The 56,938-nt window shown below is 67.0% G+C and carries 52 protein-coding genes and 1 other RNA gene (2 of these 53 only partly in view); 32 read left to right on the top strand and 21 right to left on the bottom strand.

All coding sequences use genetic code 11. The features are described 5' to 3' along the window. Together ACTZWT_RS13265 and ACTZWT_RS13260 are read left to right on the top strand one after the other, a co-directional pair. Nucleotides 1-1,010 carry the 3' portion of an anthranilate synthase component I gene (locus ACTZWT_RS13265; RefSeq protein WP_444770148.1) on the top strand. Its footprint begins 1,153 nt before the window's first position, so only the last 1,010 of its 2,163 coding nucleotides appear in the window; its start codon lies off the left edge, out of view; the stop codon is at nt 1,008-1,010. A 139-nt stretch (nt 1,011-1,149) separates the two neighbouring features. Then, complete coding sequence (locus ACTZWT_RS13260) at nt 1,150-1,695, top strand: adenine phosphoribosyltransferase (RefSeq protein ID WP_444770147.1); 546 nt, start codon at nt 1,150-1,152, stop codon at nt 1,693-1,695. A gap of 165 nt (nt 1,696-1,860) precedes the next feature. Here the strand turns inward: ACTZWT_RS13260 and ACTZWT_RS13255 are convergent, their stop codons facing one another. The 4 genes from ACTZWT_RS13255 to ACTZWT_RS13240 all read right to left on the bottom strand — a co-directional run bounded on the left by ACTZWT_RS13255 (nt 1,861) and on the right by ACTZWT_RS13240 (nt 5,439). Further along, nucleotides 1,861-2,541 carry a hypothetical protein gene (locus ACTZWT_RS13255; RefSeq protein ID WP_444770146.1) on the bottom strand — a complete coding sequence of 227 codons (681 nt, stop codon included), beginning with the start codon at nt 2,539-2,541 and terminating at the stop codon, nt 1,861-1,863. A gap of 86 nt (nt 2,542-2,627) precedes the next feature. Beyond that, the gene (locus ACTZWT_RS13250) at nt 2,628-3,398 is read right to left on the bottom strand and encodes a hypothetical protein (RefSeq protein WP_444770145.1); all 771 of its coding nucleotides are present in this window, start codon (nt 3,396-3,398) and stop codon (nt 2,628-2,630) included. Nucleotides 3,399-3,570: 172 nt separating this feature from the next. Continuing rightward, the gene (locus tag ACTZWT_RS13245; RefSeq protein WP_444770144.1) at nt 3,571-4,731 is read right to left on the bottom strand and encodes a M48 family metalloprotease; all 1,161 of its coding nucleotides are present in this window, start codon (nt 4,729-4,731) and stop codon (nt 3,571-3,573) included. A gap of 156 nt (nt 4,732-4,887) precedes the next feature. Next, nucleotides 4,888-5,439, bottom strand: a complete 552-nt coding sequence (locus ACTZWT_RS13240) for a LemA family protein (RefSeq protein WP_444770143.1) — start codon at nt 5,437-5,439, stop codon at nt 4,888-4,890. A gap of 215 nt (nt 5,440-5,654) precedes the next feature. On the opposite strand from ACTZWT_RS13240, the gene ACTZWT_RS13235 reads away from it, so the two are divergent. Then, on the top strand, nt 5,655-6,473 hold the full coding sequence (locus ACTZWT_RS13235; protein ID WP_444770142.1) for a sulfite exporter TauE/SafE family protein: 819 nt from the start codon (nt 5,655-5,657) through the stop codon (nt 6,471-6,473). 18 nt (nt 6,474-6,491) lie between these two features. On the opposite strand, the gene ccoG is transcribed toward ACTZWT_RS13235, so the two are convergent. The 4 genes from ccoG to ACTZWT_RS13215 form a co-directional block, all read right to left on the bottom strand. Next, nucleotides 6,492-7,931 (bottom strand): cytochrome c oxidase accessory protein CcoG, encoded by a 1,440-nt coding sequence (gene ccoG, locus ACTZWT_RS13230; protein WP_444770141.1) that lies wholly within the window; start codon nt 7,929-7,931, stop codon nt 6,492-6,494. A gap of 98 nt (nt 7,932-8,029) precedes the next feature. After that, entirely contained in the window at nt 8,030-8,230 is a 201-nt protein-coding gene (locus ACTZWT_RS13225) for a hypothetical protein (protein ID WP_444770140.1), read from the bottom strand. 12 nt (nt 8,231-8,242) lie between these two features. Next, entirely contained in the window at nt 8,243-8,860 is a 618-nt protein-coding gene (locus ACTZWT_RS13220; RefSeq protein WP_444770139.1) for a YeeE/YedE thiosulfate transporter family protein, read from the bottom strand. A gap of 18 nt (nt 8,861-8,878) precedes the next feature. Then, nucleotides 8,879-9,400 carry a YeeE/YedE thiosulfate transporter family protein gene (locus ACTZWT_RS13215; protein WP_444770138.1) on the bottom strand — a complete coding sequence of 174 codons (522 nt, stop codon included), beginning with the start codon at nt 9,398-9,400 and terminating at the stop codon, nt 8,879-8,881. A 230-nt stretch (nt 9,401-9,630) separates the two neighbouring features. On the opposite strand from ACTZWT_RS13215, the gene ACTZWT_RS13210 reads away from it, so the two are divergent. From ACTZWT_RS13210 to ACTZWT_RS13200, 3 genes are all read left to right on the top strand, one after another. Further along, the gene (locus ACTZWT_RS13210) at nt 9,631-10,224 is read left to right on the top strand and encodes a PadR family transcriptional regulator (RefSeq protein WP_444770137.1); all 594 of its coding nucleotides are present in this window, start codon (nt 9,631-9,633) and stop codon (nt 10,222-10,224) included. Nucleotides 10,225-10,308: 84 nt separating this feature from the next. Continuing rightward, a complete protein-coding gene (gene petA / locus ACTZWT_RS13205) occupies nt 10,309-10,842 on the top strand; it encodes a ubiquinol-cytochrome c reductase iron-sulfur subunit (RefSeq protein ID WP_444770136.1) in 534 nt (177 codons plus the stop codon). 163 nt (nt 10,843-11,005) lie between these two features. Further along, nucleotides 11,006-11,401, top strand: a complete 396-nt coding sequence (locus tag ACTZWT_RS13200; protein WP_444770135.1) for a NifB/NifX family molybdenum-iron cluster-binding protein — start codon at nt 11,006-11,008, stop codon at nt 11,399-11,401. 517 nt (nt 11,402-11,918) lie between these two features. Here ACTZWT_RS13200 and ACTZWT_RS13195 read toward each other — a convergent pair. Continuing rightward, on the bottom strand, nt 11,919-12,122 hold the full coding sequence (locus tag ACTZWT_RS13195; RefSeq protein WP_444770134.1) for a YgaP family membrane protein: 204 nt from the start codon (nt 12,120-12,122) through the stop codon (nt 11,919-11,921). A gap of 143 nt (nt 12,123-12,265) precedes the next feature. On the opposite strand from ACTZWT_RS13195, the gene ACTZWT_RS13190 reads away from it, so the two are divergent. The 12 genes from ACTZWT_RS13190 (at nt 12,266) to ACTZWT_RS13135 (ending at nt 25,427) form a co-directional block, all read left to right on the top strand. Next, nucleotides 12,266-12,586 (top strand): ArsR/SmtB family transcription factor, encoded by a 321-nt coding sequence (locus ACTZWT_RS13190; RefSeq protein WP_444770133.1) that lies wholly within the window; start codon nt 12,266-12,268, stop codon nt 12,584-12,586. A 1-nt stretch (nt 12,587) separates the two neighbouring features. Continuing rightward, complete coding sequence (locus ACTZWT_RS13185; protein WP_444770132.1) at nt 12,588-13,583, top strand: efflux RND transporter periplasmic adaptor subunit; 996 nt, start codon at nt 12,588-12,590, stop codon at nt 13,581-13,583. Continuing rightward, nucleotides 13,580-16,807 (top strand): efflux RND transporter permease subunit, encoded by a 3,228-nt coding sequence (locus tag ACTZWT_RS13180; RefSeq protein ID WP_444770131.1) that lies wholly within the window; start codon nt 13,580-13,582, stop codon nt 16,805-16,807. The genes ACTZWT_RS13185 and ACTZWT_RS13180 overlap by 4 nt, the downstream gene beginning before the upstream one ends. 61 nt (nt 16,808-16,868) lie before the next feature. Then, a complete protein-coding gene (locus ACTZWT_RS13175; RefSeq protein ID WP_444770130.1) occupies nt 16,869-17,519 on the top strand; it encodes a DsbA family protein in 651 nt (216 codons plus the stop codon). Between the two features lie 226 nt (nt 17,520-17,745). Beyond that, nucleotides 17,746-18,033 (top strand): hypothetical protein, encoded by a 288-nt coding sequence (locus tag ACTZWT_RS13170; protein ID WP_444770129.1) that lies wholly within the window; start codon nt 17,746-17,748, stop codon nt 18,031-18,033. Nucleotides 18,034-18,037: 4 nt separating this feature from the next. Continuing rightward, nucleotides 18,038-19,303 carry a ferric reductase-like transmembrane domain-containing protein gene (locus tag ACTZWT_RS13165; protein ID WP_444770128.1) on the top strand — a complete coding sequence of 422 codons (1,266 nt, stop codon included), beginning with the start codon at nt 18,038-18,040 and terminating at the stop codon, nt 19,301-19,303. Then, nucleotides 19,300-19,671 (top strand): cytochrome b5 domain-containing protein, encoded by a 372-nt coding sequence (locus tag ACTZWT_RS13160; protein WP_444770127.1) that lies wholly within the window; start codon nt 19,300-19,302, stop codon nt 19,669-19,671. The genes ACTZWT_RS13165 and ACTZWT_RS13160 overlap by 4 nt, the downstream gene beginning before the upstream one ends. 167 nt (nt 19,672-19,838) lie before the next feature. Beyond that, a complete protein-coding gene (locus ACTZWT_RS13155; RefSeq protein ID WP_444770126.1) occupies nt 19,839-20,945 on the top strand; it encodes an efflux RND transporter periplasmic adaptor subunit in 1,107 nt (368 codons plus the stop codon). Further along, complete coding sequence (locus tag ACTZWT_RS13150; RefSeq protein ID WP_444770125.1) at nt 20,946-24,026, top strand: efflux RND transporter permease subunit; 3,081 nt, start codon at nt 20,946-20,948, stop codon at nt 24,024-24,026. Then, on the top strand, nt 24,023-24,328 hold the full coding sequence (locus ACTZWT_RS13145) for a DUF3240 family protein (protein WP_444770124.1): 306 nt from the start codon (nt 24,023-24,025) through the stop codon (nt 24,326-24,328). Before ACTZWT_RS13150 ends, ACTZWT_RS13145 begins: the two co-directional genes overlap by 4 nt. A 203-nt stretch (nt 24,329-24,531) precedes the next feature. Then, on the top strand, nt 24,532-25,008 hold the full coding sequence (locus ACTZWT_RS13140) for a methyltransferase family protein (RefSeq protein ID WP_444770123.1): 477 nt from the start codon (nt 24,532-24,534) through the stop codon (nt 25,006-25,008). Between the two features lie 26 nt (nt 25,009-25,034). After that, nucleotides 25,035-25,427 (top strand): rhodanese-like domain-containing protein, encoded by a 393-nt coding sequence (locus tag ACTZWT_RS13135; RefSeq protein WP_444770122.1) that lies wholly within the window; start codon nt 25,035-25,037, stop codon nt 25,425-25,427. A gap of 257 nt (nt 25,428-25,684) precedes the next feature. On the opposite strand, the gene ACTZWT_RS13130 is transcribed toward ACTZWT_RS13135, so the two are convergent. Both ACTZWT_RS13130 and ACTZWT_RS13125 read right to left on the bottom strand, forming a co-directional pair. Then, entirely contained in the window at nt 25,685-26,251 is a 567-nt protein-coding gene (locus ACTZWT_RS13130) for a recombinase RecQ (protein WP_444770121.1), read from the bottom strand. A 287-nt stretch (nt 26,252-26,538) separates the two neighbouring features. Further along, complete coding sequence (locus ACTZWT_RS13125; RefSeq protein WP_444770120.1) at nt 26,539-26,997, bottom strand: hypothetical protein; 459 nt, start codon at nt 26,995-26,997, stop codon at nt 26,539-26,541. Between the two features lie 180 nt (nt 26,998-27,177). Here ACTZWT_RS13125 and ssrS point away from each other — a divergent pair. The 4 genes from ssrS to ACTZWT_RS13105 all read left to right on the top strand — a co-directional run bounded on the left by ssrS (nt 27,178) and on the right by ACTZWT_RS13105 (nt 30,094). Beyond that, nucleotides 27,178-27,337, top strand: a non-coding RNA gene (gene ssrS, locus ACTZWT_RS13120) — 6S RNA. Nucleotides 27,338-27,398: 61 nt separating this feature from the next. Continuing rightward, nucleotides 27,399-27,986 carry a 5-formyltetrahydrofolate cyclo-ligase gene (locus ACTZWT_RS13115; protein WP_444770119.1) on the top strand — a complete coding sequence of 196 codons (588 nt, stop codon included), beginning with the start codon at nt 27,399-27,401 and terminating at the stop codon, nt 27,984-27,986. A 2-nt stretch (nt 27,987-27,988) separates the two neighbouring features. Beyond that, the gene (locus ACTZWT_RS13110; protein WP_444770118.1) at nt 27,989-28,813 is read left to right on the top strand and encodes a TIGR00282 family metallophosphoesterase; all 825 of its coding nucleotides are present in this window, start codon (nt 27,989-27,991) and stop codon (nt 28,811-28,813) included. A gap of 180 nt (nt 28,814-28,993) precedes the next feature. Continuing rightward, nucleotides 28,994-30,094 (top strand): hypothetical protein, encoded by a 1,101-nt coding sequence (locus ACTZWT_RS13105; protein WP_444770117.1) that lies wholly within the window; start codon nt 28,994-28,996, stop codon nt 30,092-30,094. 215 nt (nt 30,095-30,309) lie between these two features. On the opposite strand, the gene ACTZWT_RS13100 is transcribed toward ACTZWT_RS13105, so the two are convergent. Continuing rightward, the gene (locus ACTZWT_RS13100) at nt 30,310-31,590 is read right to left on the bottom strand and encodes an MgtC/SapB family protein (protein ID WP_444770116.1); all 1,281 of its coding nucleotides are present in this window, start codon (nt 31,588-31,590) and stop codon (nt 30,310-30,312) included. A gap of 489 nt (nt 31,591-32,079) precedes the next feature. Here ACTZWT_RS13100 and ACTZWT_RS13095 point away from each other — a divergent pair, with 489 nt between their 5' ends. Next, nucleotides 32,080-32,235 carry a DUF3096 domain-containing protein gene (locus ACTZWT_RS13095; RefSeq protein WP_011439997.1) on the top strand — a complete coding sequence of 52 codons (156 nt, stop codon included), beginning with the start codon at nt 32,080-32,082 and terminating at the stop codon, nt 32,233-32,235. Here the strand turns inward: ACTZWT_RS13095 and ACTZWT_RS13090 are convergent. After that, nucleotides 32,232-32,663, bottom strand: a complete 432-nt coding sequence (locus tag ACTZWT_RS13090; RefSeq protein WP_444770115.1) for a hypothetical protein — start codon at nt 32,661-32,663, stop codon at nt 32,232-32,234. The two genes, ACTZWT_RS13095 and ACTZWT_RS13090, sit on opposite strands and share 4 nt — an antisense overlap. Here ACTZWT_RS13090 and ppdK point away from each other — a divergent pair. From ppdK to ACTZWT_RS13060, 6 genes are all read left to right on the top strand, one after another. Beyond that, nucleotides 32,656-35,394 carry a pyruvate, phosphate dikinase gene (gene ppdK / locus ACTZWT_RS13085; RefSeq protein ID WP_444770303.1) on the top strand — a complete coding sequence of 913 codons (2,739 nt, stop codon included), beginning with the start codon at nt 32,656-32,658 and terminating at the stop codon, nt 35,392-35,394. The genes ACTZWT_RS13090 and ppdK overlap by 8 nt on opposite strands. Before the next feature lie 154 nt (nt 35,395-35,548). Continuing rightward, nucleotides 35,549-35,986 carry a hypothetical protein gene (locus ACTZWT_RS13080; RefSeq protein ID WP_444770114.1) on the top strand — a complete coding sequence of 146 codons (438 nt, stop codon included), beginning with the start codon at nt 35,549-35,551 and terminating at the stop codon, nt 35,984-35,986. A gap of 95 nt (nt 35,987-36,081) precedes the next feature. Then, a complete protein-coding gene (locus ACTZWT_RS13075) occupies nt 36,082-36,486 on the top strand; it encodes a FixH family protein (RefSeq protein ID WP_444770113.1) in 405 nt (134 codons plus the stop codon). Then, a complete protein-coding gene (locus ACTZWT_RS13070) occupies nt 36,483-37,883 on the top strand; it encodes an efflux RND transporter periplasmic adaptor subunit (protein ID WP_444770112.1) in 1,401 nt (466 codons plus the stop codon). Before ACTZWT_RS13075 ends, ACTZWT_RS13070 begins: the two co-directional genes overlap by 4 nt. Next, entirely contained in the window at nt 37,880-41,038 is a 3,159-nt protein-coding gene (locus ACTZWT_RS13065) for an efflux RND transporter permease subunit (protein ID WP_444770111.1), read from the top strand. The genes ACTZWT_RS13070 and ACTZWT_RS13065 overlap by 4 nt, the downstream gene beginning before the upstream one ends. 278 nt (nt 41,039-41,316) lie before the next feature. Further along, on the top strand, nt 41,317-42,723 hold the full coding sequence (locus tag ACTZWT_RS13060) for a cell wall hydrolase (RefSeq protein ID WP_444770110.1): 1,407 nt from the start codon (nt 41,317-41,319) through the stop codon (nt 42,721-42,723). 91 nt (nt 42,724-42,814) lie between these two features. Here the strand turns inward: ACTZWT_RS13060 and nadC are convergent, their stop codons facing one another. From nadC to nadA, 3 genes are all read right to left on the bottom strand, one after another. Beyond that, nucleotides 42,815-43,690 carry a carboxylating nicotinate-nucleotide diphosphorylase gene (nadC, locus tag ACTZWT_RS13055; protein ID WP_444770109.1) on the bottom strand — a complete coding sequence of 292 codons (876 nt, stop codon included), beginning with the start codon at nt 43,688-43,690 and terminating at the stop codon, nt 42,815-42,817. Nucleotides 43,691-43,723: 33 nt separating this feature from the next. Continuing rightward, nucleotides 43,724-45,346 carry an L-aspartate oxidase gene (locus ACTZWT_RS13050; protein ID WP_444770108.1) on the bottom strand — a complete coding sequence of 541 codons (1,623 nt, stop codon included), beginning with the start codon at nt 45,344-45,346 and terminating at the stop codon, nt 43,724-43,726. Between the two features lie 114 nt (nt 45,347-45,460). Beyond that, the gene (gene nadA, locus ACTZWT_RS13045; RefSeq protein ID WP_444770107.1) at nt 45,461-46,573 is read right to left on the bottom strand and encodes a quinolinate synthase NadA; all 1,113 of its coding nucleotides are present in this window, start codon (nt 46,571-46,573) and stop codon (nt 45,461-45,463) included. Between the two features lie 50 nt (nt 46,574-46,623). On the opposite strand from nadA, the gene ACTZWT_RS13040 reads away from it, so the two are divergent. The 3 genes from ACTZWT_RS13040 to ACTZWT_RS13030 all read left to right on the top strand — a co-directional run bounded on the left by ACTZWT_RS13040 (nt 46,624) and on the right by ACTZWT_RS13030 (nt 48,597). After that, nucleotides 46,624-46,878: a hypothetical protein gene (locus tag ACTZWT_RS13040; RefSeq protein WP_444770106.1), complete on the top strand. Its 255-nt coding sequence runs from the start codon at nt 46,624-46,626 to the stop codon at nt 46,876-46,878. A gap of 40 nt (nt 46,879-46,918) precedes the next feature. Continuing rightward, entirely contained in the window at nt 46,919-47,905 is a 987-nt protein-coding gene (gene acuI, locus ACTZWT_RS13035) for an acrylyl-CoA reductase (NADPH) (RefSeq protein WP_444770105.1), read from the top strand. A gap of 98 nt (nt 47,906-48,003) precedes the next feature. Continuing rightward, nucleotides 48,004-48,597: a hypothetical protein gene (locus ACTZWT_RS13030; RefSeq protein WP_444770104.1), complete on the top strand. Its 594-nt coding sequence runs from the start codon at nt 48,004-48,006 to the stop codon at nt 48,595-48,597. Here ACTZWT_RS13030 and ACTZWT_RS13025 read toward each other — a convergent pair whose 3' ends face one another. The 5 genes from ACTZWT_RS13025 to ACTZWT_RS13005 all read right to left on the bottom strand — a co-directional run. After that, complete coding sequence (locus ACTZWT_RS13025) at nt 48,598-50,496, bottom strand: CHASE2 domain-containing protein (protein ID WP_444770103.1); 1,899 nt, start codon at nt 50,494-50,496, stop codon at nt 48,598-48,600. A gap of 2 nt (nt 50,497-50,498) precedes the next feature. Further along, complete coding sequence (locus tag ACTZWT_RS13020; RefSeq protein ID WP_444770102.1) at nt 50,499-50,999, bottom strand: FecR domain-containing protein; 501 nt, start codon at nt 50,997-50,999, stop codon at nt 50,499-50,501. Nucleotides 51,000-51,324: 325 nt separating this feature from the next. Continuing rightward, nucleotides 51,325-53,640, bottom strand: a complete 2,316-nt coding sequence (locus tag ACTZWT_RS13015) for a TonB-dependent receptor (protein WP_444770101.1) — start codon at nt 53,638-53,640, stop codon at nt 51,325-51,327. Between the two features lie 117 nt (nt 53,641-53,757). Continuing rightward, a complete protein-coding gene (locus ACTZWT_RS13010) occupies nt 53,758-56,451 on the bottom strand; it encodes a DUF2339 domain-containing protein (RefSeq protein ID WP_444770100.1) in 2,694 nt (897 codons plus the stop codon). Nucleotides 56,452-56,504: 53 nt separating this feature from the next. Further along, nucleotides 56,505-56,938, bottom strand: the 3' end of a protein-coding gene (locus ACTZWT_RS13005) for an NUDIX hydrolase (RefSeq protein ID WP_444770099.1). 568 nt of this gene lie beyond the right edge of the window; only the last 434 of its 1,002 coding nucleotides appear in the window; its start codon lies off the right edge, out of view; the stop codon is at nt 56,505-56,507.

Raw genomic sequence — 56,938 nt, 5'->3', positions numbered from 1 at the left:
AGATCGAGACCTATTCGAAGCTGTTCCACACCGTCGATCACGTCGAGGGCATGCTGCGCCCCGGCTTCGACGCGCTCGACGCTTTCCTCACCCATGCCTGGGCGGTGACGGTGACCGGCGCGCCGAAATTGTGGGCGATGCAGTTCGTCGAGGATCACGAGCGCACGCCGCGGCGCTGGTACGCCGGCGCGTTCGGCGTGGTCGGGTTCGACGGCAGCATCAATACGGGCCTCACCATCCGCACCATCCGGATGAAGGACGGCCTCGCCGAAGTCCGCGTCGGCGCCACCTGCCTGTTCGATTCGGACCCCGTTGCCGAGGACAAGGAATGCCAGGTCAAGGCCGCGGCGCTCTTCCAGGCGCTGCGCGGCGATCCGCCGAAGCCGCTGTCGGCGGTGGCGCCGGACGCCACCGGCTCCGGCAAGCGCGTGCTGCTGGTCGATCACGACGACAGCTTCGTGCACATGCTGGCGGACTATTTCCGCCAGGTCGGCGCCCAGGTCAGCGTGGTGCGCCACATCCATGCGCAGAAGATGCTGGCCGACAATGCCTACGATCTGCTGGTGCTGTCGCCCGGCCCCGGCCGGCCTGCGGACTTCAGGATTTCGTCGACGATCGACACCGCTCTGGCGAAGCAACTGCCGATCTTCGGGGTCTGCCTCGGCGTCCAGGCGATGGGCGAATATTTCGGCGGCACGCTCGGCCAACTCGCGCAGCCGGCGCATGGCCGGCCGTCGCGGATCCAGGTGCGCGGCGGCACGCTGATGCACGGCCTGCCGAACGAGATCACCATCGGCCGCTATCATTCGCTGTATGTCGACATGCAGGACATGCCGAAGGAGCTGACCGTCACCGCGTCCACCGACGATGGCATCGCGATGGCGATCGAGCACAAGACGCTGCCGGTCGGCGGCGTCCAGTTCCATCCGGAGTCGCTGATGTCGCTCGGCGGCGAGGTCGGGCTGCGGATCGTCGAAAACGCCTTCCGGCTCGGCCGGCCGATGGTTTGACCCCCCGGAATTGATCGAAACACGTGTGCCGCCGGGGGCGGGCTGCTAACACCCCCGGCGACGATTATCCGAATTACCGGATTGCCTCCGACGCCCCGCAATGACGAATTGAGCCAACCCGCAACAGAGACCAGCGCCGATGACCCCCGAACTTGCCCATGATTTGAAGGCCAGTGTCCGGACTATTCCGGACTATCCCAAACCCGGCATCATGTTCCGCGACATCACCACGCTGATGGGTGATCCGCGCGCCTTCCGCCGCGCCGTCGACGAACTGGTGCAGCCCTGGGCCGGCTCCAAGATCGACAAGGTCGCCGGCATCGAGGCGAGGGGCTTCATCATCGGCGGCGCGATCGCGCATCAGGTGTCGTCGGGCTTCGTGCCGATCCGCAAGAAGGGCAAGCTGCCGCACACCTGCGTGTCGATGGAATACACGCTGGAATACGGCACCGATCACATCGAGATCCACCTCGACGCAATCACCCCCGGCGAGCGCGTCATCCTGGTCGACGACCTGATCGCCACCGGCGGCACCGCCGAGGGCGCGATCAAGCTGCTGCGCCAGATCGGCGCCGAAGTCGTCGCCGCCTGCTTCATCATCGACCTGCCGGATTTGGGCGGCGCCGCCAAGGTCCGCAGCATGGGCGTCCCGGTCCGGACGCTGGTCGAATTCGGCGGGCATTGAGCCGCCGCAGGCTCCCGTCATCCTGAGGTGCCGCCGCGCAGCGGCGGCCTCGAAGGATGAGCCGTAAGCACACGTCGCCGCATCCTTCGAGGCGCGCAAGGGCGCGCACCCCGGATCAAGTCCGGGGCAGGCTCTCAGGATGACGACGCCGGGGACGGTGGCGCGCTACACCCGCGCCTGCGTCATCTCCAGCTCCAGGTCGCGGAAGCTGGTGTAGTTCTTCCTGATCCACTGGTTGAGCTCGGTCGAGGCATCGGGCTCGGCGCGCAGATAGCCGGTGAAGGAAAAATTCAGCCGGTCGATATAGGTCTTGAGGAACGGCGGCAGCGCGCGGATCCGCACCACCCTTCCGCCGGCGAAAGCGAGCGGCATCTCGCCGTGCATCACGTGCTCGTTGTCGATCGCGATCAGTTGCCGCGGCGGGACGATGTCCTGCAGCGTCGCGAACGCGCGCGCCGAATTGCGATCGTTGTCGGGCACGAACAGCACCACGGGGGCGACCTGCCGCCGCGCGGCTTCCTTGATGAAGCCGATCTCGCCGAACGTGCCGAAGAATTCGTCGAAGGCGTGGAAGCCGAGGTCGATCACCTTGGCGACGCCGTCGCCGACGATCAGCCGGTCCATCAGTTGCACCTTGCCGAAGGTGTCGCCGACATCCGCCGTCTCTGTGAGGTGCGGCAGATAGTCCAGCAGCGACGGCTCCTTGACGTTGACGTCGAAGGCGACCACGGAGCCGCGCGCCAGTTGCAGAAATTCGCTGAGCAGCCGCGCGATCAGGGTCTTGCCGACGAACGGCCGCGGCGAACAGATGATATAGACGGGGGTGCGGGACGGCGTGCGGGACATGGCGTCGATCGGGCTTTCCGGCCCGGCGTTCATTCGCCCGGCCGGAATGTCCTTCCCGATATAGCCAAAATCGGCGGCGAGGCGAATTATTTCTCGCCGGCTTCCGCGACATTGGTGCTGCGGCCGCCCTTGTCCTTGCCGACGAGGTCGGTGAGCTTGATGCGGTCGAACTCGCTCCAGACATTGGCGAGCCAGTGCCGGACATAGCCGCGCAGCACGAAGGAGTAGTTCGCCGGCTCGTCCTGGACGCCCTTGTTGGCGACGAATTTCAGGAACGGCACCGACGACACTTCGACCTGCTCGTAGGCCATTTCGTTGAGCTTCGGGATCGTCAGCTCGGTGGCGTCCTTGATGCGGTGGAAGTACGAATTGTAGGTCGCCTGGTCCCACTCGAAGAAGCTGGTGTTGTTGATGAAATTCTTCACCAGGTAATATTTCGCGCCGATCATGAAATTCGCCGTCTCGGCGATCTCGTCCAGTGACGCGATCGATGGTCCGAGAATGTGGAACACCGCGAAGGTGATCTGGCCGGAGCGCGCGGCGTCGAGGAAGCCGATGTCGCGCAGATTCGCCAGCGCGTTGGACATCAGTCCGGCGCGGACGTCGATCACGGTCACCGACGGCGTCGCCGTGTTCAACGTATCGAAGATCTTCATCTGGTCGGCCGTCGTCGTCATGTCGACGATCTCGGTGATGCCGGGATGGAAGCGCTTCAACGTGCCGCGCGGCGATTCGGTGTCGAAGGCGCGGGTCGGGATGTTGTTGGCGCTGAAATAGTCCAGCAAGGTTCGCGACACCGTGGTCTTGCCCACGCCGCCCTTGTCTGCGCCTACGACGATCACTGCTGGCTTCGCCATGAGATTCCTTTTCGGGCCCGGTTGATCCCCCACCGCGGAACCGCGGTGCAAGGCCCCTCTTTGGGCGCGAACATGGCAGAAACATGGGATATTTCAATTGTTGCCGCTGCACATGACGGCAATCTCAACAAAATCGTTCGGATGCGAGGCGATTGCGCCCGGCCCGCCGGCGTCACACCCGCTTGCCCCACGGCCGGCGCAGGAATCGCCGTGGACGCGATGGCCCCGGAACGCTCCACGGGCCAGCCGGGGCGGCGTCGCCGGGCGCCGAAGGCACGGCTGAATCGTCTGCGGGCGGGGCCGTCGCGTCGGCTGGCGTCGGCAGCGCCAGCGGACCGGGATCGTGGCCGCCGGCGAATTTCACCAGCGCCGCCACCCGCGCATCGACCGACGGGTGGGTGGCGAACAGGTCGGCAAAGCCGGAACGCGGATTGTCGACGCACATTTCCATCACCGCCGAGGTCGCGCCTTCGAGTTCGCCGCGATTCTCGATCTTGCGCAGCGCCGAGATCATCGCATCGGGGTTCTTGGTCAGTTCGACAGAGCCCGCGTCGGCGAGATATTCGCGGGCGCGCGACAGCGCCAGCTTGACCACCTGCGACAGCAGCCAGGCCAGCACGACCAGCACGATCGCCAGGATCACGACGATGATCGCGCCGCCGCCGCTCTTGCGATCGCCCGATGACGACGACGAGGATGTCGACGATCCGCCGCCGCCGAAGCGGAAGCCGCCGTGGACGAACAGCCGGAACATCATCTCGCCGAAAAATCCGACCACGCCGGCGATGATCACGGCGATCACCATCATCTGCACGTCGCCGTTCTTGATGTGGGTCAGTTCGTGGGCGAGCACCGCCTCGATCTCGTGGTCGTCGAGATTGGCGAGCAGTCCGGTCGTCACCGTGATCGCGTATTGCTGCCGGTTGAGGCCGCTGGCGAAGGCGTTGAGCGCCGGGCTGTCCATGATCTTCAGCTTCGGCATCGGGATGCCGCGCGAGATGCACAGGTTCTCGAGCAGATTGTACAACCGCGGCTGCTCCTGCCGCGTCACCGCATGGCCGCCGGTGACGGCGTCGATCAGCTTCTGATGGAAAAAATACGCGATCACGATCCACAGCGCCGCGCCGAGCGTGGCGAACGGCAGCGCCTGCACCAGATCGATCGCTGCCGCGTTGAGATAGTCGCCGACCGAACGCCCGCGATCGAGCATCACTTCGGCGATCAGCGCGCCGGCGAACACCAGCACATAGATCAGCACGAACAGCCCGATCAGCAGTACGATCGAACGCGTCTTGTTGGCTGCGATATGCGTATACAGACCGTAGGCGGCCATGAGGGCGATCCGTTAGTGTCGCAGCGCCGGCCTTAATTTCCCTCCCCCTTGCGGGGAGGGTGGCCGGCCGTAAGGCCGGTCGGGTGGGGGGGCCGCACACTCAGTGCCCGTGGACCCCCACCCCCGACCCCTCCCCGCAAGGGGGAGGGGAGCAGATTAGAACTTCACCTGCGGTACCTGCTCGATCTGCGTTCGCGTCTCGCCGAGGTCGAAGTAATCCTTGTGGGTGAAGCCGAGCGGCGCGGCGAACAACGCGGCGGGCATCTGCTGGATGCCGGTGTTGTACTCCTGCACGGCGTTGTTGAAGAACCGGCGGCTGGCCGCGATCTTGTTCTCGATGTCGCTGAGCTCGCTCTGCAATTGCTGGAAATTGGCGTTGGCCTTGAGGTCCGGATAGGCCTCGCTGAGCGCGATCAGCTTGCCGAGCGCGCCGGACAGCATGTTCTCGGCGGCGGCGACCTGGCCGGCGCCGTGCGCCGACATCGCGGCATTGCGCGCCTTGATGACGTCGTCGAGCGTGCCGCGCTCATGCGCGGCGTAGCCCTTCACGGTTTCGATGAGATTTGGAATGAGATCGTGCCGCTGCTTGAGCTGCACGTCGATGTCGGCGAAGGCCTGATCGACGCGCTGTCGCAGCGCCACCAGACGGTTGTAGGCCATCAGCGCGAACACCGCGATCGCGACGATAATGCCGAGTAGAATCCACATCTCTGGCGACTCCCATGAATCGGACGATGCGCCGACCCTAGCCGAGATCGGGTCGACGCGGCAGGGCCGCTTCGTGTGCGGCCCCTCTTGGTCGCCGCCGCCGCCGGAACCGTTCAAACGCGGGTCGGCCCGGGGACGGAAGTTCCTCCGGCTGTGCTCTATCGCCTTGCAGAAAAGCCTGCCGGTATCGCTTGCAGAGGTTCGCCTCTTGCCGCATGCATCGTCGGCCCTCCGCCAGCCGCTATGTCCCGCACCCGCGAGTCCTTGTGTCCTCGATCATCCTCGATCCCTGGTTCTACGCCGCCGCGATTCCCGCGGTGCTGCTGCTCGGGCTGGCCAAGGGCGGCTTCTCGGGGATCGGCATCGCGGCGACCCCGCTGCTGGCGCTGTTCCTGCCGCCGCTGGAGGCGGCCGCGCTGCTGTTGCCGGTGCTGATCAGCCAGGACATGATCTCGCTCTACGTCTATCGCCGGCATTGGGACGCGCGCAGCCTGAAGATCATGCTGCCGGGCGCGCTGGCCGGGATGGGGCTGGCGTGGTGGACCGCGGCGATCGTGTCCGACGACGTGGTGCGGCTGATCGTCGGCGGCGTTGGCGTCGCCTTCGTGCTGAATGTCTGGCTGCGGCCGCAACTGTCGCCGTCGAAGGGCTCGACTGCAGCGGGCGTATTCTGGGGCGGCGTGTCCGGCTTTACGTCGTTCATGACCCAGGGCGGCGGGCCGCCCTATCAGGTCTACATGCTGCCGCTGCAATTGCCGAAGCTGGTGCTGGTCGGCACCACCACGATCTTCTTTGCGGTTCTCAACGTGCTGAAGATCGGGCCCTATATCCTGCTCGGTCAGTTCAACACTGCGAATCTCGCGACCTCGATCGCGCTGCTGCCGCTCGCCGCCGCCGCCAATCTGGCCGGGATCTGGCTGATCCGCCGGATGCCGACCGGGCTGTTCTACCGGATCGCCTATCTGCTGCTGTTCGTGGTCTCGCTGGCGCTGGTGCTGCAGGGCCTCGGCAACATGCTGCAGGGCACGAACTGACGCGTCCCGCAGCGCGCGTCAGTTCGTCGGCGGCACGAAGTGGTCGGTCGCGGTCGCGGTTTCGCCGGTGGCCGGGTCCTTGACCTCGAAGGTGATGGCGACCGGCTTCGCCGGCACCAGGTTGGCCGGCACCTGCACCGAGATCCGCAATTCGCGGCTCTGGTCCTGGCCGACCTCGACGCTGATCTGCTCGGCGGCGCCGACGCCGACGCCGGGCGTCTGCATCGTCGCGCCGGGCACGCCGAGCACCGAGATCGTCACGCTCCGCGCCGTCGGCCGCTTGTTCAGGAGCCTAACGGTGTAGTCGTTGCGCACGCCGCCGTCGGACAGCGCCACGAACAGCGGGTTGCGCTCGTGCAGCACGTTGAGGTCGAGCGCGCCGCGCGTCGCCAGCGCGTAAACCATCACGGCGCCGGTCAGCACGATCATCGCCGAGTACATGATGGTGCGCGCGCGGATCGGCCGGTACAGCGGCGGCTTGCCTTCCAGCCGGCGCTGGCCGTTGATGTCGGTGTCGTAGGCGATCAGTCCGGTCGGACGGCCGACCTGCTGCATCACATTGGCGCAGGCGTCGATGCACAGGCCGCATTGCACGCAGCCGAGCTGCAGCCCTTCGCGGATGTCGACGCCGGTCGGGCAGACATTGACGCATTGATGGCAGTCGACGCAGTCGCCGGCGCGCTCGCCGTGCTGCCGCGCCAGCTCGGCCTTCTTCACCGACATTCGCGGTTCGCCGCGATCGACGCGGTAGGTGACGTTGAGCGCCCATTCGTCGGTCAGCGCCGCCTGGATCCGCGGCCACGGGCACATGTAGATGCAGACTTGCTCGCGCATGAAGCCGGCGAGGGTGTAGGTGGTGAAGGTGAGAATGCCGATCCACACATAGGCGACCATCGGCGCCTGAAACGTCACCAGCTCCTTCACCAGCGTCGGCGCATCGGCGAAATACAGCACCCAGGCGCCGCCGGTCCACCACGCGATCATCAGCCAGATGAAGTGCTTGGCGGCCAGTTCGCCGGCGCGCCGCGCGGTGAAGCCGTGCTGGTCCTTCTGGATGCGGTCGCGGCGGTCGCCTTCGACGAAGCGTTCGACCGCGTAGAACAGGTCGGTCCACACCGTCTGCGGACAGAGATAGCCGCACCACAGCCGGCCGGCCAGCGCGTTCATCAGGAACAGCGCCAGCGCCGCCATGATCAGGAGGCCGGTGAAGTAGTACACTTCCTGCGGCCACAGCTCGATGAAGAAGAAGTAGAACCGCCGGGCCGGGATATCGATCAGCACCGCCTGGTCGGGCAGGCCGGGGCCGCGATCCCAGCGCAGGAACGGCGTGAAATAGTAGATCGACAGCGTGATCGCCAGCAGCGTCCACTTGATCCTGCGGAAGCGGCCGTGCACCGCCTGCGGATAGACTTTCTTGCGAGGGGCGTAGAGCGGCCCCTCGATATTTGTTTCTGTCATGACGAACGCTTTTGCTGAAACGCGATCCCGGGACGGGGATCAGGCGCGGAGACATCCGGGCGAGGACGACGACCGGCAGGAGCGTCGTCCATCTCGGGTCAACGGACGGAGGGGCGGGCGATCTTGCGCGCGACCAGGAACGACACCGGCATCGCCAGCACGAAGCCGGCGGCGACGGCCAGCGGAATCCACGTCATCGCCTTCTCGGACAGGCTCGGCACCGCCAGCACGGCGACCATCAGCATCCCCGCGAGCGTTGCGCCGCCGATGATCCAGAGCACGACTGCTACCTTGAACATCATTCTCTCCTGCTATTCGGCCGGAACGATCCGGCCCTTGAATTCGGTGGAAGTCGCATGGGCCCCGTCGACATCCGATCCGAGATCGTCGCGCCACGGGCGCCACCGCTCCATCAGTGCCAGCACGGCGATCAGCACCACTGCCAAACCGACGGCGCCCTGCCAATACGGCAGACCCACAAGGTCGGTGAAGAGGATCGGCTTGGCGGTGCCGATCAGATTGGCGGCGAGCCAGGGCTGCGCGTAGGAAAACGCCACCGCGCCGGCGAGGCCGCCGACCAGCGTGAAGATCGCATCGCGATAGCCGACGCCGATCTGCGCCAGCGTGGTGCCGGGGCAGGCGCCGGCCAGCGCGATTCCGGCGCCGAGCAGCAGTCCGCCGACGATATCGGCGGCGTACAGCGCGCCCTTCGGATGCAGTTTGACGAAGCCGAAGCCGTGCAGCACCGCGAGCACCAGCGCGCCGGTCGCCACCGCGGTGAGGAACATCTTGAGCATGATGAAATTGCGCAACTGCATCTGGCCGACGATCATGCCCGGTTCGAACACCCGCGATTTCTCCAGCGCGAAGCCGAACACGATCCCCATTGCGAGGCCGATGGCGACGGCCGTCCAGACTGAACCCATCATCGACGTTCTCCCTCGGTTTCAGATGCGACGCAGCAGCAGCGTCGCCGTGGCGATGCCGCCGACGAACATCGCGGCGACCGCGACGGTGGAGCCGACCGACAATTGCGCGACGCCGGAGACGCCGTGGCCGCTGGTGCAGCCATCGGCGATCCGGGCGCCGAACAGCATCAGGAAGCCGGCAACGAAGGCGACCGCGTAGCGCAGCGAAGCGGAGGAGGAGCCGAGCGCGTGGCTCCAGATCGGCGAGATCGGCTGGCGCCGGGCGCCGGACAGTTTCATCGACAGGAAGGCACCGATCGCGATGCCGCCGACCAGCGCGACCTGCCAGAGGTTCTTGGCGGTCGGCGCGACGTGACTGGCGGCGTATTTGATCTGAAGCAGCGAGGGATCGATCCAGCTCGCCAGGGTGTCACCGACGGTGACGAACGACGACGACGCGCCGAGCGCGGTCTGGATCATCAGGAACGCCGGGATCTGCAGCAGTCCGATCACCACGCCGGCGACGTAGGGCGACCAGGCCTTGTCGAGGAAGGACGGCATCGGGCCTCTCCTAAACATTTGAATATATCAAAACGATATGTCTTTGCGGCCCGGGCCGTTTGATCTGGATCAACGGTTCCAATCAAAAAGGTATCGGCGGAATGGGTGTGTTGCGTCCCCGGGCAACAGTCGTGCGGCATCGCGCCACTCCCCGGGGGGGTGATCGAAGATATATCTTTACAGTCGCCGGGGTGGGGCGTAACTACGATATATCTTTGTGAGGTTTCGGCATGGACGGTATCGACATTGGCCTGCGGCGATGCGGCTCCGGCACGCCCGGCTGCCGCTGGGGCCGCCGCGGCTTCGGCGGACGCGGCGCCGGCCAAGGCGAGACGTCCCGCGCCGGCCGGATGCTGGCGCAGGGCGACCTCAAGCTGATCGCGCTGGCGCTGATCGCCGAGCAGCCGCGCCACGGCTACGACATCATCAAGGTGATCGAGGAGAAGACCGCGGGCTGGTACGCGCCGAGCCCCGGCGTGGTCTACCCGACGCTGACCTATCTCGAGGAGATGGGCCACGTCGTCGCGCAGCCCGAAGGCGCCAAGAAACTCTACGTCATCACCGACGACGGCCGCGATCAGCTCGCCGGCAACCGCGCGCTCGCGGACGCGGTGTTCGAACGTCTGGCCACGTTCGGCGAGATGATGCGCCAGCAGGCCAGCAATGGCGCCGGCGCCGAGGGCGGCGATCTTCCGCCGTTGCTGCGCGCCGCGCTCGACAATCTGCGCGAGGTGGCGATCCGGCAGATCGCCAGGGACGCGGACAATGAAGCCGAGCTCGTCGCGATCCTCGCGCGTGCGGCGGGCGAGCTTCGCAGGGTTTAGAGACGACAGCGGGCGAACCCGCAGGACATTCGGCCGCGCATCGGATCTGCAATCCGGGACGCAACCGCTACTCAGGAGACCAACATGACCGCAATCACTTCCGAACAGCCCAATCGGCGCGACGTGCTGTTTCTCGCCACCGGCGCGCTGACCACGGTCGGCACTGCAGCGGCGGTGTGGCCGTTCGTGTCGCAGCTCAACCCCGACGCCTCGACGGTCGCCGCCGGTTTCCCGCTGGAAGTCGATCTCGCGCCGCTCGCCGAAGGCCAGGTGATCAAGGTGTTCTGGCGCGGCCAGCCGATCTTCATCAACCACCGCACGCCGAAGGAAATCGAAGCGGCGCAGACCGCGGACTGGAAGAGCATGCGCGATCCGCAGCCGGACTCCGAGCGGGTCAAGGCTGGCAAGGAGCAATGGCTGGTGGTGTCGGCGATCTGCACCCATCTCGGCTGTATCCCGACCGAGCATCAGGGCAATTTCGACGGCTGGTTCTGCCAGTGCCACGGCTCGCAATATGATTCCTCGGGTCGCATCCGGCTCGGGCCGGCGCCGCTCAATCTGGCGCTGGTGCCGTACAAATTCACCGCCGACGACAAGATCCTGATCGGCGAAGCCTGAGCGCGCCTGCGGCGCCGCTTCTGAACTGACCAGCCGCCCTCCGGCGCCGCGCTTCGGCGCGGCCGTCGACCTGCGCCGACCGTCCGGCAACGTCCGCTGTTCAGCGCACGGCCGATCGATGGCGCGCGCCCAAACTCCACTCCAGCCACCGAAAGACAACGCCATGCTGATCGCCGTCGCCAGCCAGAATTTCCGCACCGTCACCGGCCACGCCGGCAAGTCCCGCCGCTTCATGGTGTTCGATGCCGCGCCGGGGCGCACGCCGCAGGAGGTCGAACGGCTCGACCTGCCGAAGGAGATGTCGATCCACGAATTCAGCGAGCAGGGCGCGCACCCGCTCGACGCCGTCGATGTGGTGATCGCCGGCAGCGCTGGCGCCGGCTTCATCAGCCGGATGGCCGCGCGCAACGTCATCGCCATCACCACCGCGGAAACCGATCCGGTGGTCGCGGTGCAGACCTATCTCGCCGGCACCCTGGCCCCGGCCGCGCCGCACGATCACGACGGCGAGGAAGAAGAGGGCGGCTGCGATTGCCATTGCGGGCAGGCCGCGGGCTGAATCCAACTCTCGATAATTCCGCCGATATCAACCAGCACGACCTCGTCCTGACAGCCTGACCGAAAATGCAGGCCGCAAAATCACTGCCGTATCCCCGTCATTGCGAGCGAAGCGAAGCAATCCAGTGCGCCGAGCACAGGAGTCTGGATTGCTTCGTCGCTTCGCTCCTCGCAAAGACGAACTCGAGTGCCTGATCTTGTTGCTCTCATTTTGAGTCGGACTCTGAGGAGCCCGGCGTAGCCCGAAGGGCGAAGCCGGGCGTCTCGAAGGATGGCGGCGCGCGTCGGCGTCTCGGCATCGCAGAACAGCCCATGGTTCGAGACGCCGCGGCGCGCCTCCTCACCATGAGGGCTCGGCCTTTGTTACTTCGTCATGCGCGGGCCTGACCCGCCTGCGGGGCCGTAGCCCCTTCGGCGCGGCGTAGGCCCGCGCATCCATTCCCCTTCTTCGCAAGATGATGGATTGCCGGGTCGAGCCCGGCAATGACTGGGTTGTGTCGTTCGACGCGCAACCCGGCTCACGAAAACGCGTTGCCGCTTCTCACGCCGAGCTTCTTGAACACGATCGCCGCCGGACAGAAGCCGGTGAACGACGCCTGGATCATGTTGACGCCCGCGAACGCCGTCAGCAAAAACCAATACGGGCTGACCAGCCAGCCGAGCGCAAGGCTGGCGAGCACCACGAAGCCTGCGAAGGCGAGTACGGTCTGATCGATATTCATTGCAATCTCCATTCGGTTCGATTGTCGGCCCTGGCGGATCCGACCGTCCGTTTAGGTCGAACGGCCGGCCGCCCCTGAAAACACGGTTGACGTTATATTCGAATAATCGTATATACGCAATCATGAAAATACAAGTCGACCTCATGGAAGCCGCCGCCGACCAGGCCAGCGAATTGCTGAAGGCGCTGGCGAACCGGCATCGGCTGCTGATCATATGTCAGCTGATCGGCGGCGAGCGCTCGGTCGGCGATCTCGCCGGGGTTCTCGGCCTGCGCGATTCGACCGTGTCGCAGCACCTCGCGCTGCTGCGCAAGGACGGGCTGGTGGCGTCGCGGCGCGACGCCCAGACGATTTTCTATTCGATCGCGAGCGAACCGGCTCGCGAGCTCCTGACGACGCTGTACCGGCTGTACTGCCCGGCGCCGCCCGTCCGGAAGACGGCAAGCAAACCTGCAAAGGCATGACATGCGTATTCGCGGATTGATCACGAGCGGCGCCCTCGCCGCGATCCTGCTCGGCGCGGCCGCGGCGCAAGCCGCGACGCTGACGGTGGCGGAGCAGAAGGTGTCGGACGAGAAGGCGGTGTTCGCCACCGTCGAGAGCACCAGCGTGGTGCCGGCGCGCAGCCGGATCGGCGGCACCGTGATCGCGCTCAAGGTCCGCGAGGGCGACAGCGTCACCCGCGGCCAGGAAATCGCGACGATCGGCGACGACAAGCTGACGCTGCAGATGAATTCGCTCGACGCGCAGATGCAGGCGCTGATGGCGCAGGCGTCGCAGGCGCAGCTCGATTTCGACCGCACCAACGGGCTGGTCGAGCGCGGCACGCTGCCGCGCACCAAGCTCGACGAGGCGCGCACCGCGCTCAACGTCGCCGAGAACAATCTGCGCGCCAAGACCGCCGAGCGCGCGGTGGTGCAGCAGCAGTTCAAGGAAGGCCAGGTGCTGGCGCCCGACGACGGCCGCGTGCTGAAGAAGATGATCACGGTCGGCTCGGTGGTGCTGCAGGGCGACACCATCGTCACGGTGGCGCAGCAGCACTACAAGCTGCGGCTGCGGGTGCCGGAGCGGCACGCGCGATTCCTCAAGGCCGGCGACAGGGTGCGGGTCGACGGCGCCGAATTCGGCGACCACACCGCGAAATTCGGCACCATCGATCTGGTCTATCCACTGATCGAGGACGGCCGCGTCGTCGCCGATGCGACCGTCGAGGGGCTCGGCCAGTATTTCGTCGGCGACCGGCTGCGGGTGTGGATCTCCGGCGGCGATCGCCCGGCCTTCGTCATTCCGTCGCGCTACATCCGGACCGAATTCGGCATCGACTACGTCCAGCTCGGCGAGCCGGGCAAGACCGTCGCGGTGCCGGTGCAGCGCGGCCGCGATCATCCCACGCCCGAGATGCCGGACGGGCTCGAGATCCTCTCGGGCCTGCGCAATGGTGACAGGTTGGTGCAGCCGTGAATCTCGGAATCTCAGGCCGCCTGACCAAGGCCACCATCCAATCGCCGCTGACGCCGCTGTTCCTGCTGGCCTCGCTCGTCGTCGGGCTGTTCGCGCTGGTCGCGATCCCGCGCGAGGAGGAGCCGCAGATCAGCGTGCCGATGGTCGACATCCGCATCAATGCCGACGGCCTGCACGGCCCCGACGCGGTGGAGCTGGTGACCAAGCCGCTGGAGGCCATCGTCAAGGGCATCGACGGCGTCGAACACGTCTACAGCCAGACCGAAGACGATCGCGTCATCGTCACCGCGCGGTTCCTGGTCGGCACCAAGGCCGAGGATGCGATCCTGCGCGTCCACGAGAAGATCCGCGCCAATCTCGACCGGATTCCGGTCGGCATTCCCGAGCCGCTGATCGTCGGCCGCGGCATCAACGACGTCGCTATCACGGTGCTGACGCTGTCGCCGAAGCCGGAGGCGGCCAGCCGCTGGACCGACAAGGACCTCTACGAAGTCGCCGACAAGCTGCGCGCCGAACTGATGAAGGTCGAGAATATCGGCCTGACCTACATCTCCGGCGGCGGCGCGCAGCAGATCCGGGTCGAGCCCGATCCGGAGAAGCTGTCGCTGTACGGCGTGACGCTGCAGCAGCTCGTCGCCAAGGTGAAGGACGCCAATCGCTCGTTCCTCGCCGGCTCGGCGCGCGACGGCGGCGAGATGCGCAGCGTCTCGGCCGGGCAGACGCTGATGGGGATTCCCGACATCGGCCTGCTGCTGATCGCCACCCGCGACAACCGCCCGGTCTACGTCAAGGACGTCGCCTCGGTGATCGTCGGCCCGAATGCCGCCGAGCACCGGGTGTGGAACGATGCCCGCCGCGACGACGGCACTTGGGACCGCGTGCCCGCGGTCAGCGTCGCGCTCGCCAAGCGCGCCGGCGCCAACGCCGTGGTGGCGTCGCACGACATCAAGGCGCGGCTGGCCGCGCTCGAAGGGACGCTGATCCCGGACGACGTCGCCGTCACCGTGACGCGCGACTACGGCGAGACCGCCAACGAGAAGGCCAACGAGCTGCTGCTGCATCTCGGCATCGCCACGATCTCGATCGTGGTGCTGATCGCGATCGCGATCGGCTGGCGCGAGGCGGTGGTGACCGCGGTGGTGATCCCGACCACGATCCTGCTGACGCTCTTTGCCGCCAATCTGATGGGCTACACCATCAACCGCGTCAGCCTGTTCGCGCTGATCTTCTCCATCGGTATCCTGGTCGACGACGCCATCGTGGTCGTCGAGAACATCGCCCGGCACTGGGGGATGAAGGACGGCCGGCCTCGGCTGCAGGCCACCATCGAGGCGGTGGCCGAAGTCGGCAATCCCACCGTGATCGCGACGCTGACGGTGGTCGCGGCGCTGCTGCCGATGCTGTTCGTGTCCGGGCTGATGGGCCCCTATATGGCGCCGATCCCGGCCAATGCCTCGGCTGCGATGCTGTTCTCGTTCTTCGTCGCGATGGTGGTGGCGCCGTGGCTGATGCTGAAGCTCGCACCGCGCGAGGGCGCCGTCGCCGCGCATGATGCGCACGACGAGGGCCGGCTCGGCCGGCTGTATCGCCGCATCGCCTCGCCGATCGTCGCCAGCAAGCGCGCATCGTGGATCTTCCTGCTCGGCGTCGGCATCGCCACACTGGCCTCGATGGTGCTGTTTTACACCAAGTCGGTGACGGTGAAGCTGCTGCCGTTCGACAACAAGAGCGAGATCGCGGTGGTGCTCGATCTGCCGGAGGGCGCGACGCTGGAAGACACCGAGCGGACGCTGTTCGCCGCCGCCGACATCGCCCGTGGTCTCCCGGAAATCACCTCGGTGCAGAGCTACGCCGGCACGCCGGCGCCGTACAATTTCAACGGCCTAGTGCGCCAGTATTACTTGCGCGAACGCCCCGAGCTCGGCGAATTGCAGGTCAATCTCGCCGCGCGCGGCGATCGTTCGCGCCCCAGTCACGCCATCGCGCTCGATCTGCGCGAGCGGCTGAAGGCGCTGTCGGTCCCGGCCGGCACCAGTCTCAAGGTCGTCGAAGTGCCGCCCGGCCCGCCGGTGATGGCGACGCTGCTCGCCGAGATCTACGGCCCCGACGCCGCGACGCGGCGCGCGGTCACCGCGGAGGTGAAGAAGATCTTCAAGGACGTGCCGTTCATCGTCGATATCGACGATTCGATCGGCCAGCCGCGGCCGCGACTGCGGCTGTCGATCGATCAGGACCGACTGGAGTTCTTCGGCGTCGAGCAGAAGGACGTCTACGACACCATCCAGACGCTGTTCGGCGGCACCTCGATCGGCTACTCGCATCGCGGCGAGGACCGCAACCCGATCGCCATCAACGTCGCCCTGCCGAAGCGCGACCTGGTCTGGAACGAGGCGCTGGCGTCGACGCCGGTGCCGGCCAACACGCTGCCGGGCGCCAAGACCGTGGTCGAGCTCGGCCAATTGGTGAAGGCTGTCCGCGAAGTCGGCTCGCCGCTGATCTTCCGCCGCGACGGCCGCTTCGCCGACATGGTGATGGCCGAACTCGCCGGCAAATTCGAAGCGCCGCTGTACGGCATTCTCGAAGTCGACAAGCGCATCGAGGCGCATGATTGGGGCAAGCTGCCGAAGCCGGCGATCAGCCTGCACGGCCAGCCGTCCGACGAATCCCGTCCGACGCTGCTGTGGGACGGCGAGTGGGAGATCACCTGGGTGACGTTCCGCGACATGGGCGCGGCGTTCGGCGCGGCGATCGTCGGCATCTACGTGCTGGTGGTGGCGCAGTTCAAGAGCTTCAAGCTGCCGCTGGTGATCCTGACGCCGATCCCGCTGACGCTGATCGGCATCCTGATCGGCCACTGGCTGCTCGGCGCGCCGTTCACCGCCACCTCGATGATCGGCTTCATCGCGCTCGCCGGCATCATCGTGCGCAACTCGATCCTGCTGGTGGATTTCATCCGCCATTCCGGCGGCGAGGGCAAAACCTTGCGAGAGGTGGTGCTGCAGGCCGGCGCGGTGCGGTTCAAGCCGATCCTATTAACCGCGCTGGCGGCGATGATCGGGGCGGCGACGATTCTGCTCGATCCGATCTTCCAGGGGCTGGCGATCTCGCTGCTGTTCGGGCTGGCGTCCTCGACGCTGCTGACGGTGCTGGTGATTCCGGCGATCTACATCGTGCTGCGCGACAAATCGCCGACTCCGCCCGCCGTTCCGGTGGCAAAGGGATAGCATCGACGGCCGATCCGGGGCAGAAAGGTCCAATCCTCCAAGATGGATTGGAACCCTGACGATGATCACCCGACGATCGGCGCTGATGACGGCCCTGTCGCTCGCGCCGGCGCTGGCCGCGTCGAAAGCGTGGGCGGCGCCGGGCGCGCCGGCGTCGGACGACAACGTGCTGTCGACCGAGGCGGTGCTGCACGACCCGGACATTCCGGTCGCCGGCAATCCCGACGGTGATATCACCATCGTCGAATGGTCGGACTATCGCTGTCCTTACTGCAAGAAGGTCGCTCCCGATCTCAGGCAGGTCGTGAAGGACGACGGCAAGGTTCGTCTGGTGCTGAAGGACTGGCCGATCTTCGGCGGCATCTCGGTCGATGCGGCCAAGATGGTGCTGGCGTCGAAATATCAGGGCAAGTTCTTCGAAGCGCACGACGCGCTGATCGGCAGCACGGCCAAGCTCACGGCCTCCGGCATCACCGAACTGCTCGGCGCCGGCGGCGTCGATGTCGCGCGCGCGACGAAGGATCTGGAAGCCAACGGCGCGGCGATCGAGGCGATTCTGGCGCGCAGCGACGCACAGGCCAAGGCGTTCGGCTTCCAGGGCACGCCGGCCTTCATCGTCGGCCGCTTCCGGGTGCCGGGTGTGCTCGACGTCGCGATGTTCAAGCAGGCGATCAAGGACGCCCGCGCAGCGGCGGCGCAACAGAAGAAGTAGTTCTGCTCCACCCTCGCCCCGTCATTGCGAGGAGCGAAGCGACGAAGCAATCCAGCGCCGTGCATTGCGCTTCTGGATTGCTTCGCCTTCGGCTCGCAATGACGGGAAGGGTGCAGGCGATAAAGCGCTGAGCTTGATTTGAGTCATCCTCGCGGAGGAAATCGTGCTCTAATCTGGCACGTCGCACCGCAGCAGCAGGATCATGATCATGCCCTGCAGACCATCCTTGTCCAGCTTCGCCGCAACGATGTCGTTGATCGGTTTCGTGGTCTTGATCGGGCCGGCGCACGCCGCGCCTTGGCGCGCCGATGAGGGCAATACCCGCGGCTGGATGCTGATGTCGCCGCAGGAGCGCATCGCACATCAGGCGCGGGTGCGCGGCTTCACCGATTACGATTCCTGCGAAGCCTATCGTGCCGAGCATCACGCCTTGATGGTGCAGCGCGCGCGCGAGCGCGGTCTCGATCTGCCGGGCGGTCATTGGGATTTCTGCAGCCGCCTGAAGCGGGATTGAGCCAATGGCATCCCCCGCAGCGGCGCTTCAACGCTGGTCGATCCCGCTGCTCAGCTTTGTGGTGCCGCTCGGCTTCGTCGTGTGGGCGTTTCCCACAGGCCTCGCTCCGCTCCGCGCCGCCGGCATAGTCACCGGCTGGCTCGGTTGCGGGCTGCTGCTGGTGAGCCTGCTACTGATGCTGCGCGAGCCGCGGCTCGCCTATTGGCTCGGCGGGCTGGAGCGGATGTATCGCTGGCATCACCTCACCGGCGTCGCCGCCTATGTATTGCTGCTGCTGCATCCGCTGGCGCTTGCCGCCGGCAATCTTTCCGCGTCGCCGCGGCTCGCCTGGCAGACGTTGTCGCCGGCCACGGAGAGCTGGCAGGTGTGGTCGGGCTGGCTCGGCCTGCTGCTGCTGATGGTCGGCCTCGCCACCACCTTCACCCCGAGCATCCGCTACGGCCTGTGGCGCTGGCTGCACGCGCTGCTCGGCATCGGCGTGGTGATCGGGCTGGTGCATCTGATCCTGCTCGGCATCGACGAGCCGGTGCTGCCGATCCTCGCCGCGGCGGCAGGCATCCTCGGCTGGCGGCTGCTGCGCGGCGATCTCGGACTCGCAGCGCGGCCCTACGCCGTCGCGGCGGTGCGCAAGCTGACCCCGCATTCGGTCGAGATCGAATTGCGCCCGCTGGCCGATCCGGTGACCGTCACCGCCGGCCAGTTCGTCCTCGTCGAATTCGCGAACGGCCCGGTCTACCGCGGCTGCGGTGAATTCCACCCCTTCACCATCAGCGCGATCGATCGCGACGGCGCGCTGCGTCTCGCGGTGAAAGCGCTCGGCGATTGCACCCGGCGGATGCTGTCGATCGAGCCCGGCGTCGCGGCGCGGGTGATCGGCGGCTTCGGCGGCCTGCTCGGCGAGGCCGGCACCGCGCCGCAATTGTGGATCGCCGGCGGAATCGGCGTCACGCCATTCGTCGCTGTGCTGAACGATGCCAAACTACGCCGGCCGACCCAGCTATTGTATCTCTTTCGCAGCGATGCCGACGCGACCTATCTGGCGGAACTGCGCGCGATCGCGGCGTCGGATCCGCAACTGACGCTGCACACGGTCGCGACCGGCGACGATCTGCCCGATCTCGACCGCCTGCTGCCCGCTGCCAGCGAGCTGTCAGGTGTGGAGTGCTATCTGTGCGGTCCGCCGGGGCTGGTTGTCGCGTTGCAGCAGGCGCTCGGCGCGCGCGGCGTCGCCGCCCAGCACATCCACTTCGAAAACTTCGAGTTCAGATGATGCGCAGATTGTATTTCGCCTCCACCGCGACGTTCTGGATCGCCGTACTCGGCTTCTGGGCCGGCAGTGCGCTGACGCCGGGCGCCCGACAGCCGGCGGTCGCCGCCGAACGCGACATCACGGCGGCCGAACTCGCCCGCCACGCCACCCCCGCCGATTGCTGGATGGCGATCCGCGGCGGCGTCTATGATCTCACCGGCTATCTGCCGGACCATCCGTCGCGGCCATCGATCATCGAGCCGTGGTGCGGCAAGGAGGCGACCGACGCCTACAACACCAAGAGCAAGGGCCGCGCCCATTCGGGCGAAGCCGATGCCCTGCTGCCGAAATACCGGATCGGCCGCTTCGTCCCCGGCAGCGCGCAATAAGACTGGTTTGCAGTTGGCGCCCACGGCCCCGCAGGCTGTTGCGTGACGGGCGGCGTCAGCATTCTGTCAGGCGATCAGGCCTAGAACCGGGCTGGTCGCAAAGGCTGCGGGAGCCTGCGCGCCGTCGGCCGACCGCCGGCCAAGCCAGCGAGATTCCAAGATACCCCATGCGCCGCCATTCGCCCATCGCCATCGCCTGTCTCGCTGCGCTGCTCGCCTGCGGCGTCGCGCGCGCCGGCGATGAGCTGCCGATCTCTCCGGTGCAGGCCGAGCGCGTCGGCATCGAGACTTCGCCGCTGGAGCAGCAGCCGGTCGCCGTGGGCCTCAGCTTCCCCGGCAAGATCACCGTGCCGCCGGATCGCACCCGGCTGATGAATGCGCCGTTCGGCGGCCGGATCGAGCGCCTGCTGGTGCGCACCGACAGCGCCGTCAAGGCCGGCGACGTGCTGGCCGAGCTGCAGAGCCCGGCGCTGGCGCACGCCCAGGCCGAATATCTCGTCGCCTACAACAAAGAGGGTCTGCTGAAGACCAATCTCGACCGCGAGGAGCAGCTCGCGCCCTACGGCGCGGTGCCGAAGAAGCAGGTCATCATCACCCGGAACGAATACGACCAGGCCCGCGCCACCGCGGCCGAGCGCCGCCAGGCGCTGTCGCATGTCGGCATGACCGAGCCGCAGATCGACAAGCTGACGTCGAGCCAGAAGCTCGATCCGAAGCTGACGCTGATCTCGCCGATCGACGGCGTGGTGCTGGAGAGCGCGACGATGCCGGGCCAGACCGTCGAGGCGCTGGCGCCGGTGTTCAGGCTGGCGCAGCTGTCGCCGCTGTGGGTCGAGATCCAGGTGCCGGCGCTGCGTGCCGAGCAGTTCGCCGTCGGCGCCCGCGTCACCGTGCGCGGCCACGATTGCGTCGGCCGCGTGGTGTCGATCGGCTCGAGCGTCGAGCCGACCTCGCAGACCGTGATCGTCCGCGCCGAATTCGACGAGCCCGATCCGGATCTGCGCCCGGGGCAGATGATCGAGGCGCAGATCACGTCGGCGACCAGCGGCGAAAGCGAATGGCGGGTGCGCACCGGCGCGATGGTGCGGCGCGGCGGCGACGCCTTCGTGTTCGTGCAGACCTCGGGCGGCTTCGTCGCCACCCCGGTGAAGATCCGCGAGGAGCTGCCGCAATTCGCCGTGGTCAGCGGCAGCTTCCGCGGCGACGAGCGGATCGCGGTGCGCGGCCTGGCTGCGCTGAAGGGCGCCTGGCAAGGTCTCGGCGGGGTCGAGTAGATGCTCGCGCGTCTGGTCGAGTTCTCGCTCGCGCATCGCCTGCTGGTGGTGCTCGCCACGCTGCTGCTGATCGGCGCCGGCATCTACGCCGTGCGCGGCCTGCCGATCGACGCCTTCCCGGACGTCTCGCCGGTGCAGGTCAAGATCATCATGAAGGCGCCTGGCATGACGCCCGAGGAGGTCGAGACCAGGGTGACGATGCCGCTCGAGCTGGAAATGCTCGGCATCCCCAACAAGACCATCCTGCGCTCGACCACCAAATACGGCCTCGCCGACGTCACCATCGATTTCGCCGATGGCGTCGACATCTACTGGGCGCGCAACCAGGTCGCCGAGCGGCTCGCCTCCGCGATGAAGGACATGCCGGACGGCCTCACCGGCGGGATGGCGCCGATCACCACGCCGCTCGGCGAGATGTTCATGTTCACCATCGCCGGCGGCGACCTGTCGCTGGCCGAACGGCGCACGCTGCTCGACTGGACCATCCGCCCCGCGCTGCGCACGCTGCCGGGCGTCGCCGACGTCAATTCGCTCGGCGGCTATGTCCGCTCCTTCGAGATCGTGCCGGACAATCTGGCGATGGCGTCACGCGGCATTTCGATCGACATGCTGGAGAAGGCGATCAAGGCCAACAACCGCAATGGCGGCGCCGGCCGACTGTCCGCCGGCGAGGAAGTGCTGCTGGTCCGCGTCGACGGCCAGGTCCGCACGCTCGAGGATCTTCGCAACATCGTGCTCGCCTCGCGCGACGGCGGCATGGTGCGGGTGCGCGACGTCGCCGAGGTGCGGATCGGCAGCATCACACGCTCCGGCGCGGTGACCCGCGACGGCGACAGCGAGGCGGTGCAGGGGCTGGTGCTCGGCCTGCGCGGCGCCAATGCCCGCAACGTCGTCGACGGCGTCCGCGCCAAATTCGCGGAGCTCGCGCCGACGCTGCCGCCGGGCGTGACGCTCGACGTGTTCTACGATCGCGGCGATCTGGTCGGCCGCGCCATCGGCACGGTGTCGAAATCGCTGCTCGAAGCCACCGTGCTGGTGATCCTGCTGCTGATCCTGTTCCTCGGCGACTGGCGCGCCGCTCTGGTGGTGGCGCTGACGCTGCCATTGTCGGCGCTCGCCACCTTCGTGCTGATGCGCTGGGCCGGGATGTCCGCCAATCTGATGAGTCTGGGCGGTCTCGCGGTCGCGATCGGCATGCTGATCGACGCCGCGGTGGTGGTCGTCGAAAACATCGTGTCGCATCTGGCGGAGGATCGCCACGGCGCGCGGGTGCCGCTGCTGCACCGGATCAATCAGGCGCTGCGCGAGGTCATGGTGCCGGTGACGTCGGGCATCGCCATCATCGTCATCGTGTTCCTGCCGCTGCTGACGCTGCAGGGGCTCGAAGGCAAGCTGTTCATCCCGGTGGCGCTGACGATCGTGTTCGCGCTCGCCTCGTCGCTGCTGCTGGCGCTGACGGTGGTCCCGGTGCTGGCCTCGCTGCTGCTACGCACCTCCGGCCATCACGACACCTGGCTGGTGCGCAAGATCGGCGCGGCCTATGCGCCGGTGTTGCATTTCGCGTTGCGCCGCGAAAAGGCGGTGCTGGCGGTCGCGGTGCTGGCGCTGGTCGCGACCGGCTTCGCCTATGTCCAGCTCGGCAAGATCTTCATGCCGACGATGGAGGAAGGCACGCCGATCATCAGCGTCGAGAAACTGCCCTCGGTGAGCCTGGAGGCAAGCGTCGATCTCGACCTGAAGATTCAGAAGGCGGTGATGGCGGCGGTGCCCGAGGTTTCGAGCATCGTCGCGCGCGTCGGCTCCGATGAAATCGGCCTCGACCCGATGGGGCTCAACCAGACCGATACTTACGTGATCCTGAAGCCGGCATCGGAATGGCGCCGGCCCGACGACAAGGACTGGCTGATGGGCGAGATCCGCAAGGCGCTCGCCGAATTCCCCGGCATCGGCTTCAGCTTCACCCAGCCGATCGAGATGCGCGTGCAGGAGATGATCATCGGCGCCCGCGGCGACGTCGTGGCGAAGATCTTCGGCACCGACATCGCCACGCTCAACAGCCTCGCCGAACAGATCACCGCGACGATGAAGGCGCTGAAGGGCGCCGAGGACGTCCGCACCACGCTGAACGAGGGCTTCGAGTATTACAGCGTCGGGATCGACCGGCTGCAGGCCGGACGGCTCGGGCTCGACGTCGATCAGCTCACCGCCGCGTTGCGCGCGCAGATCGAGGGCGAGGGCGTCGGCATCGTGGTCGAGCAGGGCCGTCGCACGCCGATCACCATCCGCGGCAGCGAAGCCTTGCGCGAATCGCCGGCGCGGCTCGCCGGGCTGAGCCTCGTGCTCGCCGGCGGCCAGTCGGTGCCGCTGACCAATGTCGCGCGGCTCGAGCGGATCGACGGCCCGGTCAAGATCGACCGCGAGAACGGGCAGCGGCTGGCGCTGGTGATGGGCAACGTCACCGGCCGCGACCTGGTCGGATTCGTCGACGAGGCCAAGGCCGCGGTGGCCGAGCGCGTCAAGCTGCCGGAGGGCTACCGTATCGTCTGGGGCGGCCAGTTCGAGAACCAGCAGCGCGCCGCCGCAAGGCTCGGCATCGTGGTGCCGATCGCGCTGGCACTGGTGTTTCTGCTGCTGTTCGTCACCTTCGTGTCGCTGCGGCAGGCGCTGCTGGTGTTCGTCAACATTCCGTTCGCGCTGGTCGGCGGCGTGTTCAGCCTGCTGATCTCCGGCGAATATCTGTCGGTGCCGGCCTCGGTCGGCTTCATCGCGCTGCTCGGCATCGCGGTGCTGAACGGGCTGGTGCTGGTGACGTATTTCAACACGCTGCGCAGTCAGGGCCTGCCGCCGGATCAGATCGTCGAACTCGGTGCGCAGCGGCGGCTGCGGCCGATCCTGCTCACCGCCAGCATCACCGCGTTCGGCCTGGTGCCGCTGCTGTTCGCCACCGGCCCCGGCGCCGACGTGCAGCGTCCACTCGCGATCGTGGTGATCGGCGGGCTGGTGTCGTCGACGCTGCTGACGCTGGTGATCCTGCCGGTACTGTACCGCCGCTTCGGCATTGTGGCGGAGAAGGCGGCATGAATCGCGTGGTGTTGACGCTGATCGCGCCGGCGGCGCTGAAGGAGCATCTGATCGCGGTCATGCTCGCGCACGCGCCCACCGCACAAGCCGGCCTGGTTGCGCGCGAGGTCGAGGGCTATGGCGACGGTGTCGAGTACGACAGCTCGATCGAGCGGGTCCGTGGCCATGCGCTGGCCGTCGAGATCGTGGTGGCCGGGCCGGACGAGGACATCCGCAGCCTGCTCGATCTGCTCGGCGCCGAGATGGCGCGGCGCGGCGTGACGTGGCGCATCGTCGCCACGACGGCGGCCGGAATACTCTGAACTGCGTCATCTTGCGGTCACGCGGCGGCCTCCATCGGTACCGGCGGGGTTCAGAATTATAGATAGACGAATTCGTATCTCTCGATTAGAGCACGGACGAGAGGACCGTTGCGGTTGCCGCTGCGGCGCCTCTCGCAACCGATGCGCGGGCCTTGCGCATCGTTGTCCCGGCCGTGCGTTGACGATCGAGGGCGCAAGTCACGATGACCGTTTCCGAGACCACCCGTCCCAACCGGCTGCCGTGGCCGCCGATGCTGCTGACGCTGGCGGCGCTGGCTTCGATCGGGCTCGGCATGGTGGCGCCGCTGAGCTTGCCGCGCGCGCAATCAGTCGTGCTGATCGGCTATGCGGTTGCGGGACTGGGCCTCGGTCTCGATCTGTGGGCGATCCTGACCATGCGCAGCGCCCGCACCAACATCCTGCCGCATCGCGCCGCGGACCGGCTGGTGACCTGGGGACCATTCCGCTTCAGCCGCAATCCGATCTATCTCGCCAACACGTTGTTGCTGATCGGCATCGGGCTCGGTTTCGGCAATGCGTGGTTCGTCGTGTTCGCATTGCTGTCCGCGGCGGCGGTCGATCGCCTGGCGATCCGCCGCGAGGAACGCCATCTGGCGATCAAGTTCGGCGACGACTGGATCGACTATGCGTCGAACACGCCGCGCTGGCTGATCCGATGATTGAAAGCCATTCAAGGGAGACTGCAATGACCACCAATGTGAAGCAGATGATGGAAGCCGCCAATGCGGCGGTGCCGCGGGTCACCCCGGATCAGGCGCGCGAGTTGATGGGCAAGGGCGCCGTGGTGGTCGACGTGCGCGACGCGCCCGAGGTCGAGAACAGCGGCAAGGTCGAGGGCTCGCTGCACATCTCGCGCGGCATGCTCGAGTTCCGGGCCGATCCGGACACGCCGTTTCACGACAACCGCCTCGCCAAGGACAGACCGGTGATCGTGTACTGCGCCTCCGGCGGCCGCTCGGCGCTGGCCGGCAAGGTGCTGAAGGACATGGGCTACGCCGAGGTCTACAATCTCGGCGCATTCAAGGATTGGGCCGAGGCCGGCGGCGCGATCGAAAAGCCGATCGACCGCGGCATGTGAAAGCCGTCGGTGAGTTGGTGGCGGCGCTCGCAGGGCTTGGAGCGCATCGCAACATCGAAGATGCTTTAACGGGCAATTCGTCAGCATCGCTTCGCCGCCCCGTCGTTCGTCATTCCGGGATGTGCCCTCGAGGCGCAGACCCGGAATCCAGACGTTCAGAGCATCGCGGGTAGATTCCGGGTTCGCGCTCCGCGCGCCCCGGAATGACCAACATCGATGTTGTGCGGCCGCGCTTCAGCTCAACCGACGACCAGCGCTCAGCGGCGGCTCTTCGCCTTCGAAGCGTTAGATTTCGAGGTCTTGGATTTCGAAGACTTTGCTTTTGAGACCTTGGCTTTCGAGGCCTTTGCTTTTGAGGCCTTGGCCTTCGGAGCCTTGACCTTCGATGCCTTTGCTTTCGAAGTCTTGGGTGGCGCCTTGGTCTTTGTGGTCTTGGCTCTTGCCGTCTTGGGCTTGGCGGCCTTCGACGTCGGCGTCTTGGCTGATTTAACCTTCGCCGATTTCGTCTCGCTGGTAGTCTTGCTAACCGCCTGTTTCGCGGTCTTCCTGGCCGCGCCGGTGACAGCTTTCGCAGCCTTTTTTGCGGCCTTCTTCCCAGCTTTTTTGGGCGCGCCGATCAGGCCGGCCCGGGCGGCGGTGCGCTTCTTGCGTGGCGTGCCGACGAGGCTGTGCGCTGCCCTCTTCGCGGCGGCCTTGGTAATTGCCGCCGCGCCGTCGATCATCAGGTCGATCAGGCTGTCGACCAGCGGCGGTTTGGGCGCGGTCGGCTTCGGGGTTGCGTTGCTGCCGCTCGGCGGTGCGTCGCGCCGGGTGTCATCGTCCACTGCCAGTCCTCCCGCGTTGTTTCGATCAGGTTAGCCGATTTTGCCGCGAGGAACCAAACGATGAGTCGGTCCTTGACCTCGATAAGCGAGGTACCAGCAAATGTCGGACACTATCAATTTGTTCCGGATGGCTCTGCCCGTGCTGTCCCTAATCGCACTCGCAGGCTTTGCCGTCGTCGGATTGGCGCTTCTGTTTCGTCAGTTCAGCGGACTGATCTCGCGACGTCCGCGTGTCGTCGCGACGCAACGTCACCGCGACCTGACACGACGGCGTGAGCTTCGTTAGCTCACTTCGTCAGAAACTTCCACGCCACCACGACCGCGACCAGAGCGGCGAAGATCAGCAGCGCCGGGACCGGTCTGCGGCCCGATTGCCGAGCCGGGCGGGCGCCGCGGTCGGCCGCGCGGGTGACCTGCGGCTTCGGCGGCTTCTTGAAGCGGACGACATTGTCGACCGGGGCCTCGCCGGGCTCCGCCGGCGGGGTGCGTGGTTCTGGCTCCGGCGCGTCGCCGGTGCCGCCCATGTCGCTGTAATAGGCCTGATAGGTCTCGCGCACCGCGATCGTCTTGGATTCGATCTCGCTCATCCGGTCGAGCCGTTCGCGATAGGCGTTCAGCACGGTCTGCGCGTTCTCCGGCAGGGTGTCGAAGCTGCCGAGCTTCGCCATCATCAACCAGGTGGCGAAATCGGCCTCGGCCCGGGTCCGGGCTCTGCGGGCAATCGTGGTGCTGGATTTGGCGGCCATAATAATCCGGTTGAGTAATCCGGTTGCGTCGGACGTTCCGCATCGCCCGCATTGATGGCGATCGTGGGACGGCATCCCTCAATAGCTGAAAACGGCGGCGGGCGTCAGGGGTTCGTTCCGTCGCAACGAAACGTGCAGGCGAGGCTGGCGAAGCGGCGGTATCATCGCTACATTGCGAGGGCGAGGCTGCGTTTCGCGTCAGGAGCCATATATCCCCGGGGCCTTATCGATCCTTCCGGGAACTGTCCCTGGCCGGGTCCGTGGATCCGGTCACATGGTGCCCACCTACTTTCGTAGGGAACTCCGGGATCGAGCGCTTCAACGGTCAGGTGGCTTCGCACTTTCTCCTCCCTTCCAGGCTCCCGGCTTTTCCGGCCGGCGGCCCCTGCCTATAAGCGGGGATGACCGAACTCTCAGACAGCGTCTCCAAGGATGAATTGCGCGCCGCAGCATTGGCGCGGCGGCTTGCCCTGCCGGACGAGGTCCGCGCCGCGGCCGCCGCTGCGATAGCCGTCCGGCCGCTGCCGTTTGCGGTGCCGGAGGGTGCAAATGTCGCCGGTTACGTGCCGATCCGCGGCGAGATCGATCCGTTGCCGCTGATGCGCGCGCTTCTGCTGCGTGGCGCAACGCTGGCCTTGCCGGTGGTGACCGCACCGGGCCGGCCGCTGACGTTCCGCACCTGGTCGGAGGGCGAGGCGCTGCAACGCAGTCCGCTCGGTATTCTGGAGCCGCCACCCGCCGCGCGCGAGATCGTCCCGGACATCGTGCTGGCGCCGCTCGCCGCGTTCGATGCCCTCGGCCATCGCATCGGCTACGGCGCCGGCCACTACGATCGCACGCTCGAGGCGCTGCGCCGCACAAAGCCCGTTATTGCCGCCGGGCTCGCTTTTGCCGTGCAGCAAATCGAGGCGGTGCCCGCCGCGGCCCACGACGTGGCGCTGGATTATGTGATAACGGAGCAGGGCACGCTCATTTTCCGGAGTCGATAGGTTTGCGCATTCTGTTCATCGGCGACGTCGTCGGCAAATCCGGCCGGACCGCAATCGCCGAACATCTGCCCCGAGCGATCCGCGACTGGCAGCTCGATTGCACGATCATCAACGGCGAAAACGCCGCCGGCGGCTTCGGCATCACCGAGGCGATCTACAATGATTTCATCGACGCCGGCGCTGATGCGGTGACGCTCGGCAACCACGCCTGGAATCAGAAGGAGGCGCTGGTGTTCATCGAGCGCGCGCCGCGCCTGATCCGCCCGGCGAACTTCCCGCGCCATACGCCCGGCCGCGGCGCCGCTTTGGTCGAGACCCGCAACGGCGCCCGCGTGCTGGTGATCAACGCGATGGGGCGCGTCTTCATGGAGCCGCTGAACGATCCGTTCGCCGCAGTCGCGCGTGAGCTCGACGCCTGTCCGCTGCGCGAGGCCGCCGACGCCGTGGTGCTGGATTTCCACGGCGAGGCGTCGAGCGAGAAGCAGGGCATGGGTTACTTCTGCGACGGCCGCGCCAGCCTGGTGGTCGGCACGCATACCCATGTGCCCACCGCCGATCACCAGATCCTGCCCGGCGGCACCGCCTACATGACCGACGCCGGCATGACCGGCGATTATGATTCCGTGATCGGCATGCACAAGGACGAGCCGCTGCAGCGCTTCACCACCGGAATTCCCCAGGGCCGGTTCGAGCCGGCGAACGGCGTCGCGACGATGAGCGGCGTGGCGGTGGAGACCGACGATACGACCGGTCTCGCGACCAGGATCGCGCCGGTCCGGATCGGCGGACGGTTGGAGCCGGCGGTGCCGGCGTTCTGGTTGAGTTAGCCGGCTGAACATTGGGCTGAGCATGGCCGGCGACGATCAGCCGGCGACGATCAGGAAGGCGGCGCTGCGGAAATATCCCGCAACACGCGGCAGATCTTAACGCCGCGTTAACCATGTCCTGAAAAGTTGGCGAGCGCTAACGGTTTCTTAACCGCCTCTCCGCGCAGCGGGACATCGCCCATGACCACGGTCAACACCGGCCTCAATTCCTACGCGCAATACGGCGCGGCCTATGCCCGCAATGCGGTGGCGCAGAACTCGCTGGTGGGTGTGCTGGCTTCGACCAGCGACGATGTGATCCCGTCGAACAGCTCCGCGACGAACCTCACGCTGTCGGCGGCGGCGCGGGCGCAGCTCGCCAATGCCACGGCCTCGAAGGATTTCTCCACCGTCATCAGCGACAGCCGCGCCGCGCTCGACAAGCTCTACAAAGCGGCCGGCGCGTCCGGTCCTTATGACGCCGGCGGCAAGCCCACGATCGATCTGTCGTCGCTGGATCGCCGCGCGGTGTATGCGATCGCCGCCAACAGCGGCGGCCAATTCACCGAAGCCGAGCAGACGCTCGCCGCGGTGACGCGGATCGCCGGCTTCAACGCCGCGCTGTCGCCCGCGGCGCAGACCGCGCAACTCACCGGCGATTACTCCGTTGTCTACAAGGCCGCCGCGGACTACCTCGATGGCGCCAGCAACGAAGAGAAGGCGACGGCGACCTGGAAGGCCGAGCGCGCCGCCGTCGCCAAGGGCCTCACCGCGACGCAGAGCGATCCGACCAAGGTGCCCTCGGGGATTTCCGGCGACCCGGTCGCGGCCTATCTGGCGCAATATCCGTCCGGCAGCACGCTCCCCACCCAGAGCTTCTCCAGCGTCGCGAAATCGGCCCGCGCCGCGCTCGACGATCAGGCCAAGCAGGCCGCCGCCGCCGGCAAGGAGCTCGTCTACGATTCCGGCCGCAAGGTCGGCCAGATGGCGGATCTGTCGGCGCTCGACAACCGTTCGCTGTCGGCGATCTCGCTCAATCAGGATCAGCTGTTCTCCAAGGAAGAGAGCTTCGCCGCCAAGCGCGAGCTCGACGGCCGCAACCGCGCCAGCATTCTGACGGCGCTGAAGCAGAGCCAGAGCTCGGGCAATCCAGCGGATTTCAGCCTCGGCCTGCTCAACACCTATTCGGCGATGAGCGCGGAAGAGCGCACCGCGACGAACTGGACGACGACGTTCCGCGACAATGCGGTGCAGAGCTACAAGGCGACCACGTCGCTGCTGTCGCTGCTGAAGGGCGGCTGAGCGGGGGTCGACGAAGAACTCCTCAAGCTCGTTCCATCGCTGAGTCGTCATGCTGAGGCGCTCGCCCGAGAGGGCGAGCCTCGAAGGGTGCGGCCGCGGGCAAGGTCGATGTCTGCGTGGCCCGTCCTTCGAGGCTCGCTACGCTCGCACCCCGGATCAAGTCCGGGGCAGGCTCTCAGGACGACGCTGTGCAGGGAGCGGGCGTTGTCCGCAGCTCACATCTTGATGCCCGCCAGCAGCAGCGCCAGCGCGACGCCGCCGGCGGCGAGTCCCACCAGAATCAATCCGCTCGGCAGCGTCGCGCGGCCGCCGAACGACAGCGCGTATCCCGCTTTCAGGATGTTGTTGGACGACGCCGCGATCAGCACCGCGATCGCGACCGCGTGGTCGCCGATCCCGGCGGTGCCGCCCTGCGCCAGATTGAGCACGAACGGATCGATGTCGGCGAAGCCGACGATCGCCGCCAGCCAATAGATGCCTTCGGTGCCGAATTCCGTCTTCACCCAGGTCGAAGCGAGCGAGATCAGCACGAACATCGCCGCGAACGCCGCGGCGGTGCCGAGTTCGAGCGGGTTGCCGCGCCCCGCCGCGTCATGCGCTTCGGCGGCCGGCGCCTTGATCAGCCAGTATTGCAGCGCGGCGATCGACAGCGCCAATGCGGCGAGGCCGGCCATCGGCACGGCGAGCTGGCGCGCCAGCGCCAGGTTGAACACCGCGATGATCGCCAGAATGCGCAGATACATGATGCCGGTGGCGAGCGTGATCCCGGCCAGCGCCTGCCGTCGCGACGCCGGATCGGCATTCGCCTGCCGCGCCAGCACCACCGTGGTGGCGGTCGACGAATACAGCCCGCCCAGCGCCGGCATCCACAGCCCGCGCGCCGCCCTCGGCCAGTAGCGCTGCGCCAGATAGCTCGCATAGGACAGGGTGCAGACCAGCGTCAGCGCCAGCCAGGCCTGTCGCGGGGTGATGCTGGTGAGCGTCGTTACCGGCTCGGCCGGCAGCAGCGGCAGCACCACACCGGTCAGAATCAGGAATTGCCCGGCGGTGGTGATTTCCTTCATGTCGATGCGGCGCGCCAGCGTGTGCAGCCGGTCGCGCCCGGTCAGCAGCAGCACCGCGACCACGGTGACGCCGACCGCGACCCAATGCGGCAGCGCCAGCGCCACCGCGCCGAGCAGATAGGCGTGCACGTTGAGCAGCAGCACCACCAGCCCGGCATTGCGCTCGCCTTTCTCGTCGCGCTCGCGCAGATGCACGCCGTAGAACATCGCGAGCCAGGCGCCGAGCACGACGAGCCCGCCGGTGAACGGGATCAGGTGTGTCGGATCGAACAAATACAGCATTCCGCCGCCGAGCGAGAGCAACGGAAAGGTGCGGATGCCGCCGGGGCGCGCGGAGCTGGTCTTTGCGAAGAAATCCTCGAATGCGAAGCCGAGGAAGAAACTCAACAGCAGCAGCAGGCCGAGACTATGGAACGACGGCGTCGCAATCATGGGGTGCCCGGCGTGGGGATGATGCGGTGGCGAGGCCAGCGCGATCAACGACCGCCAAACGAGGGATCGGCTCGGCGATCAATGACTGTAACAGGGCGCGCGAGGTTGGAGAAGGCATGCCGGGAGGCCTTTGACCTCGGCGCGTTCTGCCATTCGCAGCCGTCAACAGAAGAACCCCGCCCGGGCGGGGGACGGGGCGGGGCTCTCTGATCCAGTCGCATGATTTGCGCCCGGATCTCGTTCAAGTGTCGTCCACCTGAACGAACCGAATCCGGAACTGCGAGGGCATCCGCAGATGCCCTTCGTCATTGAGGCAATTCCCGCGGCGGCATGGTGTTCCTGAAAAATTTCGACGCGCCGGCGGTTTTTTGGCGCGATGGAACCCGCAGGGCGGCTCCGGCGTCATCAGGCGGCTGTATCGCTCGATGCACCTGCCAGCTACAAACCGGCTGCGATTCGGTCGCGATTCTCTCATCGGAGACAACTGCCATGACAATCACCGCTGCCCACATTCCCGCCATCGTCGCGCTGATCGCCGGTATCCTGATTCTGGTGATGCCGCGGCTGCTCAACATCGTGGTGGCGATCTATCTGATCTGCGTTGGACTGATCGGTCTCGGCGCGCTTCGCTTCTTGCACCTTTAGTCGGCAGGATAGCGCCCAGCTTGCTTGCAACCGCCAAAACGTGGTGTATAGCGGCCCAATCTCTTCCTCTCTTGCGGACCGTTGAAAGCCATGGCCAAAGCCGCTTCCAAGACCAAGAAGACCGCTTCAAAATCGAAGCCTTCTGCAGCCAAGTCTTCTTCTGCAGCCAAGTCTTCTTCTGCAGCCAAGTCTGCAGTCAAGCCTTCTGCAACCAAGTCTTCTGCATCCAAGTCGCGCAGCAAGCCTGCGGTCGCGCCGGCCCGGAAGGCCCTGGCCAAGACGTCGCCGAAGCCGGCGCCGAAAGCCGCCAGCAAGGCGGTTAGCAAGCCCGCTTCCAGGACCAAGCCCGCTTCCAAGGCCAAATCTGTTTCCAAGGCGACAGCGGTCGCCCGGGCCGTGGCGAAGGCGGTTGTCAACGCGGTGGTCAAGCCGGCTGCGAAGCCGGCCAAGGCCGCGGCGAAAACGGTCGATGCGCCGAAGGCCGGCAAGTGGGTCTACACCTTCGGTGACGGCAAGGCCGACGGCAAGTCGAGCATGCGCGACCTGCTCGGCGGCAAGGGCGCCAACCTCGCCGAGATGGCCAATCTCGGCCTGCCGGTGCCGCCCGGCTTCACGATTCCGACCTCGGTCTGCACCTATTTCTACGCCAACGGCAAAACCTATCCGAAGGAGCTGAAGACCCAGGTCGAGCGCGCGCTCGACCACGTCGGCAAGCTCACCGGCAAGAGCTTCGGCGATGGCGAGAATCCGCTGCTGGTATCGGTGCGTTCCGGTGCCCGCGCCTCGATGCCGGGCATGATGGACACCGTGCTCAATCTCGGCCTCAACGACCAGACCGTCGAAGCGCTGGCGCTGAAATCCGGCGACCGCCGCTTCGCCTATGACAGCTATCGCCGCTTCATCACGATGTATTCCGATGTGGTGCTCGGCCTCGAGCATCATCATTTCGAGGAAATCCTCGACAGCTACAAGGACAGCAAGGGCTACACGCTCGACACCGACCTCGACGCCGACGACTGGGTCGCGCTGGTCGGCCAGTACAAGGAAGCCGTCGCCCGCGAAATCGGTCAGGACTTCCCGCAGGATCCGCACGCCCAGCTGTGGGGCGCGATCGGCGCGGTGTTCTCGTCGTGGATGAACGCCCGCGCGATGACCTATCGCCGCCTGCACGACATTCCTGAGTCCTGGGGCACCGCCGTCAACGTGCAGGCGATGGTGTTCGGCAACATGGGCGAGACCTCGGCCACCGGCGTCGCCTTCACCCGCAACCCGTCGACCGGCGAGAGCCGGCTGTACGGCGAATTCCTGATCAACGCCCAGGGCGAGGACGTCGTCGCCGGCATCCGCACGCCGCAGGACATCACCGAACACGCGCGACTCGAATCCGGCTCCGACAAGCCGTCGATGGAAGTCGCGATGCCGGACGCCTTCCAGGAACTGACGCGGATCTACACCCTGCTGGAAAAGCACTATCGCGACATGCAGGACATGGAATTCACCGTCGAGCAGGGCAAGCTGTGGATGCTGCAGACCCGCGGCGGCAAGCGCACCGCCAAGGCGGCGCTGCGGATCGCGGTCGAACTCGCGAGCGAAGGCCTGATCAACAGGAAGGACGCGATCAGCCGGATCGAGCCAAGCTCGCTCGACCAGCTGCTGCATCCGACGATCGATCCGAACGCCAAGCGCGACGTCATCGCCACCGGCCTGCCGGCGTCGCCGGGCGCCGCCTCGGGCGAGATCGTGTTCTCGTCCGACGAGGCCGCCAAGCTGCAGGCCGACGGCCGCAAGGTCATCCTGGTCCGGATCGAGACCAGCCCCGAAGACATTCACGGCATGCACGCCTCCGAAGGCATTCTCACCACCCGCGGCGGCATGACCTCGCACGCCGCCGTGGTGGCGCGCGGCATGGGCAAGCCCTGCGTGTCGGGATGCGGTTCGATCCGCGTCGATTACGGTCGCGGTACGATGACGATCGGCGCCCGCACCTTCAAGACCGGCGACATCATCACCATCGATGGTTCGGTCGGCCAGGTGCTGGCCGGGCGGATGCCGATGATCGAGCCTGAATTGTCGGGCGACTTCACCACGCTGATGGGCTGGGCCGATCAGGTCCGCAAGCTCAAGGTTCGCGTCAATGCCGACACGCCGGTCGACGCGCGCACCGCGATCAAGTTCGGCGCCGAAGGCATCGGCCTGTGCCGCACCGAGCACATGTTCTTCGAAGAGACCCGCATCCGCACCGTGCGCGAGATGATTCTCGCCGAAGACGAGCAGTCCCGCCGCGCCGCGCTGGCCAAGCTGCTGCCGATGCAGCGCGCCGATTTCGTCGAACTGTTCGAGATCATGAAGGGCCTGCCGGTGACGATCCGGCTGCTCGATCCGCCGCTGCACGAATTCCTGCCGCACAGCCACGCCGAGATCGAGGAAGTCGCCCGGGCGATGAACGCCGATCCTCGCCGGCTCGCCGATCGCGCCCGCGACCTGTCCGAATTCAACCCGATGCTCGGCTTCCGCGGCTGCCGTCTGGCGATCGCCTATCCGGAGATCGCCGAGATGCAGGCCCGCGCCATCTTCGAGGCCGCGGTCGAGGCCGAGAAGCGCACCGGCGATGCCGTCGGGCTCGAAGTGATGGTGCCGCTGATCGCGACCCGCGCCGAATTCGACATGGTCAAGGCCCGGATCGACGCCACCGCGCATGCGGTGTCGCGCGAGACCGGCGCCAAGCTGACCTATCAGGTCGGCACCATGATCGAGCTGCCGCGCGCCTGCCTGATGGCCGGCGACGTCGCCGAGACCGCCGAATTCTTCTCGTTCGGCACCAACGATCTGACGCAGACCACCTACGGCATCAGCCGCGACGACGCCGCGAGCTTCCTCGGCACCTATATCGAGAAGGGCATCTTCGCGGTCGACCCGTTCGTCTCGGTGGACCGTGACGGCGTCGGCGAACTGGTGAAGATCGGCGTCGAGCGCGGCCGCAAGACCCGTCCGGATCTCAAGGTCGGGATCTGCGGCGAGCACGGCGGCGATCCCGCCTCGGTCGCGTTCTGTCACGAGATCGGCCTCAATTACGTGTCGTGCTCGCCCTACCGCGTGCCGATTGCCCGCCTCGCGGCGGCCCAGGCCGCGCTCGGCAAGGCGATCAGCAGCCAGGCGTAACGCGCAGCCGTCATCACCCGCTTTCGCCGACGATGACGTGGGTGGTTGGGACATCACGGCCGGGGCGTCGCTCCGGCCGTCTTGCATTCGCGGGGGCGACCTCCGGTCCGCCCCGGATCTTTCGCACCGCCGCGAAATATGCGATCCTCTGGTCGTGAACCTGCTTCTCACCATACGCCGGCTGCTGGCGGCCGTGATGGTCGCGGGCCTCGTGCTGGCGCCGCTGGCCCGGCCCGCGATGGCCGACGCGCATTCGGCCGCGCCGCCGGCGACGGCCATGCATGGGATGACGGATCACGTGATGGCAGGCCATTTGGCGGCAGTGCCGTCGGTGGGCGTGATGTCCGCTGCGGTCGTCGACGAGATGGCCGAGATGCCGTGCTGTCCATCCGAGGCGCCGTCGACTCCTGTCGATTGCGGTAAGTGCCTGTCGATGGCGGGCTGTTCCTCCAGTTTCCTGACCGGGATGCCGGGCACGGTCGCATTGCCGTTGCCGGTCGCCACGATCGGCGCGCAAATGCCGACGAACGATTTCCGGCCCGACGGCCTTGGCCACCCGCCACCCGAATATCCGCCTCGATCGCTGGTCTGAGCGGCGCTGACGCGCCGTCTGCCGTCGCGTGACGTTTCGCGCGACGCGATTCATGCCGCCTTGCGGTCTGACCAACGCTTTCGAGGTATAGAAAAATGAAGACTCAGCTTTCGCGCGCCCTTCGGGCTGCGCTTGCCGCCGTTGCCATATTCGGGGCTACCACCGTCTCCCATGCCGACATCAAGGACTACGAGTTCCGTCTCATCGAGCCGACCGTCGGTGTCGGCCGCGACAAGCTCGTTTCCGTGCAGTTGATCAACAAGGCCACCGGCAAGCCGGTGCCGGATGCGGTGATCTTCGCGATGCGCCTCGATATGGCGCCGGACGGGATGGCCGAAATGGCGACCAAGATCGTGCGCGAGCCCGGCGGCGATCCGGGAACCTATCGCTTCAAGGCCGCCTTCGGCATGGAAGGCCGCTGGCTGCTGTCGCTCGGCGCCAAGGTGCAGGGCGAGACCGGCACGGTCGAAGGCAAGCTCGTCATCACGGCGAACAAGTGAAGCGCATCGCCCTCGCGGCCGGCGCCACCGCGATCATCGCGGTGGCGGCCGGCAGCATGCCGGGTGTCCGCGAGCACCTGACCTTCACGCCTGCGCTGATCGCGCCCGCGTCCGCGCAGAGCAGCGACGAGCCGGCTTACTATCAGGACCCGGACGGCAAGCCGTCCTATTCGCTGGCGCCGCGCAAGACGTCCGACGGGCGCGACTACCGCGCCGTGCCGGCCAGCGCCGACCTGAACTTCGACGATGACGCCCCCGTCGCGCCGCCGCAGGTGGTCGCGACGGATCGCAAGATCAAATTCTATCGCAATCCGATGGGGCTGGCCGATATCTCGCCGGTGCCGAAGAAGGACTCGATGGGGATGGACTACATCCCGGTCTACGAAGGCGACGACACCGACGACGGGTCGGTGAAACTGTCGCCGGGGAAGATTCAGCGCACCGGCGTCAAATCCGAAGCGGCCGCTCCGCGCGTGATCCGCACCACGATCCGTGCGCCCGGCGTGATCCAGCTCGACGAACGCAGGGTGTCGGTGATTGCGATGAGATCCGAGAGCTTCATTCAGAAGATCGCCGACGTCACCACCGGCAGCCGCGTCGCCAGGGGCCAGCCGCTGATGGAGGTCTACAGTGCGGCGATATCCGCCGCAGCGGCCGAATACATGGCCACGGTCAATTCGAAAACCGTCGGCGGCGTTGCGGCCTTCGGGCACGGCTCGCGGCAGCGGCTGGTCAATCTCGACGTTCCCGAGGCGGCTATCACCGCGATGGAGACCAGCCGGACCGCTCCGGTCAAGATCGAATGGTCGGCGCCGCGCGACGGCGTCGTTCTGGAGCGAAACGCCACCGAGGGCATGCGGGCGCAGCCCGGCGACGTGCTGTTCCGGATTGCCGATATTTCGCGGCTGTGGGCCACGATCGATGTCGCCGAGCGCGATCTCGGCGCCGTGGCGCTCGGCCAGCGCGTCATCGTCCGCGCCCGGAGCTATCCGGGGCGCGATTTCACGGGCGAGGTGAAGCTGATCTATCCGCAGATCAGCAAGGAGACCCGAACGGCGCGGATCAGGATCGAACTGGCCAATCCGGATCTCGCGTTGCTGCCGGACATGTATGTCGATGCCGAGATCGATACCGGCGGCGCGCAACCCGTTCTGGCGGTGCCGGACAGCGCCATTCTGGATTCCGGCAGCAAGCAGGTGGTGTTCATCGACAAGGGCGAAGGACGCTACGAGCCGCGCAGCATCGAGCCCGGCCGTCGCGGACGGGAGTATGTCGAGATCCGCGAGGGTCTCGCCGAGGGCGATCGCGTCGTGGTCTCCGCCAATTTCCTGATCGACGCGGAGAGCAATCTGAACGCCGCGCTGAAGGGCTTCTCGGACGCGGGAGCCAGGCCATGATCGCCCGCCTGATCGCGTGGTCCGCGCGCAATCTGCTGCTGGTGCTGTTCGGCGCCGGTTTCGCCGCGGCCGCCGGCCTCTACGCCGTGACTCATCTGCCGCTCGACGCGATCCCCGATCTGTCCGACACGCAAGTGATCGTCTACACCGAATATCCCGGTCAGGCGCCGCAAGTGATCGAGGATCAGGTCACCTATCCGCTGACCACCGCGATGCTCACCGTGCCGCGCTCGAAAGTGGTGCGCGGTTTTTCGTTCTTCGGTGCGTCGTTCGTCTACGTCATCTTCGAGGACGGCACCGACATCTACTGGGCGCGCTCGCGCGTGCTCGAATTCCTCAACGGCGCGTCGTCCCGGCTGCCCGCCGGCGTGACGCCCACCATCGGCCCCGACGCCACCGGGGTCGGCTGGGTCTATCAATACGCGGTGATCTCGAAAGAGCTGAACCTTGCCGATACGCGCGCGATCCAGGACTGGAACCTGAAATTCGCGCTGGCCAAGGCCGAAGGCGTCGCCGAGGTCGCCAGCGTCGGCGGCTTCGTCCGGCAGTACAACGTCGTCCTCGATCCGCAACGGATGCGCGACCTCGGCATCACCATGTCGAAGATACGCGACGCGATTCGTGCCAGCAACGCCGACGTCGGCGGGCGGACCGTCGAACTGTCGGAATTCGAATACATCATCCGCGGCAAGGGTTATCTGAAAGGCATCAACGATCTCGGCGACATCGTGCTGAAGAGCGCGGGCGGCACGCCGGTGCTGCTGCGCGACGTCGCCCGCGTCGAACTCGGTCCCGACGAGCGGCGCGGCATCGCCGAACTGAACGGCGAGGGCGAGGTAGCCAGCGGCATCGTGCTGCAGCGTTTCGGCGTCAACGCGCTGAGCGTGATCGACAACGTGAAGAAGCGCTTCGAGGAGATCGCCTCGAGCCTGCCGGGCTCCGTCGAAATCGTTCCGGTCTATGACCGCTCCAATCTGATCGACGCCGCGATCGCCACGCTCAAGAGCACTCTGATCGAGGAGTGCATCGTGGTGGCGCTGGTCTGCATCGTGTTCCTGCTGCATGTCCGCAGCGCGCTGGTGGCGATCATCATGCTGCCGGTCGGCATCCTGATGGCATTCGGCTTCATGAAGCTGCTGGGCATCGGTGCCAACATCATGAGTCTCGGCGGCATCGCGATCGCAATCGGCGCGATGATCGACGCCGCGATCGTGATGATCGAGAACGCCCACAAGCATCTGGAGCGGGCGCCGCCGGAGAGGTCCCGCGTCGAGGTCCTGATCGAGGCCGCCGCCGAAGTCGGCCCGGCGCTGTTCTTCAGCCTGCTGATCATCACCGTGTCGTTCCTGCCGATCCTCACGCTGGAATCGCAAGAAGGGCGGCTGTTCAGTCCGCTGGCGTTCACCAAGACCTTCGCGATGGCGGCGGCGGCCCTGTTGTCGGTGACGCTGGTGCCGGCGCTGATGGTGATCTTCGTCCGCGGCCGGATCGTTCCGGAGCACAGAAACCCGATCAACCGGGCGCTGATCTGGATCTATCGTCCGGTGATCAAGGCGGTGCTGAACGCCAAGCTGATCGTGATCCTCGCCGCGGTGGCGATCCTCGCCGTCACGGTCTGGCCGGCGCGACAGATCGGCACCGAGTTCATGCCGACCCTCGACGAAGGCACGCTGCTGTATATGCCGACGACGCTGCCCGGCATTTCGGTGACCAAGGCGGCCGAACTGCTGCAGACTCAGGACCGGATCATCCGTTCGTTCCCGGAGGTCGCCTCGGTCTATGGCAAGGCCGGCCGCGCCGCGACCGCGACCGATCCAGCGCCGTCGGAGATGTTCGAAACCATCATCAACCTGAAGCCGAAGCAGCAGTGGCGCGCCGGCGTGACGGTCGAAAGCCTCACCGCCGAGATGGATCGCGCGCTGCAGTTCCCCGGCGTCTCCAACGCCTGGACGATGCCGATCAAATCGCGGATCGACATGTTGTCCACCGGCATCCGCACCCCGGTCGGCGTCAAGGTGATCGGTAACGATCTCGATACGCTCGAAGGGCTGGCGAAGCAGATCGAGCAGGTGCTGAAGGCCGTCCCCGGCACGTCGTCGGCCTATGCCGAGCGCGCGCTCGGCGGTTACTACCTCGATATCACGCCGGATCGCGCCGCGCTGGCGCGCTACGGCATCAGCATCCAGGACGTCCACGACGTGATCGCGACCGCGCTCGGCGGCCAGACCGTGACGACCACGGTCGAGGGCCGGCAGCGTTTCGGCGTCAACATGCGCTATCCGCGCGATCTGCGCGGCTCGGCCCGGGCGATCGCCAGCGAGGTGCTGGTGTCGATGCCGAACGGCGGCGCGGTGCCGCTCGGCGAAATCGCGACCGTCGCGCCGACGCGTGGCCCGACCTCGATCCGCACCGAGAACGGCCAGCTCGCGGTCTACGTCTATGTCGATATCCGGGATCGCGACCTCGGCAGCTACGTTGCGGACGCGCAGAACGCGGTGAAGGCGAGCATCGCGTTTCCGGCCGGCTCCTACGTGGTCTGGAGCGGTCAGTACGAGTATCTCGAGCGCGCCACGGCGCGGCTGAAGATCGTCGTGCCGGCGACGCTGGCGATCATCTTCCTGTTGCTCTATCTGAACTTCCGCTCGGTGGCCGATACCATGATCGTGATGCTGTCGCTGCCGTTCGCGCTGGTCGGCGGCATCTGGCTGATGTGGGTGCTCGGCTTCAACCTGTCGGTCGCCGTGGTGGTCGGCTTCATCGCGCTGGCCGGCGTCGCCGCCGAGACCGGGGTGGTGATGCTGATCTATCTCAATCACGCGATGGCCGAGATCGCGGCGAACCGCGCCGTCGAGGGCGTGGCGCTCACCCGTCGCGATATCGCCGAAGCGATCATGCGCGGCGCGGTGGAGCGGGTGCGGCCGAAGATGATGACGGTGGTGGCGATCATGGCGGGGATGCTGCCGATCATGTGGAGCACGGGAGCCGGCTCGGAGATCATGCAGCGGATCGCGGTGCCGATGATCGGCGGGATGGTTTCGTCGACGCTGCTGACGCTGATCGTGATTCCCGCGATCTACGCGCTGGTCAAGGGTTTCGCCCTGCGCGGATCGAGCACGGTCGCGGCTCCACGACCGACGCGCGACGCGGTGGGGTGATGCGCAGGTCTCCTGGCCGGAATCCGGCGAGGTCGAAGCCCTGAACTCGCAACGAAACGTTCAGCATGTCTGTTGACGTGCTGTTGACGACTTTCAGGAAGTCCGCGTTTACCAAGGCTTTCGATCGCTACGCGGCGAGCGGCGGGAACTCTTGCGTGTGGCTCGCGGGCATCGGCGATTAACGCCCGAGCAACTTTAATCGGATAACAACAGAAACGATCGACTTGTCCGTAACGGTTGGTTGGTCGATCCCAGTAAGCGTTGCGTGAGCGTATCAGATGTCAGTCATGCGTAACCGGTCGAAGGGCGCACGGATTGCGTCCTTCGGCCTGGGACTCTGCGTCTTCGCAGTGTTCCCGACCGAAATCGGCTATCAGGATATCGCCTCGCTGCTGGTCCGCCAGCCGGGAGTGACCGAACGTTGGCAGAAGCGGATGTTCGCTTCCTCGGTCGGTTCGATCCAGGTGGCGACTTTCGCGTTCGGTCGTCCGATCGGCACCTGGACGCCGCAGGGCTCGACCTATCGGCTCGCCAGCCTCGACGGCAAGCTCGGCCTGCTCGGCGCGACCACCCGCAATCCGCTGGCGCAGCCGCCGCAGCGCTATCAGGCGTCAGATTTCCCGGCGGTGGATCGCACGCTGAAGGGTGATCGCCTCGCGATCTTCAAGCCGGAGCCCGCGACGCCCGACGAGCACGCGCCGTCCGCGACCGACGATTCGAATGCGCCGAACGTCGCCGGCGCCAAGACCGCCGCGCACACGCCGGCCGACAATTCGCCGCTCGACCCGGAGCTCGCCGAAGCGCTGCAGTCCGAGCCGCTGACGCAGTACGACGCTGCGCATGCGCTGGGCTCCGACGCGCTGCACGCGGCCGGCCCGGCCGATGCCGCCGGCGCGCCGCCGCGCGATCCGTTCACCGTCAAGACGTCGAGCCTGTTCTTCGGCACCGGCTCGCTCGGCGGACTGGAAGAATCGCTCGAGCAGTGGCGGCCCGGCGAGGAGCCGATCATCGTCACGCCGCACGGCATCGATCCGGACATGAAGTCGCCGTTGCTGTCGGCGACCGCCGTCGCTCCGGAAGCGGCCGGTGAAAGCGTCGCCGGTAAGGGTGAGGTCAATATCGATCATCACGCCCGGACGCCGGCTCAACGGCTCGGCCTGTTCGATTCCAAGCTGCGCGCCAGGCACGAGAAGTGCCTCGCCGAGGCGGTGTATTTCGAAGCGCGCGGCGAAAAGGTGCGCGGCCAGATCGCGGTGGCGCAGGTGGTGCTGAACCGCGCCTTCTCGGGCTTCTACCCGACCAACGTCTGTGGCGTGGTGTATCAGAACAAGCACCGGCGGCTCGCCTGTCAGTTCACCTTCGCCTGCGATCGCGTCGCCGACGTCGTGCGCGAGCCGGAGATGTGGGATCGCGCCAGGCGGATCGCCGCGGCGATGCTCGACGGCAAGCTGTGGCTGCCGGAAGTCGCGAAGTCGACGCACTACCACGCCTACTGGGTGCGGCCGTCCTGGGTGCACGAGATGAAGAAGATGTACAAGACCGGCGTGCACACCTTCTATCGCCCGCGCGCCTGGGGCGACGGCAGCGACGCTCCGAGCTGGGGCGACGCCGCCCAAACCGCCGCCATTTCCGCCCAACTCTCCGAAGCCGCCAGGAGCTCGGCCGAGATCAGCGCGAAGAACTGAGACATCCGCTCGCGACGACGCCGAGAGGCACTGCGCGAGCGCCCCCGGCAGCGCGTCCCTCTCTCGCAAGCGGGAGAGGTCACGCAATGAACTACGCGTCGATATCCAGCGCCACGTCGAAGTTCGGCGCTGAATGAGTAAGCGCCCCGGCGGAGGCGTAGTCGACGCCGGTCTCGGCGATCGCGCGAATCGAATCGCGGGTGACGCCGCCGGAGGCCTCCAGCACCACGCGGCCCTGCGCCATCGCCACGGCGCGTTTCAGCGTATCGAGGTCCATGTTGTCGAGCAGCACGACGTCGGCCATGCCGGTGTCGAGCACCTCGCGCAACTGATCGAGCGTATCGACCTCGATCTCGACCTTCACCAGATGGCCGATCTTCGCCCGCGCCGCCTCCAGCACCGGGCGGATGCCGCCGGCGACGGCGATGTGATTGTCCTTGATCAGGATCGCATCATCCAGGCCGAAGCGATGGTTGAACCCGCCGCCGCAGCGCACAGCGTATTTCTCCAACGCGCGCATCCCCGGCGTGGTCTTGCGGGTGCAGCAGATCCGCATCTTGGTGCCGGATGTGTGGCGGACATAGTCCGCGGTCAGCGTGGCGATGCCCGACAGCCGGCCGACGAAATTCAGCGCGGTGCGCTCGCCGGACAGGATCGCCCGGGCCGCTCCCGCTATCGTCAGCACATCGGTGCCGGCTGCGACCGCATCGCCGTCACGGACATGGGCGGTGATGGCGATGTCGGGCGACAGCCGCTGGAACGCCTCGATCGCGAGCGGCAGCCCGGCGATCACGCCCGCCTGCCGCGCCACCATGATCGCTTGGGCCCTGGTTTGCTCCGGAATCGTCGCGATCGAGGTGACGTCGCCGGCGCGACCGAGATCTTCGTCGAGCGCGCGGCGAATGGCGTCTTCGATCGCGAGCGGCGAGAGGAAGGCGTCGGGATGCAGCAAAGTCGTCGAAATCATGTGAGCTGCTCCTGGGCAGTCGGAAGGGAGGGATCAGGCGAGCGCGGTTTGCGCCTTCGTCGGAAACGGCAGGATGGTCGCGCCATTCGTCAGCGCCGCGGCGCGTTCGCGGGCCTGCGCGAGCGTGGTGATGCTGCGCTCCGCCAGCGCCGGATCCTCCGTCGGAAAGTCGGAGCGAAAATGCGCGCCGCGGCTCTCGGTCCGCGCCAGCGCCGCGGTCGCCACCAGCAGCGCCGTCGTCGCCATGTTCGACAGCGCCGACGAGCCCGCCTCGGCTTCGAGTGCCGCGAAGGCCCGCACCGCATCGGACAGGCCGTCGCGGTCGCGGATCACGCCGACCCTGGACGACATCGTCGCGCGCAGGCTCTGCTCCTGCGCCGGGTCGAGCGCCGCTTCGCGCGCGGGCGCGCCCGGATCGAACCGGCCGGTCGCCGCCCGCAACTCGGTGCCGGCGATGTCCTCGGCGATCCGCGCCGCATAAACCACCGCTTCGAGCAGCGAGTTCGACGCCAGCCGGTTGGCGCCGTGCGCGCCGGTGCAGGACACTTCGCCGGCGGCCCACAGCCCCTTCAGTGAAGTGCGGCCGCGCGTGTCCACCGCGACGCCGCCCATGTGGTAGTGCGCCGCGGGCGCGATCGGAATCGGCTGCGTCGCCGGGTCGATGCCGGCCGAGACGCAGCTCTCGTACACAGTCGGAAATTCGTGCGCGAACTTTGCTCCAATCGCCTGCGTTGCATCGAGAAACGCGCCGCGGCCCGCCGCGACTTCGGCGAACACGCCGCGCGCGACGATGTCGCGCGGCGCCAGCTCGGCGAGCGGATGCAGCGCTGGCATGAAGCGTTCGCCGCGTCCGTTGATCAGCGTCGCGCCCTCGCCACGCAGCGCCTCGGTGGCGAGCGGCGCGGGATCGCGGCCGACCATGATGGCGGTCGGATGAAACTGCACGAATTCCGGATCGGCGATCACCGCGCCGGCGCGCGCGGCGATCGCCAGCCCCTGACCGGAGGCTTCCGGCGGATTGGTCGTCACCGCGTAGAGATGCCCGATGCCGCCGGTCGCCAGCACCACGGCCCGCGCCGCGATCGCCACCGGCGAGGTGAGGATGCTGCCGGCGCGGCGCAGTTGCAGCCCGGCGACGGCATCGCCGTCGGTCAGCAGCGCTTCGGCGAACCAGCCTTCGAGTACCCGGATCGACGGCGTCCCGCGCACGGCTTCGATCAGTGCGGTGATGATCGCCTTGCCGGCCATGTCGCCGCGAACGTGGACGATCCGTCGCGCCGAATGCGCTGCTTCCCGCGCCACCGCGAGCCTTCCTTCGAGGTCGCGATCGAACGGCACGCCGTATTCCAGCAGATCGTGGATGCGTGCGCCGGCTTCCTGCGCCAGCCCGAGCGCCACCGCCTCGTCGACCAGGCCGGCACCGACCGCGATCGTATCGGCGGCGTGGGATTCCGCGCTGTCGCCTTCGCCGACCGCGGCGGCGATGCCGCCCTGCGCCCAGGCGGTCGAGGCGCCTTCGCCGAGCGGCGCCGCGGTGATCACCGTGACCGGCCGTGGCGCCAGCTTCAGCGCGCAGAACAGGCCGGCGAGGCCGCCGCCGACGATGACGATGTCGCCATGGGCGCCGAGCGATTCAATCTCAGGGGAAAAACCCATCTGGGTGGTCCGATCCTCAGCCTGCGTCCGTGGAACGTCCTTGCGCGGACTGCGAGGTGGAGACGGCGACCGCCATCAGGAACGGCCGCCGTCCAGGACGCCGCAGCAAGCGGCTCAGTTGGTCAGATTGATCATCCGCTCGACCGAGCGCCGCGCCGGCGCGATGATGGCGGGGTCGACCGTCACTTCCTCGCGCAGATACACCAGGCTGTCGAGAATCTTCGCCAGCGTGATCCGCTTCATGTGTGGGCACAGGTTGCACGGCCGCACCATTTCGATGTCCGGCAGTTCGGCCTGGACATTGTCGGCCATCGAGCATTCGGTGATCATCACCACCCGCTTCGGATGCCGGGTCTTGACCCAGTCGATCATGTGCGCGGTGGAGCCCGTGAAGTCGGCCTCGGCCAGCACGTCCGGCGGGCATTCCGGATGCGCGATGATCTTCACACTCGGGTCGGCCTCCCGATAGGTGCGCAGCTCGTCGCCGGTGAAGCGCTCGTGTACTTCGCAGGCGCCCTTCCAGGCGATGATCTTCACCTTGGTCTGGGAGGCGACGTATTTCGCCAGATACTGATCCGGCACCATGATCACGCGCTCGACGCCGAGGCTCTCCACCACCTTCACGGCGTTCGACGAGGTGCAGCAGATGTCGACCTCCGCCTTCACGTCCGCGGACGTGTTGACGTAAGCCACCACCGGCACGCCGGGGAATTTCTCGCGCAACAGGCGCACGTCTTCACCGGTGATGCTCGACGCCAGCGAGCAGCCGGCGCGGGAATCCGGGATCAGCACGCGCTTGTCCGGATTGAGGATCTTCGAGGTCTCCGCCATGAAGTGCACGCCGCATTGCACGATCGTCGAGGCTTTGACTTTGGTCGCCTCGACCGCAAGCTGCAGCGAGTCGCCGACGATGTCGGCGACGCAGTGGAAGATGTCCGGCGTCTGGTAGTTGTGCGCCAGGATCACGGCGTCGCGCTCGCGCTTCAGCTCGTTGATCGCCTTGACGTAGGGCGCCATGAACGGCCACTCGACCGGCGGGATCACGTTCTGCACCCGCGCATAAAGATGCGCGGTCGCGCGCTCGACCTCGGGCGTCCATTCGAGCTGCGGCATCGGCAGCGCGCGCGCCTTTTCCACCGCGCTCAGCGGCGCGCGGGCGAGCGACGGCTGACGCGCATGCGGCGGCAGGCCGAAATTTTCCGGGCCATAGAGATCAGCAAGCGGCATCAAAGCCTCCCGTTACGCTGCCCGTGATGTGCTCATGTTGAGCATATTCCGTGTCCAAGAAATCCGGCCCATCGGCCGGCAGTTTCCAACGCTGCATTGAAGCGCTTCCGGAGTCGTCTGCGTCCCCGCACCCCGCCTCGAAAACCCTCGAGGATGCGACTTATCCTCAAAAGGAGCAAATCAAATATAACATGCCGGGTTTGGTTCCGCCAGTGGCCGAAGGGATCAAATCGTCACATCAGTTCACCGGATTTGCATCGCTGCAGCGCAACGCGATCTTTACAGCCGGGCCGCAGTTTCTCTAACTCACGTCGGCATTCGAAAGCACAAAACAAGGGGAGCGGAATGGCGACGTTCAAGGCGATCAGGATCGAGAAGGCCGAGAAGGGCACCACCGCGGCGCTGGCCCAGTTCGACGACAGCGAACTGATGGATGGCGACGTCACGGTCGCGGTCGAATGGTCGACCCTGAACTACAAAGACGGTCTCGCGCTCACCGGCAAGGCGCCGGTGGTGCGGCGCTTCCCGATGATCGCCGGCATCGATTTCGCAGGTACCGTCCTCGATTCGACGCATCCCGACTGGAAGCCCGGCGACAAGGTCGTCTGCAACGGCTGGGGCATGGGCGAGACCCATCTCGGCGCCTACGCCGAGAAGGCGCGCGTCAAGGGCGACTGGCTGGTGCGGCTGCCGGACGGGCTGAGCGCGCGCGACGCGATGGCGATCGGCACTGCGGGCTACACCGCGATGCTCAGCGTGCTGGCGCTGGAGAAGCACGGCCTGACCCCGAAAAACGGCCCGGTGGTGGTCACCGGCGCCGCTGGCGGCGTCGGCTCGGTCGCGATCGCGCTGTTGTCGAAGCTCGGCTATCACGTCGTCGCGTCGACCGGCCGCACCTCGGAAGAGGCCTATCTGCGCGACCTCGGCGCCGCCGAGATCATCGATCGCAACGAGCTGTCCGGGCCCGCCAAGCCGCTCGCCAGGGAGCGCTGGGCCGGCGGCATCGACAGCGTCGGCTCGACCACGCTGGCCAATCTGCTGTCGATGACCAAGTATCGCGGCGCGATCGCCGCCTGCGGCCTCGCCGCCGGCATGGATCTGCCGGGCTCGGTGGCGCCATTCATTTTGCGCGGTGTGTGTCTTTACGGCATCGATTCGGTGATGTGCCCGCTGCCGGACCGCAAACAGGCCTGGTCACGGCTTGCCAGCGATCTGGACCGTGCCAAACTGGCGGAAATCACCCGGGAAATTCCCCTCGACGAGGTGATCGCCGCCGGCGCCCAGGTCCTGGCCGGCCAGGTCCGCGGTCGAATCGTGGTGAAAATTGCGTAGCGTTCAGACTTTACCAACCAAGCTGCGCCAATGTTGCCGCAGTTTGTATGGTAAGGAGCGGGTTAACGAGTTCGACCCGCGCCAGTAGGAGTTCAGGCATGTTTGCGCGTTTCGTATACGGCGCCCTGATGGCCGGCGCCACCGTCCTGCCGGCGATGGCAGGGTCGATGACCGCCGACGAGGCGCGCAAATTCGTCGCCAACAAAGTTTTCGCCTTCACCTGCTTCGACGGCACCCGCGGCGCCGGCCGGGTGTTCGAAGACGGCGGTGCCGCCGGCGCGGTGCAGTTCTCCGGCTCGGGTCCCAACCGCTTCATGCGGCTTCCCGGCAATACGTTGCAGGTGCGCGGCCAGTCGATCTGCGCGTCGATCAGGGGCATCCCGTTCAACCCCTGCTTCAATCTCGACAAGACCGGCGAGCGCAGCTTCCGCGGCTCGGTCTCCGGCATGGGCTTCGCCTATTGCGACTTCCGCCATCAGGGCGCCGGCCAGATGATGATGGCGCGGGCGATCTCGCGCTCGCAACCGCGTTCGCTGCACGCGCCCGGCACCCGTCAGGCCGATGCGTCGCGCCACACCGACGTCACCGCCCGGGTGCCGACCCCGCGCGTCGAGGCGACGCGGCTCGATCCGCCGAAGGCCGAGGCCTCGAAAGTCGAGGCCGCCTCCGAACTGCGCCGCTCGACGGACTGATTACAAGGCGTGGCCTGAACCGGGCACCGGGACGGCGGCGACCGCCGGGCGATCGTACCAGAGCCAGACTGCGAGAGATCGGGCGCGGCCGCGGATCGGCTCGTGCTGCGGCCCGACCAGTTCGCCGGTCCTGGACAGCATGCAGTCCGACCCGGCGGCACGCAGCATCTCGTCGCTGAGCGCGAGTTCGGCGCCGTAGCGAGCGGCGACCTCCATCAGCCGGCTGGCCACATTGACCGTATCCCCGGTGGCGGTGATGTGCTGATGACCGTCTCCGCCCAACCGCGAAGCGACGATCTCGCCGCAATGCGCTCCGATCTTGAAGCGGAGTTGCGCAGCAATGGCCGTCGGGAGCTTCGCCAGCCACATCCATGTTCGTCGGCTGAGACTTGCGCAGCACGACGCGGCGTTGCGGGAGTCGACAGCCGACGGCTCCGGCAGGCCGAATACGATCATCGCGCCGTCGCCGAGAAAACTGGTCACGATGCCGCCGTGGGTCGTGGCTTCGCTATCCATCAGCGCGTGGAAATCCTTCAGCAATTCACGCACCGCTTGGGCCGAGAGCGTCTCGCTGAGGGCAGTGAAGCCGGACAGATCGATGAAGACGATGCTGGCGTCCTGCCGCACCGGATCGAGCAGGAACGCCGGATCGCGGCTCAGCCATTGGCGCATGGCTGGCGCTTGAAACTGCTGAAACAGCGCGGCAGTCGATGCGAAGTGCTGAGCCCGGCGACGGTCGGCCCACAACTGCACCGCGCCGAACAGTAGCGCCGGCGGGGCGGCGGCCGCGAGCGGCAGCGACGCACTCAGCAGGATGCCGTTGCCATACGCCAGCACATTCGCGCCCAAAGCGAGGGCCAGCACGATGGCGATCGCAATCAGTCCCACCGCGTTGCGGCGCCATGCCAGGAGTGCGATCAGCAGCATCGGCAAGGTCGCCGCAATGATCGCATCGGCGCGGCGGACCCGGTAATCGCGCAGCATTCCGTCGCCGCTGATCAGATGATTGACGGCGGTCGCCACCACTTCGACGCCGGGCATCACCGGATCGAACGGCGTCGGAAAGAAATCGCTGCCGCCGGTCACGGTCGCGCCGACCACCACGATGCGGTCGGCGATCGCATCGTGGGGGAGCGGATCATCGGCTGCGCTGATCGTTCGGATCGTCCCGCGGCGGCCGTAGAAGGCGATCGGCAACCGGTGATCGATATCGGTCGGAATCAGGCGATCGCCGATCCGGATGCCCTGGTATTCGATGCTCGGATCGACACCCACCGCCAGCGCCACGGTGCGCAACGGCAACGACATCTCGATTTGCCGGTCGCTTCGAAACAGCATGGGAAACGCGCGCGGCGTGCCGGACTGATCGGTCGCGACATTCACCACGCCGATTGCGGCCCTGGCAGCGAACTCCGGGAGCGGCATCAGGAAGCGGGCCGCAGTCGGCAATCGCGACAGCGGCCCGCCGTCGCCCGCACTCACGGTCTGCTGTGCGTCCGCAAACACCGCCGCGGCTGCCAGCGCGGTCGGACGCTGCGCGAGCGCCGAGGCGACGGCGGCATCGGCTTCCGGTGTGGTCTGTTCGAGTAGCAGCAGGTCGAGCGCGATCGCCTTCGGCCGATCCGCCGCGATCCGCGCGATCAGCATGGCGAGATCTCCGCGCCGCAGCGGATAATGTCCAGTGCGTCGCACCGTTTCGTCGTCGACGACGATGATCGTGACCAGATCGGGCGCGACGCGTTGGCCGCGCAGCAATGCGCGCAGATCGCTCATCGTCGCCTCGAACCGCTCGAGCACCGCGATGTCGCCGTCGAGCTGGCGATAACCCAGCGCGCCGCCCCAGAGTCCGGCGATCAGCAGCGCGACGCCCGGGAGCAATGCGCGCCGCTTGATCCGCATGATTATCGGCCGAGCCGCCGCAACAGCGCATCGACCCGCGGCTGTGGCCAGCGACGGACCGTCAGGGCGCCGGCGGCCGCAACGTCGACGCCTTCGCCGCGCCCGAGCACGACGCCGTCGCGGCCTTGGCGCCGACGCACGCCGACCCGGCCGCTGACGACGAAAACCGAACTGCGCGCCGCCTCGACGTCGACGGCCCATTGCGTGCCGCGGACCGCCGCGATGGCCTGCGGGGTGATCACTTCGAAGCGGCGTCCGGCGCGCTGTTTCGGTGCATCGATCAGCACCGCCTTGCTGCGCAGCTCGACCGCATCGATGACGCCGTTGCGGTCGCGATCGCGCACCGCGAAGTCGGCGCCGGCTTCAGCCACAATCACGACGCCGCCGGGACAGCGCAGCGTCTGAGCGCCATTCGCGGCGGATTCCGCCGTGCAGGCGGCCGCGACGGACTGCGCATGGGCGACCGGGGCCGCCATCGACATCGCTGCCAGGACAGCCAACATCCCTCTGAACCGCATCGCTCGTTCCTCTCCCGCTGTGCCCGCCGCGAGTCCAAGCATGGTTCCCGCCGTTTCCGGCGATTATACGGCCTCTGCATGGGTGGACGACGATGAGGCATCGCCGGTCGGCGGAAGGTTCAGCGGAGGGGACGATCGACATGCTGAGGTCCGGCCGACCCGGTAAACACCGGTCGCCAGCGGTTGATGGCTCCGGGCCCCGTCAGGTCCGCGGCGGCATGGCCACCTCTGCGCCAGCATCGCCGCGACGATGCTCCCGCTGCGTCGGCGCAGCCGCTCGAGCCCGATCGCCATCGCTCGACGACGGGATTCAGAAATCCGTCGTCATCGAGAGCCTGACCGTCAGGGGCAGGCCCTGCGAGATGGTGCTGTAGCTGGCGACGCCGGACCAGTAGTCCTTGTCGAACACGTTCTGCACCGACGCGCGGAAGGTGACCGGCCGCCTGTCGATCAGTGTCTTGTAGCGCGCGCCGAGATCCATCCGGGTCCATGACGGGATCATCTGCGTGTTCGCCGTGTTCACATATTGCTCGCCGGTGTAGATGACGTTGGCGGTCAGCGTCAGGCCCAACACGAACGGCGTGTCCCATTCGCCGCCGAGATTGGCCTGCACCGTCGGCACGCCAACCGGCCTGTTGCCCAGCGTCGCGGCGCTCGTCGTCCTGGTCAGCTCGCCGTCGATCAGCGCCGCGCCGCCGAGCAGCCGGACGCCCGGCGTGACTTCTCCGAATACGTTGAGCTCGAGGCCGCGGTTGCGCTGCTCGCCGCCTTCACCGAACACCAGATTGCTACCAATGGTCTCGAGCTGGCCGAACGGCTTCTCGATCTGGAACGCGCTGAAGGTCACGCCGAAACGGCCGAGGTCGAGTTTCGTGCCGGCCTCGTATTGCGTCGTCTTGTAGGGCGCCAGCGTCTCGCCGGCGTTGATCGCGCTGGTCGGCGCTGTTTCACCGATGCTCAGGCCTTCCGCGTAGTTCGCATAGAACGACACCATGCTCCAGGGTCGCACCACGAGACCGACCAGAGGCGTCACGGCGGTCTCGTCGGACGACGAGGTGAGGGCGCCGGTGTTGATATTGTAGTTGCTGGAACTGATCTGCTGGAAGCGGCCGCCGACGGTCAGTTGCAGGCGTTCGTCCAGCACCGACAACGTATCCGACAGCGCGATGCCCGACAGGGTGCTCTCGGACGCCTTCGCAATCCGGGTGGGGTCGGCGACGACCTGCTCCGGGCGATAGGCCGGGTTGTACATGTTGCTGAACTGCGTCGTCCCCGATACGATTCCGCGATCGAGCGTCTGGTTGAGATAGCTGGACTGCAGCGTCATCGTATGCGCGATCGCGCCGGTCTCGAAGCGGGAGCGGACGCCGGTTTCCGCACTCAGCCGGTCGATGTCGAAGATCGCGTTCTCCGGGCGGATGCTGACGTCTCCGGCGGAATTGAGCATCGTCGGCAGGCCGAACAGCCGATGAACGCGCGAGTTGCCTCCGCCGACCGCGCCGAACCATGTGACGTTCTCGGTCAGGTCGTACTCGACCTTGCCGAGAACCGACTTGTCCTCGCTCTTCGACCATTCCCAGGGCGCCTGGACATTGCGCGAGCCGTTCGGCGCGCTCGGAATCGCGAAATTGCCGGACGACGGATAGAACGGCCTCTGCGGCGCCGTCAGATTCTCCCGCTGACCGATGATGTCGAGCGTGGCGCGCAACCTCTCGCCGCGATAGTCGAGGGCCAGCGAACCAACGAAGGCGCTGCGCTCCAGATTGTCGATCGGGAGCTCACCGCCGCGCGCGCTGCCGTTGAAGCGGATGCCGAATTCCTTCTGGTCGCCGAAGCGCCGCGAAACGTCCACGGCGCCGCCGCCCTGGGCGTTGGATGCGTAGTCGGTCGTCAGGCGCGTCAGATCGGCGTCGCCGGCGCGTTTCGGGACGATGTTGATCGTGCCGCCGACGGCGCTGTTGGGCGATATGCCGTAGAGGAACGCGGTCGGCCCCTTCAGGACTTCGACGCGCTCGGCGTAGTCGGTGAACACCCGATAGGTCGGAGCTATTCCGAAAATTCCGTCGAAGGCGATTTCGCCGAGATTGCCTTCGCCGATCGGAAATCCGCGGATGTAAAACGAATCCAGCAGGCCGCCCGCTGAATGCGTACTTCTCACGGAAGGGTCGGCTTCGAGGACGTCGGCGACGGTCTGCGCGCCCTGATCCCGGATTCGCTGCGACGTGTAGGCCGTCACGGCGAACGGCGTATCCATGAAGCTGCGATTTCCCAACATGCCGATGCGGGCGCCCTGCGCCACCTGGCCGCCCGCATAGGGGACCGGCAGCGTCCCGATGGTGTGAATCGCCGCCGTCGTCGCTGCCGCCGCCACGGGCGCGGCGACAGGCGGTTCGGCCGCCGGCCGCGCTGCGATCCGGGACGAACGTCGTTGCGGATTGCGGGACCGGGCTGGCGGGGCCACCCGCGCCCGCTGCCGCGGCTCGTCGACGGATACCGGAGGCAATACGTGCGAAGCCGGACTCTGGGCCCGGCCATCACTGGCTCCGATGCCGGTGAGGCACAGCGAAATCACGGTTGTTGCGGCGCCGGCGAACAGCCGGTTCTTGCTGATTCTGAAACTGCTCACGGAATTCCCCAGTCCACCCATTCGACTTTTTGGTAGGGGGGCTGAAGTTTGTTAGCAACAGAGGTAGATTAGAACCACTGCACGCAGGCGCCCGATTCCGTAAGACTCCCTCTAACTCTACGGCTCTCTGGTTGCAGCGCTGGTCTGCGCTCGCTTGCGGAACAGGATTCGTTGATACAGCCAGCCGATCGCAACGAGCACCAGTCCGAGCCCGATGAACGACAGCGCCCGGTACACGCCGGTCAGCGTCGACATGTCGATCAGGAAGGCCTTGACCACGGTGAGGCCGATCACCACCGCCGAGGCGAGCCGGGCACGCTGGGAGTTGAACAGCACGCCTGCGCCGAGCAGCATGACGCCGCAGCCGAGCCAGGCCAGCGAATAGGCGTACTGCTCGGCGTCGGTGGTGACGCCGCGCCACAGCGCGGGGCCGTGATACAGCCGGCGGATCTGCAGCGTCACGTAAGCGAGGCCCATCACCAGTGCGAGAGCCGCGAAGCTGTTGGCATAAGCGGGCCGGCGCAGCCCCGCCGCCGCGTAGGACAGCAGCAGCGCCAGCAGCGCCGGAGCCGCATAGCCGAGCAGCAACTGGTTCAGCAGCAGGCCGCCGATCTCGCCGGACCACCACAGCATCGGATTTTCGAACAGCAGCAGTCCGCCGATGCTGGCGAGTGCGGCGTACACCGCGAGCAGGATCGCTGCGACGTTGTGGACGATGCTGCCGCTGCGTCGGCGCAGCCGCTCGAGCCCGATCGCCATCGCCAGGGACACGCAGACCTGCAGCGCGACCTCGACCAGTCCGGCGCTGTCGCGATAGACGTCGCCGCCGTTGACGGCGTGGCGGATCTGCAGAAACGCCAGCAGCACGGTGAACAGGATCGCCGCCGATTCCATCATGCGCAGCGGCGCGTCGTCGCCGCGCCGGCGCAGCCAGAAGCTGGCGATCCAGAACGACAGCGCCGGAACGCCGTAGCCCCACAGCAGCCAGTTGAAGATCGGCGTGGTGCCGACCGCGTCGCCGACGATGCGCGGCTCCCAGCCGGCCCGCAGCACGACGATGCCGGCGAGGATCGCGGCCAGCCAGCGCAGGAACGGGATCGGCCGTTGCAGCGAGATCCACGCCGTGCCGGCCGCCATCAGCGCCAGCGCGATCGTCAGCCAGCCCTTTTCCAGCGCAAAGGTCAGCGCCAATGCCAATGCGCCGAGCGTGCCGGTGGCGAAAAGCGCGGTCGAGATCGCGAGCCCGGGTCGGGTGTCGCGCTTGCTCAGCCATTCGGTGGCGGCGCCGTAAGCCGCCGCGAGCAGCACGGCGAGGATCGCGAACGGGATCGAGCGATCGAGCTGCGCGATCCGCGCATACAGCGCGACCAGCAGCGCCAGCGGCGTGAACACGCCGGCAGCCGCAAAGATCACCGGCACTTTCGCGCTCACCGACCGGCCCTGCGCCAGCACGCCGGCGACGCCGAAGCCGATCGCAAAGATCGCCGCGGTGATCAGATGCGTGGTCACCGGTCCTGCAATCGGGTCGATATCGATCCCGGGCAGCGGACCGCCGGACAGCACCAGCAATTCCGGCGTGCTGCGGACCACCCACGAGAGAAACACGAGCGCGACCAGCACCGCCGCCGCGCCGACCGCCGCGGCCGCAGCCGCCGCGCGCCACGCGACTGCCAGCGTCGCACCGACCAGCAGCGCGAACACGATCATCGCGCCGTCGGCATGGCCGTTGCTGACGACGATCAGCGCGGCTGCGAGCAGCGGTGCGGCGAGCGAGGCCGATGAAACCGGTTCGATCCGGCCGTCCTCGAACGATGGGCCGAACAGCAAGTTGCAGACCACCAGAAGCGCGGCGAGCGCGAAGCCGGCAATGACGTGGAAGGCCAGCGGCGCCAGAGTCGACGCACCTTCGCCGAGCCCCGGCAGCGTCCACAGGAACGCCAGCACGATCGTCGTCACGGCGAGCCAGCGCCACAGCCGGATCCGCGCGAGGCCGAACGATGCGGCGGTCACCACCGCGAGGTAGATGTAGAGCGCCCAATAGTCCGGCGTCTCCGACGACACCAGCAGCGGCGTCACGAAGCCGGCGACGACGCCGAGCCCGGCCAGCGCCGGGCCGTGCAGCAAGGCGGCAGCCATCGTGCCGAGCGCCACCAGCCCGAGCAGGATGAAGGCGCTGGCGGGGGCGAGGAAGTCGTACAGCGCGTAAGATGCGTAGACCGTGGCGAACGCAACCGCGGTGCCGGCGGCTGTAAGGATCGCCGGAATGTTGGCGATCGGCAGCGCGCGGAGATCGGAAATGTCTTCCTTGCGCCGCGTCCATTCGCCGGCGCCGAGCAGCGCCAGCGCGAACAGGCCGCCGAGCAGCACGCGCACGCCGGGGCCGAGCAGGCCCTGTTCAATGGAGTAGCGCACCAGGAAGAAGCCGCCGAGCGCCAGCGTCAGGCCGCCGACCCACACCACCCAGCGGGTGCCGATGCGTTCCTCGAAGCCGGGTCTGGGCTCGGGCGCAAGCGGCGGCTCCGAAGGCACGGAGGCCGCGACGGGTTCGCCGCCGGCCACGACGCTCTCGCCGTCCATCGGTCCAGCCGCTGCGGATTCGGCATCTGCAGGTTGCGAATCGGGGGCCAGCGGTGCATCTGCAGCAACGCCCGCGTCCGGCACAGGCGCCGCAGCGGGCTGCGTGCGGGCCGCCAGCGGCTGGCCTGCCTCCAGCGCCGCGAGCCGCGCCTGCAACTCCTGGGAGCGGTTGTTCGCCTTGCGCGCCAGCACCAGCGCGACGAGGGCGATCACGAGCGTCAGCAGTTCGAACATCACATCTCCAGGCGACCGGCCCGGATCGGGGCGCTTCGCTTCCTATCACATCGTCAGCGCCGTCCGCGTACGCGCAGGCCGGGCGCCGGCCGCTCCTGCAGCACTTCGCGGCGGAAGCGAAACAGCGCCGCCGGCCGTCCGCCTGTCTGTGTCGACATCTCGCCGGTCGGTTCGACCAGCGCGCCGGCCTCGACCAGCCTGCGGAAATTCTGCTTGTGCAGAATCCGCCCCGAGATCGCTTCGACGGTGTGCTGCAACTCGGTGAGGGTGAACTCCGGCGGCAGCAGCTCGAACACCACCGGGCGGTATTTCAGCTTGGCGCGCAGCCGCGCGATCGCGGTGGCGAGGATGCGGCGATGATCGAACCGCATCGCCACGCCGAGCGAGGGCAATTTGGCGCGCCCCAGCGCCGCCGGCCGTCCGTCGCGTCGCGACTCTTCGATCAGCCCGGCTTCGTAGAGCAATTCGTAGCGGTCGAGCACGCGCT

The organism is Rhodopseudomonas sp. NSM, assembly GCF_052445935.1.
Lineage (GTDB): Bacteria > Pseudomonadota > Alphaproteobacteria > Rhizobiales > Xanthobacteraceae > Rhodopseudomonas.
This window is presented reverse-complemented; position numbering and strand designations above follow the sequence as displayed.

Bases quoted from the DNA above. Each gene is read 5' to 3' on its own strand.
- nadC (WP_444770109.1), bottom strand. From the start codon at position 43,690: ATGATTTCGACGACTTTGCTGCATCCCGACGCCTTCCTCTCGCCGCTC.
- acuI (WP_444770105.1), top strand. From the start codon at position 46,919: ATGGCGACGTTCAAGGCGATCAGGATCGAGAAGGCCGAGAAGGGCACC.
- ccoG (WP_444770141.1), bottom strand. From the start codon at position 7,931: ATGACAGAAACAAATATCGAGGGGCCGCTCTACGCCCCTCGCAAGAAA.
- ACTZWT_RS13215 (WP_444770138.1), bottom strand. From the start codon at position 9,400: ATGCCGTCCTTCCTCGACAAGGCCTGGTCGCCCTACGTCGCCGGCGTG.
- nadA (WP_444770107.1), bottom strand. From the start codon at position 46,573: ATGCCGCTTGCTGATCTCTATGGCCCGGAAAATTTCGGCCTGCCGCCG.
- ACTZWT_RS13140 (WP_444770123.1), top strand. From the start codon at position 24,532: ATGACCGTTTCCGAGACCACCCGTCCCAACCGGCTGCCGTGGCCGCCG.
- ACTZWT_RS13010 (WP_444770100.1), bottom strand. From the start codon at position 56,451: ATGTTCGAACTGCTGACGCTCGTGATCGCCCTCGTCGCGCTGGTGCTG.
- ACTZWT_RS13235 (WP_444770142.1), top strand. From the start codon at position 5,655: ATGCATCGTCGGCCCTCCGCCAGCCGCTATGTCCCGCACCCGCGAGTC.
- ACTZWT_RS13225 (WP_444770140.1), bottom strand. From the start codon at position 8,230: ATGTTCAAGGTAGCAGTCGTGCTCTGGATCATCGGCGGCGCAACGCTC.
- ACTZWT_RS13195 (WP_444770134.1), bottom strand. From the start codon at position 12,122: ATGAATATCGATCAGACCGTACTCGCCTTCGCAGGCTTCGTGGTGCTC.
- ACTZWT_RS13050 (WP_444770108.1), bottom strand. From the start codon at position 45,346: ATGGGTTTTTCCCCTGAGATTGAATCGCTCGGCGCCCATGGCGACATC.
- ACTZWT_RS13190 (WP_444770133.1), top strand. From the start codon at position 12,266: ATGGAAGCCGCCGCCGACCAGGCCAGCGAATTGCTGAAGGCGCTGGCG.
- ACTZWT_RS13210 (WP_444770137.1), top strand. From the start codon at position 9,631: ATGGACGGTATCGACATTGGCCTGCGGCGATGCGGCTCCGGCACGCCC.
- ACTZWT_RS13175 (WP_444770130.1), top strand. From the start codon at position 16,869: ATGATCACCCGACGATCGGCGCTGATGACGGCCCTGTCGCTCGCGCCG.
- ACTZWT_RS13160 (WP_444770127.1), top strand. From the start codon at position 19,300: ATGATGCGCAGATTGTATTTCGCCTCCACCGCGACGTTCTGGATCGCC.
- ACTZWT_RS13255 (WP_444770146.1), bottom strand. From the start codon at position 2,541: ATGTCCCGCACGCCGTCCCGCACCCCCGTCTATATCATCTGTTCGCCG.
- ACTZWT_RS13145 (WP_444770124.1), top strand. From the start codon at position 24,023: ATGAATCGCGTGGTGTTGACGCTGATCGCGCCGGCGGCGCTGAAGGAG.
- ACTZWT_RS13250 (WP_444770145.1), bottom strand. From the start codon at position 3,398: ATGGCGAAGCCAGCAGTGATCGTCGTAGGCGCAGACAAGGGCGGCGTG.
- ACTZWT_RS13185 (WP_444770132.1), top strand. From the start codon at position 12,588: ATGCGTATTCGCGGATTGATCACGAGCGGCGCCCTCGCCGCGATCCTG.
- ACTZWT_RS13245 (WP_444770144.1), bottom strand. From the start codon at position 4,731: ATGGCCGCCTACGGTCTGTATACGCATATCGCAGCCAACAAGACGCGT.
- ACTZWT_RS13025 (WP_444770103.1), bottom strand. From the start codon at position 50,496: ATGCGGATCAAGCGGCGCGCATTGCTCCCGGGCGTCGCGCTGCTGATC.
- ACTZWT_RS13075 (WP_444770113.1), top strand. From the start codon at position 36,082: ATGAAGACTCAGCTTTCGCGCGCCCTTCGGGCTGCGCTTGCCGCCGTT.
- ACTZWT_RS13150 (WP_444770125.1), top strand. From the start codon at position 20,946: ATGCTCGCGCGTCTGGTCGAGTTCTCGCTCGCGCATCGCCTGCTGGTG.
- petA (WP_444770136.1), top strand. From the start codon at position 10,309: ATGACCGCAATCACTTCCGAACAGCCCAATCGGCGCGACGTGCTGTTT.
- ACTZWT_RS13125 (WP_444770120.1), bottom strand. From the start codon at position 26,997: ATGGCCGCCAAATCCAGCACCACGATTGCCCGCAGAGCCCGGACCCGG.
- ACTZWT_RS13095 (WP_011439997.1), top strand. From the start codon at position 32,080: ATGACAATCACCGCTGCCCACATTCCCGCCATCGTCGCGCTGATCGCC.
- ACTZWT_RS13220 (WP_444770139.1), bottom strand. From the start codon at position 8,860: ATGATGGGTTCAGTCTGGACGGCCGTCGCCATCGGCCTCGCAATGGGG.
- ACTZWT_RS13240 (WP_444770143.1), bottom strand. From the start codon at position 5,439: ATGTGGATTCTACTCGGCATTATCGTCGCGATCGCGGTGTTCGCGCTG.
- ACTZWT_RS13030 (WP_444770104.1), top strand. From the start codon at position 48,004: ATGTTTGCGCGTTTCGTATACGGCGCCCTGATGGCCGGCGCCACCGTC.
- ACTZWT_RS13165 (WP_444770128.1), top strand. From the start codon at position 18,038: ATGGCATCCCCCGCAGCGGCGCTTCAACGCTGGTCGATCCCGCTGCTC.
- ACTZWT_RS13065 (WP_444770111.1), top strand. From the start codon at position 37,880: ATGATCGCCCGCCTGATCGCGTGGTCCGCGCGCAATCTGCTGCTGGTG.
- ACTZWT_RS13115 (WP_444770119.1), top strand. From the start codon at position 27,399: ATGACCGAACTCTCAGACAGCGTCTCCAAGGATGAATTGCGCGCCGCA.
- ACTZWT_RS13060 (WP_444770110.1), top strand. From the start codon at position 41,317: ATGTCAGTCATGCGTAACCGGTCGAAGGGCGCACGGATTGCGTCCTTC.
- ACTZWT_RS13105 (WP_444770117.1), top strand. From the start codon at position 28,994: ATGACCACGGTCAACACCGGCCTCAATTCCTACGCGCAATACGGCGCG.
- ACTZWT_RS13135 (WP_444770122.1), top strand. From the start codon at position 25,035: ATGACCACCAATGTGAAGCAGATGATGGAAGCCGCCAATGCGGCGGTG.
- ACTZWT_RS13020 (WP_444770102.1), bottom strand. From the start codon at position 50,999: ATGTTGGCTGTCCTGGCAGCGATGTCGATGGCGGCCCCGGTCGCCCAT.
- ACTZWT_RS13155 (WP_444770126.1), top strand. From the start codon at position 19,839: ATGCGCCGCCATTCGCCCATCGCCATCGCCTGTCTCGCTGCGCTGCTC.
- ACTZWT_RS13260 (WP_444770147.1), top strand. From the start codon at position 1,150: ATGACCCCCGAACTTGCCCATGATTTGAAGGCCAGTGTCCGGACTATT.
- ACTZWT_RS13100 (WP_444770116.1), bottom strand. From the start codon at position 31,590: ATGATTGCGACGCCGTCGTTCCATAGTCTCGGCCTGCTGCTGCTGTTG.
- ACTZWT_RS13200 (WP_444770135.1), top strand. From the start codon at position 11,006: ATGCTGATCGCCGTCGCCAGCCAGAATTTCCGCACCGTCACCGGCCAC.